This window comes from Flavobacterium sp. 140616W15 (assembly GCF_003668995.1).
Lineage (GTDB): Bacteria > Bacteroidota > Bacteroidia > Flavobacteriales > Flavobacteriaceae > Flavobacterium.
In genome coordinates this window covers 3460282-3517952 of the sequence record NZ_CP033068.1, presented here as the reverse complement: position 1 = coordinate 3517952, position 57671 = coordinate 3460282, and the positions used below count along the sequence as shown (strand labels likewise).

Genomic DNA, 57671 nt, shown 5'->3' with positions numbered 1-57671 from the left:
AAAAAGCAAGGAGCAGGATTGTTTGGAGATAGTAATGATACATCAGTATATTTTCCAGCAAATTTTTTGCGTAGAATGTATGGCGATAATAATGACGGAATGACTCCTGTAATTGTTTTAAAGCCCGAAAAAGGAGTTGATATGGATGCGTATAAGGCTGAAGTGTCTCAGAAATTAAGAGCCTTTCGAGGATTAAAAGCAGGGCAAATTGATAATTTCTTTGTGAATGTATTCTCGGGGTTTACTGATTTTATAGATGGTATTATAGGGCAGATGAATATGATGGGCTGGATAATAAGTGGATTCTCTCTTCTTGTGGGTGGTTTTGGAATTGCGAATATTATGTTTGTTTCTGTAAAAGAGCGAACGAACCTTATTGGAATTCAAAAATCTTTAGGTGCTAAAAATAAATTTATCCTGTTTCAGTTTTTATTCGAAGCAATAATACTTTCGGTAATTGGTGGGGCAATTGGGTTAATTCTGGTTTGGATAATTTCTGTAATTCTTACCAAAGCTCTCGATTTTGAATTTGTTCTCGGGATGGGAAATATCCTTCTCGGAACAGGGCTTGCTGCATTAATTGGATTAATAGCAGGAATTCTTCCCGCAATCTCAGCTTCCAAATTAGATCCTGTTGAAGCAATTAGAACTGGAATGTAGTTTTTTGAAGACTCAAAGAGGCAGAGGTTTTAAGTTTCGGTAGTTATCGCTACTGCGTTGATAAGGTTTTAAGTTTTTTTTAGATTCTTTGTCTTATTCTGAAGTTTCGAAAAGAGTTTTTGCTTTTGTAAAATTCCGTTGAGAGGTTTTTGGGTTGAATAGTCTCCAGTTTTAGATAGAGATAATGAAGATATAAGAATAAATCAAGAAGAGGCTTTGGTTAAATAATTTTAATTTATACTTCATTATTCTTTAAGAATTTTATATAAAAAAATCCCAAGAAATTTCCTTGGGATTTTTAATTTTTTTAGAAGTTTAAAAACTATCTAATTGTATTGTTTTGAATCAAATCGATATACAAGTTAATCTTGTCTTTTAATTCTTTTCTAGGCGTTATAAAGTCTAAAAAACCATGTTCCAAAAGGAATTCAGCAGTTTGGAAACCTTCAGGTAAATCTTTTCCAGTAGTATCTCTTACAACTCTTGGTCCAGCAAATCCTATTAAAGCGCCTGGTTCAGAAATGTTGATATCTCCTAGCATGGCATAAGATGCAGTTGTTCCTCCTGTTGTTGGGTCAGTACATAAAGAGATGTAAGGTAATCCAGCTTCAGCAAGTTGAGCTAGTTTTACAGATGTTTTAGCTAACTGCATCAAAGAGTAAGCTGCTTCCATCATACGAGCCCCACCAGATTTTGAAATCATAACAAAAGGCATTCTGTTTTTGATTGCATGGTTAATTCCTCTTGCGATTTTTTCACCTACAACAGCTCCCATAGAACCACCAATAAAGGCAAAGTCCATACAGCAGATAACTACGTCTTTTCCTTTTGATTTTCCAACTCCAGTACGCACAGCGTCTTTAAGTTGGGTTTTTTCCATAACATCTTTTAATCGGTCTGCATATCTTTTTGTATCAACAAAATGCAAAGGATCTTTAGAAGTAAGGTTTTTATCTAGCTCAACAAATTCATTGTTGTCAAATAAAATTTCAAAATAGATTGCGCTTCCAATTCTAACATGGAAATCATCTTCTGGGCTTACAAATAAGTTACGAGCCAACTCATCAGCATCAATAATTTTTCCTGTTGGAGATTTGTACCAAAGTCCTTTTGGGACATCCATTTTGTCTTCGGTAGGTGTTGTAATCCCTTTTTCGTGTCTTTTAAACCAAGCCATATTTTTTGTTTTTGTTGTTTTAGGTTTAAAGTTTAAAGTTGTGAAACTTCAAACCTAAAACTTTAAACTTTTTAATTATAGTGTATTTACGTTATTCAAGTCAGCAAAAGCTTGTTCAAGTCTTGCGTTGAATGTTACTTCACTTTCACGTACCCATCTTCTTGGATCGTAGTATTTTTTATTAGGAACATCAGCACCTTCTGGGTTACCAATTTGTGTTTTTAAATAGTCAATGTTTTTAACCATATAGTCACGGATTCCTTCAGTGTATGCGAATTGTAAATCAGTATCGATATTCATTTTGATAACTCCGTATCCAATCGCTTCTCTAATTTCTTCAAGTGTAGAACCTGAACCTCCGTGGAAAACGAAATCTACTGGGTTATGACCAGTTTTAAATTTGTCTTGAACGAAATCTTGAGAGTTTTTTAAGATTTTTGGAGTTAATTTTACGTTTCCTGGTTTGTAAACCCCGTGAACGTTACCAAATGCAGCAGCAATTGTAAATTTAGGGCTTATTTTAGATAATTCTTCGTAAGCATAAGCTACTTCCTCTGGTTGAGTGTATAATTTTGAGCTATCTACATCAGAGTTGTCAACACCATCTTCTTCACCACCTGTAATTCCAAGTTCGATTTCAAGTGTCATCCCCATTTTGCTCATTCTAGCTAAGTAACCTTTACAGATTTCGATGTTTTCTTCGATTGGCTCCTCAGATAAATCAATCATATGAGAACTGTATAATGGTTTTCCTGTTTCTGCAAAATGTTTTTCAGATGCATCTAACAAACCATCAATCCAAGGTAATAATTTTTTTGCACAGTGATCAGTATGTAAAATTACTGTTGCACCGTAAGCTTCTGCTAAAGTATGAATGTGTTTTGCTCCAGCAATTCCACCAGCGATTGCCGCTTTTTCGTTAGCATTAGATAATCCTTTTCCAGCATTAAATTGAGCTCCACCATTAGAAAATTGAATAATAACTGGCGCATTCAGTTTTGCTGCAGTTTCAAGAACTCCATTGATTGTACTTGATCCAGTAACGTTTACTGCAGGAAGTGCAAATCCTTTTTCTTTTGCATAATTAAAAATCTCTTGAACTTGATCTCCTGTAGCTACTCCTGGTTTAATATTGTGTGCCATTGTAATTCTTTTTTAGTTGTTTTTTAGTTTTTAGTTTGCAAAAATAAGAATTAATTAGCATTAGAAAGGATAATTTATTCCAAAATTTAAAACCGAGTGTCCGAAGTTGTAATCTCTGAACCAACGTTTGCCTGTTTCGTAAGCAGGATTATAGGTTTTAAATCCTAAGTCAAAACGGATTACGAAGAAACTTAAATCATAGCGAAACCCTATTCCTGTTCCTAGTGCAATGTCTTTAAGATCACCAAAATTCTTAAAAGTTGCTTTTTCATCTGTTACATTATCTAATACATTCCAGATATTTCCTGCATCTGCAAAAATAGCTCCTTTCAATTTGCCTAAAACCTTATATCTAAATTCACCACTAATTGCAATTTTCATATTAGCTTCGTTAAAATCATTAACGGCTCCAGTACTTCCCGGCCCTAATGAATACGGTTGCCAAGCTCTATTATCATTCGATCCTCCAGAATAGTAACTTCTAGAAAAAGGAATGTAATCAGAATTACCAAAAGGAACAGCAATACCAAAAAATGTTCGTACAGCAACTACTTTTTCCTTTGTTAAATCCCAATGTTTAATGTATTCAAACTCAGTTTTTAAGTATTCAGAATATTCTAAATTAAAAATTTGATAGTTGCCATTTGTATTTTTTTGCAAATTAGCAGCTTTGGAGATTACTGATAGTAAAGATCCTGCTGTTTCAATTTTTGCTTTAAAAAGATAAAAAGTATTGTCTAGTAAATCTTTCTTAGTTGTTTTGGTAAAAGTATAACTTGATGCCAAAATAAAATCATTTTCTGTAAGTCGTCTCCTTCTTTCTTCAATGCTTTCTACTGTTTGGAAATCGCTTTCGGGAATTATTATATTTTTATTTAATATATCGTTTGTAAATCCGTTTGTTCCTTTTTCGATTATTAAATCTTGAGTTTCTTCGTCAATATAATCAGGATTTGTATTGTACTTTGCTGCTAGATCATTTAATGCGTTATAAGAGGAACGATACACACTGTAATAATTTTGTGGATTCAAATTCCGTACATATTGTACATTTAAAAGGTCAATACGTGCTGTATTATTTCTTTTTGGTGTCCAATTATAGGTAAATGCACCTGTAAAATTTTCTTTATCCAGACCTATGTTTCTTTGTTTTGCAAAACCAGCAGTCATTACTGTTGAAGGAATCATGCTTTTTGGAATGATTTTCTCGGTTCCAAAAGGCATTAATATTCTAGGTACGTTTAGCTTAATGTCGACACCATATTCTGATGCGTTAAAGAAAGTCCCGTTTGGATTTGCTAAATCTTGTGAAGAACCAACATTAACACGTCCTGCAATTTCTAGTGTTTCGGCACCATTAAATACATTACGAATTGTTTGTGAAAGACTAAAACCAATTCCGAAATCCTGAATGTTAGAATGGGTAACATCTAAGGTGGTTCCGAAACTGTATTTTTTTCTAGGAGTCAGGTATATCTTGGCAATTAGAGATTGCGCTGTAGAGTCTCTTTTATCTACTTCGTAATGGATAGATGGATAATTAAAAATCTTTAAATTATTTAAATATCGAGTTGTAAGCGTTGTCTTAAAATCAGCAAAAACAGTTCCTTTACTAATAAAAATTGCATCAGTTATTGCATAGGGCTTGTACTTTAGTTTTTTATAACTGTATAAATTAAAGTTTTTGTAAGTGGTGCTGTCTGTAATTTCTGATTTAGCATTTGCAGCCGAATAATCAGTATAAATGTTAACGTCGCTAATTTTATAGACTTTAAAAGGCACAGTTCTGCTAGAATCTTTATCCTGATAAGTGTAATCTTTTATGATTAGATCTATATTTGCCTTGTTCTTTTTGTTTATAGTATCAATGTTATAAGTTACATTGTTAGATTGGAAATAATACACTCCATGATTTCTAAAATAAGTTGTTATACGGTTTTTTTCATCATCTAAATCACTTGTCTTATATTGGTTTCCTGATTTTAATACCGTATTCTCAATGCTTTTGTTGTATAACGAATCCACATCAGGAGATGATATACTGGTAGTAATAGTGTCTAAAAGAAAGGGTTGTCCTGTTGTTACAGTATATCGTATCTTGGCTTTCTTAGTGCCTACGCTGTCAATTGTAAAAGCAGTTTTGGTATTAAAATAGCCATTATGGAAATAATGATATTTTAAACGCATAGAAGATTTTTTTACCTTACTGGTATCAATAATTACTGGAGGTTCTCCAGTAGTTTTAAAAAAGTCATTTATCCCTTTGTATAAAAAGGACTGTCCAAGGCGATCGACTTGTTTTGCAGATAATAGTTTAGATAATCTTTCATATCTTTTAGGATTGCTTTTATATTTCGCCTGAAAAGTAGAATCTGGATTTGGATTGGCTAAATTGTATAAGTTTAAGCGCAACTTGTATCCACCAATAAGTGTGCTATTGGGTTTTTGATATAATTGGTTAAATATATTTTCATCCTTAATAGGTTTGTCATTTACTATAATTTCGTTCTTAGTAAGGAGTTTTTTACCATTAGGAACTCTTTTTACAGAATTACAAGCTGAAATAAATATTGCTATTAGAATAAATGCTACTATTTTTGTGGAAATCTTTCTCAAGTGTTCTAAAATATTTAATTCAAAAGTACATTATTTTATGGTTAGTAAAAACCAAATAAAGCTTATATCAGGTTTACTTCAAAAAAAACAACGTTTTGCTAATGGTTTGTTTTTTGCCGAAGGAGTAAAAGTAATTCAAGAATTGTTACAATCCAATTTTGAATTAGAGCACCTGTATACTACTCAAAACGATTTTGAGACCGTTTTAGTCTCTAAGAAAACGTTAATTAACGCACAAGAACTAAAAAAAATTAGTGCTTTGTCAACTCCGAATTCTTGTTTGGCAGTTTTTAAGATTCCTGCTGATAAAAAAATAATAGAATCTGGTTTAATCCTTGCTCTTGATGATATTCGTGACCCTGGGAATTTAGGAACTATTTTACGACTTTGCGATTGGTTCGGAATCAAGCAATTGCTTTGTTCTAAAGAATCAGTAGATATCTATAATCCAAAAGTGGTTCAGGCTACTATGGGTTCAATTGCTAGGGTTAATGTGAATTATATTGATTTAAAGGCTTTTCTTGCTCAAACGTCACTTCCTGTTTTTGGTACTTTTATGGATGGTTCTAATATCTATAAAACTGATTTACCACAAGAAGGTATTATTATAATGGGTAATGAAGGTAATGGTATATCGGATGAAATTGAAAAAACCATCCAAAACAGACTTACTATTCCTAGATTTGGAGATCTTCAAAAAACCGAAAGCTTAAATGTGGCTACTGCAACCGCAATTATACTTAGTGAATTTAAACGTAATAGTTAATTCTGTTATTAATGAAAAGTAAAGTTAATTAAAATAGCTCTTGATTTCATCGATTCTATGTTACCTGTCCAAGGGCTGTTTGGATCTTTGTCACGAATTAATTCGTCGCTAAGACCAAATGACCCTCTAATTGAAGGAGAGAAAATAAAATATTCTGAGAAAAAATCAACTCCAAAACCTAATTCATAATTCATTGTCCAAGCTTTTACTCTAAAGCGTTGCTCTAAATTGTCATCAATAGATTTTGCATTACTAGATAGATTTAACGTCGTAGACATTCCTCCAACTAAATAAGGTCGTACATTTCCTGTTCTTAACGCAGAGAATTTTAAGAGTAGAGGAAAATTGATATAAGTACTATTTACCTCTCTTAAATAATCAGTCTTCGAAGCAAGTTCAGGATTAGGATAATATAGATCTCTTTTAGTATAATATAACCCTGGTTCAAAACGAAGGTTAATATATTCCTGTAATCTTAAATCGGCTACAACACCAACGTTAAATCCAGTTGTTTTTTTTATCTGGATATCGGGTCCAACGGTTTTGTAGTCTATCTTAAAGTTATAGCTATTGAAACCAAGGTAATATCCAAAATAAAGACGTTGTTTTTGCCAAGTTTCTAAATTGATAATAGGATCTTTACTAAACATGCTTTTAGTAAATTGAGTATATCCCTTTGTAGTGAAGATAAATAAAATTAAGATTACAGTTTTTTTCATACTATTTTTTAGAAGCTGAATAAATAGTTGCTACACCAAATGTTTGTGGCAAGGCTTTCACATCTATAAACCCGATTTTTCGTAAAATATTGTTTAGGTTTTCTCCATAAGGGAAATTTGCGGCAGATTCAGATAAATAACCATAAGCGGCATCATCTTTAGAAAATATTTTTCCTATTAATGGAAGGATGTTTTTAGTGTAGAATCCATAACCTTGTTTATAAGGAGTTTTGTCTGGAACCGAAGTTTCAAGAATTACAAAAACTCCATTTGGTTTTAAGACTCTTAAAATTTCAGATAAACCTTTTTCAAGATTTTCGAAGTTTCTAACACCAAATGCTACCGTGATTGCATCAAAATGATTGTCTTCAAAAGGTAAGTTTTCTGAATCTCCTACGACCATTTCAATAGTTTGGCTTAGGTTTTTTGCAGCGATTTTTTTCTTTCCTACTTCAAGCATTCCAGAAGAGATATCCAGACCAATGATTTTTTCAGCATTTGTTTGTGCCATCAAAATAGCTAGATCACCAGTTCCTGTTGCGATATCTAGAATTATCTTTGGTTTCCTGTCTGAAACTATTTTTAATACTTTTTTTCGCCATTTAATATCAATACCAAATGAAATTACACGATTTAAGTTATCATAATTTCCAGATATTGTATCGAACATTTGTTCAACTTGTTCTTTCTTCCCTAAGGCCGAATTTTTATAAGGTGTTATTTTTTCTGACATTTTTTTAATTTGTACAAATATAATACAATATGTATTAACTGTTATTCCGTTTCTTTAATTACGAGATGAAATTATTTTTTGGTTTTTATTGGTTGTTATACCCACTTTTAATGATTTGTAAAAATCACTAAAAGTGGGTATTGTGAGGAAGTTATTTATTGTAGAAATTTACTTTGTAAAAATGATTATATTTTTTCAATGATTAATAGAGAATTAATGACCCAAATCAAATGGGTGCTACTTGCGCTTATCATCTCGTTTGTTCTAGTAAGTTGTTTTGAAAGTACTGTTTTTGAGAGCAGTATTATTTTTAAAGCGCAAAATACGTTCTTAGGATTAAATTTGTTTTTGGAAATTTTAATTTTCTTTGTCTTTAGTACCTTCGTGGTATTTGGTATTAAAGGCTTTTTTGAGATGTACTCTCAAAAAATCTCAAATATTATAATATTCTTTTCTGGTGTATTTTTAATATTTGTAATTTTTATTTTATGTTATCAAATACTCTTTCTAGAGTAGGTCATTTCTCTAATCATTGTTTGCCAAAAAAAAAGACCCGCATTAATGCGGGTCTTTTTTTTGTTATAATCTGACGTATGTTTCGTAAGTGTAGTCGTAAAGATGTTTTTCATCTCTTTTGTTTGGTTCTACTTCTATTAGTTGCCATTCGTTTTTATTGATCTCAGGAAAAAAAGCATCAGCGTCAAAACTATGATGAACTCTTGTAATTTCTAAAACATCAGCAAAAGGCATTCCTAAATTATATATTTCGCCACCTCCAATTATAAATGAATCATCATCTTTAGGGCATTTTGTAATTGCTTCTTCTATGCTTTTTACAACTATACATCCTTCGGGTTGATAATTATCTTGACGCGTTATTATAATATGAGTTCTGTTTGGTAGCGGTTTAGGGAAACTTTCAAATGTTTTTCGCCCCATTATAATATGATGTCCAGTGGTAAGGGCTTTAAATCTTTTGAAATCATTTGATAAGTGCCAAATCATTTCATTGTTTTTTCCAAGCGCATTGTTTTCGGCAACAGCCGCAATCATTATAATCATTTTATTTTTAACTAAGATTTATTTTCGGCATTGTCATTTAAGCTTGAGTCTAGCTGTGCTATTCTTTTTTGCTGTAAGGCAACAAGTCGGTCTATTTGTTCTCTTTCCCAATTTTTATTCATAAAACGGTCAGTGATATATACTTTTATAAAATGTAAAATAAAAATAAAAAACCAGACTGTAATTATCCAGATGTACCAGTTTTGTCCGTATGAGATATTTAAAAATCGATCAGCGACAAACAAAAATAAACTTCCTAAAAGGAATAAGACGAAATGAAAATATAGCGTTTTTTTTTGTCTTATTCTTCTTCTTGCGTATTCATACTGCTCGTGTAATTCCTTTTCCATGAGATAAATATTAGATTATAAAGATAAAATTTATTTTGAAATAGGACTATTTTGAGTGTTGAATATTTGTGCAGAAAAAGGTTTTGTGCTTTATGTTTATTTTTAGAGCAAAAAAAATCCGCTTTCGATAAGCGGATCTTTATGTTTTTATACGGAAACACTTCCTTTGATTCCTGCATGTGGCTCGTAATCTAAAAGGGTAAAGTCGTTGTAATCAAAGTCGAATATGTTTTTTATATCGGGATTTAAAACCATTTTAGGTAATGGTTTTGGCTCGCGTTTTAATTGTAATTCTAGTTGTTCAAAATGATTGTTATAAATATGTGCGTCTCCAAAAGTGTGAATAAATTCTCCTGCTTCGAGGTCACAAACTTGTGCAATCATCATAGTTAATAGAGCATATGATGCAATATTAAATGGAACGCCTAAGAATATATCTGCACTTCGTTGGTATAATTGACAAGATAATTTTCCTTTAGTTTCACCTTTTTCAAGATCAGGACTAGATACATAAAATTGGAAAAAAGCATGACAAGGAGGTAATGCAGCTTTGTTATTGGCTACATTTTCTTCAAATGATTTTTTTGTATCCGGTAATACTGATGGATTCCAAGCAGAAACCAACATTCGACGACTATTTGGGTTTGTTTTAAGTTCTGTAATGAGCTCCGAAATTTGGTCTATTTCTTCACTGTTCCAATTGCGCCATTGGTGTCCATAAACAGGACCTAAATCACCATTGCTGTCTGCCCAGGCATCCCAAATTTTAACTCCGTTTTCTTGAAGGTATTTAATATTTGTATCCCCCTTTAAAAACCAAAGTAATTCGTATATAATGGATTTTAAATGTAATTTTTTAGTAGTAACCATTGGGAATCCCTCACTTAAATCAAAACGCATTTGGTATCCAAAAACACTTTTTGTTCCAGTTCCAGTTCTATCTCCCTTTTGACAACCATTCTCAAGAACATGTTGTACTAAGTCTAAGTATTGTTTCATTTTTGATTATGCTTTACGCTTCTCTTTTTGAAATTTCATCACGAATTTTAGCTGCTTTTTCGTAATCTTCTTGAAGCACAGCTTGTTCTAGTAATTCGTTAAGCTCCTGAGTTGTATGTTTAGAATAGGTTTCGCCAGATTGATTGCTTTCTTCTTCGCGACCAAATGTTTCTGGATTAGAAAGCACGTCATCAATTTCTTGAGAGTCCTTGTCGCTTTCCATTGAATTAGACTTTAAATAAATCCCTGCCTTGTCCAAAATGTTTTTATAAGTAAATATCGGAGCATTGAAACGTAATGCCAATGCTATGGCATCAGAAGTTCTTGCATCGATTATTTCTTCAATTTTATCTCTTTCGCAAATCAGGCTAGAGTAGAATACTCCATCAACTAATTTATGGATAATAACTTGCTTAACAACAATATCGAATCGTTCTGCAAAGTTTTTGAATAAATCATGTGTTAATGGGCGAGGTGGTTTTATCTCTTTTTCCAAAGCAATAGCAATTGATTGTGCTTCAAAAGCCCCAATTACAATTGGTAACTTTCGTTCGCCATCAACTTCATTCAAAATCAAAGCATAAGCGCCATTTTGAGTTTGACTGTATGAAATTCCTTTTATCGATAATTTAACTAAGCTCATAAGTTGCAGACGTATAAGGTATTACTACCTCGTTTTAATTAGAATTTTGTGTAAAAAATAAAAGTGCAATTTTAATCAAAAAATATGGAACAAAAAAGCTACCTAAAGCAAAGATACGATTATCTTATTTTTAGGTAGCATTATTTTAGTATAGAATTTTTAAATCTTTATGAATGTTGTGCCTTAAAAGCTTTTAATTTTTCAATTAACTTAGGAACAATTTCAAAAGCATCACCTACAACACCATAATCTGCTACTTTAAAGAAAGGAGCCTCAGGGTCATTATTGATTACTAATTTTACTTTAGATGAGTTAATACCTGCAATGTGTTGTATAGCACCCGAAATTCCTATTGCAATGTATAAGTTTGTAGCAACTGGTTTTCCTGTTTGTCCTACGTGTTCACTGTGAGGTCTCCATCCTAGATCTGAAACTGGTTTAGAACATGCAGTTGCAGCGCCAAGTACTGCAGCTAAATCCTCTACTAATCCCCAGTTTTCAGGACCTTTTAATCCACGACCTCCAGAAACTACAGTGTCAGCATCAGCGATAGATACTTTTCCGGTAACTTTTTCTACAGATTCTACTTTTACTCCAAAGTCATTGTCTCCAATTGTTGGGTTAAAATCCTCAGCAGTTGCAGTACCAGCGCTTTCGTATATTCCATAAGAGTTTTTAGCAAGAGCCAGAACTTTTACGTCAGTAGCGATTTCAGTAATATTGAAAGCTTTGTTAGAAAAAGCATTTCTTTTTACCTGAAAAGGAGAAGTGCTTACTGGTAAACCTACAACATTTGATGCAAATCCAGCTTCAAGAGCAACAGCAACTAATGATGAAAGATAAATACTGTCTGTACTAGAAGATAACAAAACTACTTTTGTACCTTCTTTTTGTGCTGCTTGTTTAATAACGTCAGCATAAGCTTTAGCAGTAAAACCTGCTAATTTATCGTTAGTTACTTTAAGAACTTTGTCAACTCCGTATTTTGATAATTCGCTTACGTCGCTTGTGTTTATTGTTAATGCTGTAACAGTTGTTCCTAATGATTCGGCAATTTTTTTAGCATATGATGCCAATTCAAAAGCTACTTTTTTAAATTTTCCTTCTGCAGATTCTGCATATATTAATATTGACATGATTTCTTTGTTTTGAGATTATTAGTTTTAGGTTTCAAGTTTCAGGTTATAACTGAAAACTGAAATCTGCGACTGAAAACTGATTACTAGATTACTTTCGCTTCGTTGTGTAATAAATTGATTAACTCATCTAAGTTGTCTGGAGAAACTAATTTCACTGCAGATTTTGGAGCTGGTTTTTCAAATTTTACAGCTTTAGTATTTACAGGAGCATCAACTGGTTCTACAATTGCCAAAGCTTTTGTTCTTGCAGTCATGATTCCTCTCATATTTGGAATACGTAAATCTTTTTCCTCAACTAATCCTTTTTGACCGCCAATAATTAATGGTAAAGTAGTACTTACAGTTTCTTTTCCACCGTCAATTTCGCGAACAGCTTTTACATTAGTACCATCAACAGTTATGTTTGTACATGAATTTAAAAAGTTATATCCTAAAATTCCAGAAATCATTCCAGGAACCATTCCACCATTATAATCTAATGATTCTTTTCCAGCAATTACTAAATCATAGCCACCGTTTTTAATAACTTCTGCTAATTGTTTTGCAACAAAAAAACCATCAGTAGGATTCGCATTTACACGAATTGCTTCGTTTGCACCGATTGCTAAAGCCTTACGTAAAGTTGGCTCAGTATCAGGACCTCCAACATTTACTACAGTAACAGTAGCTCCTTGTTGTTCCTGAAACCAAATGGCACGTGTTAAGCCAAATTCGTCGTTAGGATTAATTACATATTGTACGCCATTAGTATCAAATTCTGAATCACCATTGGTAAAGTTAATTTTTGAAGTAGTATCAGGTACATGACTGATGCAAACTAATATTTTCATAAGTATATATTTTAATATTTCTAAATACGTTTCCACAAATTTAGAAATATAATCTGAATAATTTACTATGCATGCATAATAATTTCGAAAACTATTACGATTTCGTAAAATAGGGGATAGATTTTGAAGAATGTTACTTTTTATAGCTGGAAAAGTGGTTTTTAGGTAAGATTTAGGGCTTCGGGTGCGATGTAAGAATTGATAAAAACAGGAATTATCAAGTTCTTTTTTATGGAGTTTTATTTCTATAAACTTCCTTTTCTAACAAAATAAAATTTAAATAAGAGCTGTATGGCTATTTTTAGGTTTATTATATCGATTTCGTAAGCTGTAAATTTCGAAAGGAAAAAGTGGATACGTTAGTAAAACACCGTTAGATACGACACTTCTTGTTTTTTAAACTAAATTTATGCTCTTAAGTAATTTAAAATAATTATTTTTGCTTTTCAGAAAATTACAACAACAATAAAAAATATGAGAACAATACAATTTAGAGAGGCCATTTGTGAAGCTATGAGCGAAGAAATGCGTCACGATGAATCCATATATTTAATGGGCGAAGAAGTTGCAGAATATAATGGTGCATATAAAGCATCAAAAGGTATGCTTGCTGAGTTTGGTGCAAAAAGAGTAATTGATACTCCAATTGCGGAACTTGGTTTTACAGGAATTGCAGTTGGATCTGCAATGAATGGTTGTCGTCCAATTGTAGAGTATATGACTTTTAACTTTTGTTTAGTTGGTATTGATCAAATTATAAATAACGCTGCTAAAATGCGTCAGATGACAGGAGGGCAATTTAATGTGCCTATCGTTTTTCGTGGACCAACTGCTTCTGCAGGACAATTAGGAGCAACTCACTCTCAAGCTTTAGAAAACTGGTTTGCAAATACACCAGGGCTTAAAGTTGTAGTTCCATCTACGCCTTATGATGCAAAAGGACTTTTAAAAGCTGCAATTCGTGATAATGATCCTGTAATCTTTATGGAGTCTGAGCAAATGTATGGTGATAAAGGTGAGGTACCAGACGGAGAATATACAATTCCTCTAGGAGTTGCAGATGTTAAACGTGAAGGAACAGATGTTACTATCGTATCTTTTGGAAAAATTATTAAAGAAGCATTTATAGCAGCAGATGAATTAGCTAAAGAAGGTATTTCTTGTGAAATTATCGATTTAAGAACCGTTCGTCCAATGGATAAAGATGCGATCTTAGCTTCAGTTAAGAAAACAAATCGTTTAGTAGTTCTAGAAGAAGCTTGGCCATTTGCAAGTATATCTTCTGAGATTACTTATATCGTACAAGAACAAGCTTTTGATTTTCTTGATGCGCCAATACAACGTATTACAACAGCAGATACACCTGCGCCTTACTCTCCGGTATTGCTTAAAGACTGGTTGCCAAATGCTGGTGATGTAGTAAAAGCAGTAAAGAAGGTAATGTATAAAAAATAAGAAAATTATCAATACTAATAAAACTTCATCATTTTCTTAATTGATGAAGTTTTTTTTTGGGGGGATTATGAAAAGAATTATTGTACTCAGTCTGTTTTTCTTATTTGCATTTGTAAATAGCATTTTTGCACAAACAAAAGTGAGTGGAATCGTCTTAGATAAATCCAATCAGCCGATTCCTTTTGCCAATGTAGTTTTTAAAGGAACCAATATCGGAATCGTTTCTAACGAGGATGGACGGTTTTATTTAGAATCGCCAAATACTTATACAACTATTATTGTTGCTTCGGCTGGCTTTTCGGAAAAAGAAATCACACTAGAAAAAGCAGTTAATTACAATTTTAAAGTTGTCTTAAACGAAGCCGAAAGTTTAAATGAGGTAGTGATTTATACTGGTAAGACTTCTAAAAAAAATAATCCAGCGTTAGATATTCTTAGAAAAATATGGGAAAGAAAACGTAAAAATGGATTGTATCAGTTTAAACAATACCAAATGGAGAAGTACGAAAAAGTGGAATTCGATATGAATACCATCGATAGTGCCTTCATGAAGAACAAAATTTTTAAAGGAATGGAGTTCATTTTTAAACAAGTAGATACTTCTAAAGTTACAGGAAAAACGTATTTGCCTATTTTTATAAACGAATCTTTGTATGATGTATACGGAGATAATAATATAAAGAAAGTAAAAGAGATAATTAAAGGAAGTAAAACCTCTGGATTTAATAATAATCAGCAGATATTAGCTTTTGTAAAAGACCTGTATTCTGATTATAATATTTATGATAATCACCTAACCTTTTTTGATAAAAGTTTTACAAGTCCGTTATCTAGAACAGGAATTGATGTGTATAACTATGTTTTAAAAGATAGTACATTTATAGATAACAAATGGTGTTATAATATTGTCTTTTATCCAAGACGTAAAAATGAATTGACTTTTAAGGGAGATTTTTGGGTAAATGATACCACGTTTGCTATCAAGAAAATTAATATGGCAGTTACAAAAAGTGCTAATATTAACTGGGTAAAAGATATTTATATCGAGCAAGAATTTGATGTTGTAAGTGATTCTATTTTTCTTCTTACAAGAGATTATATGATGTCGGACTTTGCTTTAAACAAAAAAGAAAGTTCTAAAGGGGTTTATGGAAAGAGAACTTCATCTTATAGAGATCATAAGTTTAATATACCAAAACCAGCTGCTTTCTATAAAGAAGAAGTAAATTATATAGACAACGAAGTGTATAATAGACCCGATGAATATTGGGAAGAAAACCGATTCGAAAAACTAACTAAAGACGAGCAAGGAGTTTATAAAATGCTTGATACCTTGCAAACAGTCAAGAGATTTAAACAACTTTATAGTTTGGTTTCGATACTTGGTAGTGGCTATATAGAGTTTCCGAAATTTGATTACGGACCTATATTCTCAACATTCGGCTATAATGAAGTCGAAGGAGTTCGTATACGAGTAGGAGGAAGAACTTATTTTGGGCCAAATGATCCTTGGCGTTTACAAGCGTATACAGCATATGGATTTGATGATAACAAATTTAAGTACGGGCTTTCAGGAAAATGGATGATCGACAAAAAAAATCGTCTTATTATCTCGGGAGGAAATAGGAGAGATGTAGAACAAATTGGAGCTAGTTTAACAACAACTAATGATGTTTTAGGACGAAGCTTTGCCTCATCGGCTTTATTTACAACAGGAAGTAACGGGAAATTAACCAATATTAATTTAACCAATGTTGCCGCCGAAATTGAGCCAATCAAGAATCTAACATTTCAAGTAGGATTGTCATATCGTACATTAGAATCTGCTTCAAGTACATTTAGTTTAGATTATTATACCACCTTGCCTTCAGCAACAAATCCGGGAGGAGTTATAGCAAATGGAGTAAAACAATCAGAAGCGAATATTCAGATAGAATATACCCCAAATCGTAAAACAATAGGTTTTGGTGTTGAAAGAAATAATGTAGATAGTCCGTTTAGTCGATTTTTTATTAATTATAGCCATGGATTTAAAGGAGTGCTAGATAGTGATTTTAAATACGAAAAGGTTCAGCTGTATTATAAGCAACCTATAATTATAGGACCTCTAGGACGTACAAATCTTATTCTAGAAACAGGAAAAACATTCGGAACAATACCGTTAGGATTAATGAGTGTGATTCCAGGAAATCAGACTTATTTTACAATCGAGAATACATTTAGTAACTTAAATTTCTATGAATTTGTAACCGATCAATACACAACTCTGCAATGGGATCATAATTTTGGAGGGCGACTTTTTGCAAGAATCCCATTTATGCGTAAACTTAATTGGAGAGAGATTATTGGAGCCAAAGCAGTTTATGGGACCATCACAGATGCTAACAGAGCTATTAATGCATCGGGCTTAGAGTACAATGCACCCGAAAAAGTGTATTGGGAATACAGTGCAGGAATTGGGAATATCTTCAAAGTATTCCGTATCGATTTCTCATGGAGAGGAAGTTACCTAAATACACCCGATGCTAATAAATTTGCAGTAAAAGGATCTTTTGGATTCTATTTCTAATTATAAAGATGCAAAGTATCAAAGTCACAAAGGTTTAATTCTTTGTGACTTTTTTTATGCTTAAATATCTTCTTTATACAAAGTCTGTCGATTTATTTTAAATGTAAAGATTATAAAATCTGTGCTCATCAGTTTATATTTGTAGAATTCGTGTAAAAACAAAACTTTACGATTTTGTGACTTTGCGAGATTTTTTCATTTAATTTTAGAAGCTATTCCCGCTATCCGCTATATCTTTATGTTTTTAAAGGTAAAACATAAAGGATGCCGCTTTTATCGGGGCTAAAATCACGTTATGCAAGAAGTAATCGATTATCTTTCAGAGAAGAATCCAATTTTTCAGAGAATTATTCAAGAATATGGGTTGCCACCAATTCCGAGACGACCGCAAGGTTTCGAAACATTGGTTTTGCTTATTCTAGAACAGCAAGTATCTATAGATTCAGCCAAGGCTACATTTATAAAAATTAAAGATCATACAATTTGCACTCCTGAAGCATTAGTAATCTTACCAGATGAAACTTTTCGTACTTTGGGTGTAAGCCGACAAAAGACAACTTATATTAAAGCTCTGGCTTCAGCAATACTAAATAATGAAATCAATATTGAGAGCTTAGCAACCAAATCGGCTAAACAAGTTCGGGAGGAACTCATAAAACTAAAAGGAATTGGAAATTGGACTATCGATATTTACCTGATGTTTTGTCTTCAAGAACCCGATTTAATTCCACTTGGCGATATTGCTGTAGTAAATACAATCAAAGAATTACTAGATATTCACGACAAAGATGAGATGGAAATTCACACCTCGCAATGGAGTCCGTATCGATCTTACGCTACATATTTGCTATGGCATTATTATTTAAAGAAAAGAAAAAGAACAATTACCTATTAATTGCTTGTTTATTAAAACTTAATGGAGATATAACAGTATTTTTTATTGTAAAAAGGGATACTTTTGACTACTTTTGCAATCGAAATTAAGAAAAATAATAAACAAGAACAATGACCGCAGACAAACTAACAACTTTCGATGTTTTAATCGAAATACCAAGAGGAAGCAGAAATAAATACGAGTACGATTTTGAAATTAAAAGAATGCGTTTTGATAGAATGTTGTTCTCTTCAATGATGTATCCGGCAGATTATGGTTTCATTCCTGAAACTTTAGCTCTTGATGGTGACCCATTAGATGTATTGGTTTTGGTAAACGAGCCAACTTTCCCAGGATGTGTTATGGAAGTAAAACCAATTGGTGTTTTCCATATGGCAGATGACAAAGGACCAGATGAGAAAATTATTTGTGTACCAGTTTCTGATCCAATCTGGAATTCATTAACTGATTTATCAGATATGAATCCTCACTTAGTAAAAGAAATTGAGCATTTCTTCCAAGTTTATAAAGATTTAGAAAACAAAAAAGTAGATGTTGGTGGATGGGGAGATGTAAACGAAGCATACGCTATTATTGCAGAATGTACTAAACGTTTTGATGATATCGAAAACAAACCAGAAGGGTTATTTAGCATTAAATAATTTTTGCATTCATATTTTATAAAAAAAGCAATACTCTGTTAAGAGTATTGCTTTTTTGTTTAAATTCGTTTTGTTAGTTTATTGACTATTAACCAAAACCATTAAAATATTATGAATGCATTTATGATTTATTTGCCAATTGTTATGGCAATTATAGGATTACTTTTCATGGCAATAAAAAGGACTTGGGTGTTAAAACAAGATGCTGGAGATGGCAAAATGAAAGCTATTTCAGACCACATTTATGAAGGAGCATTAGCTTTCCTAAAAGCGGAGTATCGATTGCTTACCTTTTTTGTAATTGGAGCAAGTATTGTTTTAGCGGGAATTTCATTTATAGTTCCCACCACACATATATTAATAGTTGTAGCTTTTGTTTTCGGAGCATTTTTCTCTGCATTAGCAGGAAATATGGGGATGAAAATAGCAACCAAAACTAACGTTAGAACTACGCAAGCGGCAAGAACTAGTTTGCCACAAGCATTAAAAGTATCTTTCGGCGGTGGAACCGTTATGGGATTAGGAGTTGCCGGATTAGCTGTTTTAGGGTTAACCGGTTTTTTTATAGTATTTTTTCAGGTATTCATGAATGGAGTTTGGACTTCATCAGAAGATATGACTAAGGTTCTCGAAACATTAGCAGGGTTTTCATTAGGAGCTGAATCAATTGCATTATTTGCAAGAGTTGGAGGAGGGATTTATACTAAGGCTGCCGATGTTGGTGCCGATTTAGTAGGTAAAGTCGAAGCTGGGATTCCAGAAGATGATCCTCGTAATCCAGCAACAATCGCTGATAATGTTGGTGACAATGTTGGTGATGTTGCAGGAATGGGAGCCGATTTATTCGGATCATACGTTGCGACAGTTTTAGCAGCAATGGTTCTTGGGAATTATGTAATAAAAGATATGGGTGGAAACATTCAGGATGCTTTTGGAGGTATAGGGCCTATTTTGTTACCAATGGCAATCGCTGGTTTCGGAATTCTATTCTCTATTATAGGAACGACATTAGTAAAAATTTCTGATGATAACGCAAAGGAAGCACAAGTACAAAAAGCCTTGAATATAGGAAATTGGGTTTCGATTGTTTTAACCGCAATTGCATGTTTCTTTTTAGTGCAATATATGTTGCCAGAAACAATGAAGATGAGTTTCTTTGGTGAAGGTGCTAAAGATATTTCTTCAATGCGTGTTTTCTATGCTACTATTGTTGGATTAATTGTAGGAGGGGCTATTTCTTCGGTGACTGAATATTATACAGGATTAGGTACCAAGCCAGTACTAGCAATTGTGCAAAAATCATCTACAGGAGCTGGAACAAATGTAATTGCTGGTTTAGCAACAGGAATGATTTCTACATTTCCAACAGTATTATTATTCGCAGCAGCAATTTGGATTTCTTATGCATTAGCTGGGTTTTATGGAGTGGCATTAGCAGCATCAGCAATGATGGCAACAACAGCAATGCAATTAGCAATTGATGCTTTTGGACCAATATCGGATAATGCAGGAGGAATTGCAGAAATGAGCGAATTACCAAAAGAAGTGCGTACAAGAACAGATATTCTAGATTCAGTAGGGAATACTACAGCAGCAACAGGAAAAGGATTTGCAATTGCTTCGGCAGCATTAACTTCGCTTGCATTGTTTGCAGCATATGTGACTTTTACCGGAATTGACGGAATCAATATTTTTAAAGCACCAGTTTTAGCAATGCTTTTTGTTGGAGGAATGATTCCAGTAGTTTTCTCAGCTTTAGCCATGAATTCAGTAGGGAAAGCAGCGATGGATATGGTTTACGAAGTACGACGCCAGTTTAGAGAAATTCCTGGTATTATGGAAGGAACAGGAAAACCAGAATATGCAAAATGTGTAGATATTTCGACTAAAGCCGCTTTACGCGAAATGATGCTTCCGGGAATCTTAACGATAGGGTTTCCAATTGCAATTGTATTGTTAGGTAAATTAGTTTACGGAAGCAATAATCAATTAATCGCTGAAATGTTGGGAGGTTATATGGCTGGAGTAACTGTTTCAGGAGTTCTTTGGGCGGTTTTTCAAAATAATGCAGGAGGCGCTTGGGATAATGCAAAAAAATCTTTTGAAGCAGGAGTGCTTATTAATGGAGAAATGACTTATAAAGGCTCTGATGCGCATAAAGCAGCTGTTACAGGAGATACAGTTGGAGATCCATTTAAAGATACATCAGGACCATCAATGAATATTTTGATAAAACTAACGTGCTTGATAGGATTAGTAATTGCTCCGATATTAGGCGAAGGACACTCAGCTTCAGGAATGGCAGCAGGAGGTTCTTGTTGTGCTAAAACTGAAATACATGGTAGTGGACATTCAAAATGTGATAGGTCTAAAATGGCGACTATGACTAAAGAAGAATGTGCGCAAATGTGTAAAGAAAAAGGATGTACACCAGAAGAGACAGCAAAATGTTTAGCTAATTATGATGCAAACGGAAAATACCTTCATAAAAGAACAGATTGTTTTGATACAACTAAATACACTAAAACAGATGCAGTTCGAGTAGAAATTGTGAATGTAAATGGTCTGGTTGTAGGAACAGTTACAACTACCGTAAATGGTAAGGTAGATACTAAGACATTTAAAGGGACAGCAGCAGAAGTTAATGCTCAAATTGATGCCTTAAAATAAGTAAATGACTTAAATCAAATGACATTGTCAAAGTGTAAATTTTGACAATGTTGTATAAAAAAATGCCTCTAAGTAATTTAGAGGCATTTTTTGTGTTTTAAAACAATCCGTTTAATTCAGCATCAATTCTATTAATGATATCGCCTAAATCTTCTGGGTTGTCTACAAAGTTTATATTGTCAACATCAATTATTAAAAGTTTTCCTTTGGTGTATGTTTGTACCCAAGCTTCATAACGCTCGTTTAGACGGCTTAAATAATCAATAGAAATAGAGTTTTCATATTCACGCCCACGTTTGTGTATCTGTCCTACTAAATTTGGAATAGAGCTTCTTAGGTAAATTAATAAATCGGGTGGTTTTACCAATGTTTCCATTAGTTCAAACAAAGAAGTGTAATTCTGAAAATCACGACTTGTCATTAAACCCATCGAATATAAGTTTGGAGCAAAAATATAAGCATCTTCATAAATGGTTCTATCTTGAATGATTTTTTTACCACTTTCGCGAATCTGCTGCACTTGGCGAAATCTGCTGTTTAAGAAATAAATTTGCAAATTAAACGACCAACGCTCCATTTGATGGTAAAAATCATCCAAGTATGGATTATCAACCACATCCTCAAAATGAGGCTCCCACTTGAAGTGTTTGGCCAGTAATTTGGTTAGAGTTGTTTTTCCTGCGCCTATGTTTCCTGCTATTGCTATGTGCATTACGGTATTATGATTTTATAATTTGTAATTCCTCCAAATGTAAAAATAGATAAAATTTGGTCTTTGCAGTAGAAATTCCCAAACGTTTTTTCTGAAATTTCAATTTGAAATGGATTTCCTATTTCTTGCTTACTGATATCTTTAAAAAACAACAAATTAGCCTTCTTGAAAATATATTGATGATTGTTTAAAATAGTTAAATCATCAAAATCGGGTATTTTTCCCAAAGCAACTACTTTCCCAAAAATATCACATGAAAACCAATTGTTCTTTTCATCTATCCAATAAAAAACGTTGAAATTCGATTGATAGTATTTTATGTTTCCTAAAAGAGGTATTGAAACAGTTTTATATTCATCTTTTAAATAATTATAAAGACCTATCTGTTGATTTAGTGTATTGTAAATCCAAAGTTGGTTTTGTGAAGCAATTCCAATTCCAGAAGCTAGAATAGGAGCAGTGTTTTTTGAGAAATTAATTCTATTTGTTTCGTTAAACTGATTGTCAAGTAAAATTACGGTATTGAAATCTTCGTAAAAAAGAACCACTTTAAGAGGGTTTTCTATATCGACTTTGGTGATTTTTCCTAAAGATATGTTTTTATATTCGTATGCATCTTTGCCGTTGGTTTTAATAAATCGATTGTTTTTTGTTAAGTAAGAAAAACCAAAAGAATCGATTCCTGAAAATTGATCTGCATCAAAGGTTATATTGTTTATAGTAGAAATTTGGATTTTCTTATCCTGAGAAAAAGCAACAGAAAAGGAGCTAATAAGAATTAGAAATATCAAGTTTTTATACATTATTGTTTTGGGTTTAGTAATTGAAATTTTGAATAGACCAAATTACGAAAAACTCAATTGCAATTTGCTTTGTTTATTGAGTTGATTTTAAAACGGAGTTTTTAGAGTTATCTTGTGTATAATCAGATAATTGATTTATGAAAATTAAAAGATTAGTTTTCTTTTTAGTAGTAATATATTTTATTATGTTTTCAACTCAATAAATGATGTAAATCGCCCTAAAACATTGCGAATGTGCAATTAGAAAGATAAAAATGTTTTATTAAAATAAAGCCCAATCTCTAAAATTAGAAATTGGGCTTTTTATATTTAAAGTAAAGTAGTTGTCAAAAAAATCTAACAATCTAAGTTAGTCTATAATTACAATCCAAATGCAGCTTTTACTTGATCAACAAAATCAAGTTTTTCCCATGTGAATAATTCAACAGTAACCGTTTTTTCGTTTCCTCCTGGAGCAGAAAAAGTTTTAGTTACAGTTTCAGGTTTACGTCCCATGTGGCCGTAAGCAGCAGTTTCGCTATAAATAGGATTTCTTAATTTTAAACGTTGCTCAATAAAGTAAGGACGCATATCAAAAATAGCTTCTACCTTTTTAGCGATTTCACCGTTAGTTAAGTTTACTTTAGAAGTTCCGTAAGTATCAATAAAAATACCCATTGGTTTTGCAACTCCAATTGCGTAAGAAACTTGTACCAAGATTTCATCAGCGATACCAGCAGCAACTAAGTTTTTAGCGATATGACGTGTAGCATAAGCAGCACTTCTATCTACTTTACTTGGATCTTTTCCAGAGAAAGCACCACCACCGTGAGCTCCTTTACCACCGTAAGTATCTACAATGATTTTTCTTCCAGTTAATCCAGTATCTCCGTGAGGTCCTCCAATTACGAATTTTCCAGTTGGGTTAATGTGATATTGAATTTTATCGTTGAATAAATGTGCGTGAGTTGGGTTTTTAGCAATAATTCTTGGGATAAGAATTTCGATAATATCCTTTTTGATTTTAGCAAGCATTACAGCTTCTTCATCAAAATCATCATGTTGAGTAGATATTACAATTGCATCGATACGTGTTGGCTTATTGTCATCACTGTATTCTAACGTTACTTGAGATTTAGCATCAGGACGTAAATAAGTGATTTCTTTATTTTCACGTCTTAAAATTGCTAATTCTTGTAATAATTTATGAGATAAATCAAGTGCCAAAGGCATATAATTTTCTGTTTCATTTGTTGCATAACCAAACATCATTCCTTGGTCACCTGCTCCTTGTTCTTCAGGATTTGCTCTGTCCACACCTTGGTTAATATCAGCAGATTGTTCGTGAATTGCAGATAAAATACCACAAGAGTTTGCCTCAAACATATATTCGCTTTTAGTGTAACCAATTTTTCTGATTACATCACGAGCGATTTGTTGTACATCTAAATAAGTATTTGATTTTACTTCACCGGCCAATATTACTTGTCCAGTAGTTACCAAAGTTTCACAAGCTACTTTAGAATCAGCATCAAATGCTAGAAAATTATCAATTAATGCATCCGAGATTTGATCCGCAACTTTGTCAGGATGTCCTTCGCTAACAGATTCTGACGTAAATAAATAAGCCATAATATTTATTAAATTAAAATTATAAAATTAAGCGAGGAAAAAAATAATTGCTGGAAATGCTAAAGGAGGATTCCTGCTTTAGCATTTTTTAATACTGAAATGAAAATCTTTCAGCATCCATAATGAATGTTTTCATTATGAAGAGGTTGCAATCAGTTCAAATTTTTCCTCTGTATTCGGGTGCAAAGGTATAAAACCATTTTGAATTGCAAATTAAACTTTTGTTTTTTTAATTTAATAAAGAGAAATTTAACATATTCGACTTATTCTATAGAGTTTAGAAAATAAATCGACTTTTGTTTGGTAGACTAAAAAATAGTTCGCAAATTTGTCCCAACAAAACAAAAAAGAAAAATGAAATTTACTGTTAACAATATGATGTCTTGTAAGATGCCGGAATATTCCGCAGAGATACTATTGTAGTTTTTTTTCAAAAATATATATAGAACCTCTGCAAATTGCAGGGGTTTTTTTGTTTAAAGAAGAAAAATATAACAGCATGTCATTTTAAACCAAAGTAGTAACAAATCAGTAAAAAGCAATGAAAAAAAATGTAGCATTAGTTTTAGGTCTTTTGACATTTTCAGGCATTTATGCTCAGGAAAATAAAAAAGAGAAAGATACTTTACAAAATAATGAATTATCAGAAGTGACAATAATCGGTTCTAGGAGTAAAAACAGAGTAAAGACTGATGTGCCAGTGCCAATCGATATTTTTAATATTTCTGAAATAACAAAAGGAGCACCACAAACCAGTGTAACTCAAATATTAAATTATGTTGCGCCATCATTTACAAGTAATCCGACTTCAACAGCAGATGGAACCGATCATATCGATCCAGCACAATTAAGAGGACTAGGCCCAGATCAGGTTTTAATACTTATAAATGGTAAAAGAAGATATACAAGTGCATTAGTTAATATTAATGGAGCACCAGGAAGAGGTTCAGTAGGAACAGATTTAAATGCGATACCATCATTTGCAATCGAAAGAATTGAAGTTTTAAGAGATGGAGCAGCAGCTCAGTATGGCTCGGACGCAATCGCAGGGGTAATTAATATTGTATTGAAGAAAAATGCTAATTTCCTTTCAGGAGATGTACAATATGGTGCAAATATATCTTCAGGTTCTAATAACTTTAAGGGAGGAGCAGACGGACAATCTTTGCAAGTAGATTTAAACTACGGAACATCTTTGGGTAAAGAAGGAAGTTTCCTGAGTGTTACAGGTAGTGCTGTTACAAGACAGGCAACAAGTAGAGCTGGTATTAGAAGTAATAATATATTCAATGCATATAATGCTGTTGAATATAGAGCCGCTCAGAATGGAGTAAATATTAATTCATTATTTAGTAATATTAATACTACTCCAAACTCAGCTCAGATTATTAGTTCGCTCCAACAATATGCTCCACAAGTAGGTTATTTTACTCCAGCTCAGCAAACGGCAATTTCATCAGCAAATAACATTACTCAAATGCAAACTGCATTAGGTTTTGATGTAACTAATAATGAGATTAATTATAGAGGACAGGAAAGAAGTGACTATAATATGAGCGTTGGTCAATCAGAATTAGCGTCGGGACAATTGTATTATAATGCAAAATATCCTTTGACTGAAATTACATCATTGTATTCTTTTGGAGGAGCTTCATACAGAAACGGAAAATCATATGCTTTTAACAGACTTCCTAATGGTGCAGGGACATTTACACAAGTATATGCAAATGGATTTTTACCAGAAATAGAATCGGATATTCTAGATTTATCTTCTGCAGTTGGACTTACAACTCAATTATTTGGTTTCGATACAGATATTAGTACAAACCTTGGAACCAATTCTTTTAAATATGATGTGAACAATACTATCAATGCTACATTAGGAACAAATTCAGCAGATAGTTTTTATGCAGGAAAAGTTTCATTTCTACAAAGCACAACCAATTTAGATTTAAGTAAAAAATATGATGTATTAGGAGGATTGAATGTTGCCTTTGGAGGAGAATTTAGATATGAAAATTATCAGATAAAACAAGGAGATGTTGAGTCTTATGGTTTGTATGATGTAAATGGAAATCTTGTTTCGGGAATTTTACCTGGCAACTCACCATTAATTGTAACTGACTTTTTGGTGCTAAGCGTGGAGCAGGAGCACAAGGATTCTCAGGGTTTCAACCATCAGATGCTAAAGAAAAAGACAGAAGGAGTGGTGCAGCTTATATTGATTTAGAGTTAAATCTAACAAAAGATTGGCTTTTAAATGGAGCAGCTCGTTACGAGAACTATTCAGATTTTGGTAGTACAGTTACTTTTAAATTAGCCTCTCTTTTAAAACTTACAGATAACATCAACTGGAGAATTTCAGGACAAACAGGTTTTAGAGCGCCATCATTACAACAAAAATATTTCGAAAGCAGCTCTACACAATTTATTAATGGATCACCATATCAAGTAGGATATTTTACAAATGATTCGCCGGCAGCAAAAAGTATTGGTGTTGAGAATCTAAAAGCAGAAACATCTAGGAGTATAAGTACAGGTTTTACATTTAAAATTCCTGAAGCTAATATTACAATTGCTACAGATGCTTATTTTACAAGAATTGATGACAGAGTTGTCTTAACGGGGCAATATGCAAGACCTACAGATGCACAAATAAATGGAGCGACATCTCCAGAACAAAAAGATGCATTAACATTGTTCCAACAAGCATTTGATTTAAAAGGTGTAGAAAGAGCTTCATTCTGGACAAACGGAATCAACTCAGAGACGAAAGGAATCGACTTAGTTATTTCTCAGAAATATAATGTTATTCAAGATTTTACAATCAAAAATGATTTTGCATTAAGTTACAACACTACAAAAAGAGTCGGAGATTTAAATGTACCAGAATCAATTGTGAATGCAGGAGGAGAACCTTATAAATATTCTTTTTTCCCAGAGTCAAGCCGAATTTATCTTGAAGAGGCAATTCCTAAATTAAAAGCTAACTTAATGACTACTTTCAGTATTAAAAAACTAGATATATATTTAAGAAATAGCTATTTTGGAAAAGTTACTGATCCAGGAGCAACAGATGTAAACTTAGATGGTTTTTCTTCAGTTTATGAGCATCCAGAATATAGTGCAAAACTAGTTACCGATTTGTCTTTAGGATATCAAATAAATGAGCACTTAAGAGTAACACTTGGAGTTAATAATATTGGAGATGTTTATCCAGATAGAAATAATCCGGCAACTCCAGCTTTTACAAATACAACCCCAACATTGTCGCCTGCACCAAGTGCAGACTTAAGTAATGCAAATCAATTTGCTTATTCTAGAGCAGTATCGCAATTTGGATTAAACGGCAGATTTGGTTTTGCTCGTTTAAGCTTTAAAATATAATTTAATTACTGGATGTATTGAAATTTTAAAAAAAATACATCCAGCATTTTTCTTAAATAGGTTATATTAAGAGTCATAATCATAAGAGATTATTCCGTTAGGAAATCTTTTTATGCAAAAAGTAATTTTTAGTTTGGTAGTCTAAAAAATAGTTATTACATTTACTCTATCAAATTAGTAGAATTAAAAAAACAAATAAAACAACTTTTATAAAATGAATTCAATAGCAAATAAAATGATGATGTGTTGTATGATGCGTATGTGCATCCCAATTTGCTATTGCCAAAAGTGAAAGATAAAATCTTTGTTATAGTTAAAACTATAAGCCCTTTTGGTAGCCATCCGAAAGGGCTTTTTTTTATTCCATAATTAAATTTTAGAAATCATGAAAACATTCTATAAAATTTCAAGAGCAATTCAAACTTTATTGAAAACAGACGCTAAAAGAATCTTTGGTGTAATACAGACCAAAAGAATTAATACAAACGAAATAAAAGGGAAATTATATTCGAGTGAATCAAACTCATTATTGTTTCAGATGTATGCCCACGAAGATGAAGATCTTTTTATATAAACAGAAAAATAATTCAAAATATAAACACACAATCATTTAACTAATTAAAAAAAAACAGAACCCATGAGCACACAAAAATTCGCAACAAACGCACTACACGCAGGACATGATGTAACTAAAAATGGTAACACAAGAGCAGTGCCTATTTACCAAACATCATCATATGTTTTTAATAATTCTGATCATGCAGCTAATTTATTTGGTCTAGCTGAAGCAGGGTTTATTTACACACGATTAAACAACCCAACAAATGATGTTCTGGAACAACGACTGGCAGCACTAGAAGGCGGTATTGGAGCTGTAGTAACAGCGTCGGGAGCATCGGCAATTGCAACAACTTTGTTAACATTGCTTAAAGCAGGAGATCATATCGTAGCTTCTAATAGTTTATATGGAGGAACCTATAACTTATTAAAAGTTACTTTGCCAAGATTAGGAATCACAACCACATTTGTAGATCCATCAGATGCTGAAAACTTTACCAAAGCAGCAAAGGAAAATACCAGAGTGTTTTTTGTAGAGTCATTAGGAAATCCAAAATTAGATGTATTGGACTTAAAAGCAATTGCTACAGCAGCCAAAGCATTCAAGGTTCCATTTATAGTTGATAATACTGTTCCAACACCATATTTACTTAATCCAATAGAGTATGGAGCAAACATTGTAATTCATTCTTTGACGAAGTATATTTCAGGAAACGGAACTTCTTTAGGAGGAGCAATTATCGATGCCGGGACTTTTGATTGGGCAAACGGAAAATTTCCTGAATTTACAGAGCCATCTGCGGGTTACCACGGATTAGTTTATAACGAAGCGCTAGGAAATGCGGCGTTCATAGCTAAAGCACGAATAGAAGGATTACGTGATTTTGGCTCAGCATTAAGTCCATTCAATGCTTTTCAGATTTTACAGGGATTAGAGACATTGCCAATTCGTATCAAAAAACATAGCGAAAATGCATTGGCATTAGCATCATGGTTAGAGGCACAAGATGAGGTGGTTTGGGTAAATTATCCAGGCCTTAAATCAAATAAATATTATGACTTAGCGCAAGAATACCTATCAAAAGGACAAAGCGGAATCATAACTTTTGGATTAAAAGGGGGCTTTGAAGCAGCTAAAAAAGTAGCTGACGAAACAAAGTTATTCTCGCTTTTGGCAAACATAGGGGATACGAAGTCATTAATTATTCATCCAGCAAGTACAACACATCAACAATTATCAGAAGAGGAACAAGTTTCAACAGGAGTTTCAAAAGACTTGATTCGACTTTCAGTAGGAATTGAAGATATAGACGATTTAATTGCCGATTTACAGGCAGTTTTTAAAAATATAAAAAGTGCGCAATTAGCATAAATTAGAAAGTTAGGTTTTTTTGTTTTTTGTTAGAAAAATTGCCTTTAACCACGTGAGCAGGGTTAAAGGTGATTTTCAAAAAAAAGTATCAAAAACAATAGCACAAAGTAAAAATTCAAAACAATATTTCTTGAGTTGACTTCGCAGCATAGGTATAAAAAAACAAACACAAATTTCACGAATTGGCACTAATTCGTTCGGAAATTAATTTCACAAACTAAGTTAACCATTAAGATTTGTGTGAATTCGTGAAATTCGTGTTTAAATTGATTTATAATATTTTGCATGTAGAATGTAATTTCTTGAAGTTGTTTTAAAAAAATAAAAATTATGTCAAAGCTTAAAATAAATATCATCCTTTTTGGAATAGGAAATATAGGTAGTACTTTAATCAATCAAATTATTGAAAGTCAAGCTTTCTTTAATGAAAATAAAAGCATTGATTTGAGATTTCCTATCATAACCAATTCAACATTGGCATTCTTTGAAAAGGAAGGTGCAGAAAACGCATGGGAGGCTAATTTTGTGCATCTTGCAATTCCATTTAAAGTAGATGATATTATTGCTTTTGCAAAAGAAAATGCATTTGAAAATTTAATTGCTGTCGATGCTACTGCAAGCGATGAACTGGTAGATCATTATATCCCATTAATCCAAAACGGATTCAACATAGTGGCGGTAAATAAAAAAGCCAATACGTTACCAATTCATTTCTATAAGGAGTTAAGAGAGAATCTTAAAAAATATGATAAAGAGTTTTTATATGAGACTTCTGTAGATACTGGATTCCCAGTATTACAAACGATTAGAGATTTATACAATTCGGGAGAGAAAATAACAAAAATACGAGGTGTTTTTTCGGATTCATTAAGTTATGTATTTAATCGATTTTCATCGGAAGATATTTGTTTTTCTGAGGTTTTAAAAGAAGCAGAAAAACTTCAGTTAGTAACATCAGATTATGAGAGAGATTTATCAGGTAGCGATGTGGCAGAGAAACTACTTATTTTGACCAGAGAGATTGGAAAAGATTTTGAATTTTCGGATATAAAAATCACACCGCTTTTAGACCATAATCAATACGGGTTAAATGCAAAGTCAAAACGAGTACTCAATAAAGAGGTACTGGATAAGTCTTTTAAAATTGCAAAAATTACACAGGCCGATAATCATGTTTTGAGGTATGTTGGAGAATATACTATTTTGGAGAATAAACTAGAGGTGAAATTAGTTTCAGAATCTACTAAAACAGCAATCGGGCAATTAAAAGGATCAGATACTATTTTTGAGATTTACACACAATCTTACGGAAATATTCCGATAGTTATTCAAAGTGCCGCTGCAGGAAGAGAAGCTATAGCGAGAGGAGTTATAACAGACATTCTAAAAGTTGCCGAAAAAATAAAAATAAAGAAGCTATTTGGGCTTAGAGATTTTTAAAATTGAATTTTATATTCAATTTTTTTTGATTTAAAATTTGATGTTCTTTGAAATTTATGTTTAGTGAAAGAAGTTTTTAAATAGCTGAGAGTTAAATTTATAGCTTATCGCGTGGTATTTAGTCGTTGAAAAGTAACGTTTTGTCGTTTTTTTGTTTTTTAATGCGAATTTAACGTGATTTTATCATTAAAATAAGGGTTCTGGCTTGGTTAATCCGAAAATATGTCGCATATTTGTTAAACCAAAAAGATACCAAAGATGAATTTTAATATTTGTAAAACGAATAAGGTCATGTCGGAGAAATCCGTTGGGAAGTCTGTTGCTTAGAATTATATCTATACAATTATATAGCAAAGCCTTCCAATAATTTTGGTGGGCTTTTTTTTGGATTATACAAATGTTGAAATTTTTTAAAATAAATAATAATAATATTAGAATGAATAATAACTCGAAGTTTAAGATGATGCAGAATGTCGCGCTTATTTGCGTACGCGTCCATTGATTTCCAAAAGTATTATAAGTTTAAACGACTTAAACCCTTTTGGTATAATTATCCAAAAGGGTTTTTTTTTGGGGCATCGAGATTCATTTAATAAAAACAAACACAAATAAACAATTATAAAAACTCACGTTATGAGCACACAAAACTACTTCGCAAAAAGGTTCGGATTCTTTAAATTCTTTAGAACTAAAAAAAGTATAATCATTCAAACAACAAATGAATTGGCACATCCAAGATTTGGGATGGAAACTACAGATGAGACTGCAGGAAAAAAGCGCCTAATTCTTTGCTTTTCTTGATGTATTCTACTGAGAATGAAACATTATTTATTTAAATTAAAACTTTAAATAAAATACAAGCCAACAATAAAATTTTTCTGGATATACGTGTCCAGCGGTTGCTTGTACGTGATTGTTTTGTTTGAGCTATTTTGTAAACGAGCCAAAATCAAATGAATAAAAAATTTGGTCGTTTAAGAAAATAGTAGTTTATTTGTGCCATTAAGTTCAAAAACGTATTGAAATGTTATAAAGAAAGGACGAGGGATTAGACCCTATGAATCCTTAGCAACCCTTCGATAAATCGAAGAAGGTGCTGCATTCTACCACGCCCAACGTGGAAAGATAACACAAAGAATTTCTCTAGCCTTGCTCTAGTTTTTTCTTTTTAATATTTCCATGTACAAATCAAAAATTACAAAAGATTTGAAATTGGAAAATAAAACCATCCCGATTATATTACAGAATTTTGTCACCGAAAGTGGCGCTTCGTATCATGCGATTAACCTAAGTTATGAACTTTTTGGTTTACCGTTGCACACTGCGCCTATAGTTTTGGTAAATCATGCATTAACAGGAAATGCTCAGGTTACGGGCGAAAACGGTTGGTGGAATGATCTAATAGGCGATACTAAAACCATTGATACTACAAAATATACAATTCTGGCCTTTAATGTTCCAGGAAATGGCTATAATGGTAATTCTATTGAAAATCATGCTGACTTTACGGCCAGAGATATTGCTCGAATTTTTATAGAAGGAATTGAATTTTTAAAAATCAATCAGCTATATGCAATTATTGGCGGTTCTGTAGGCGGTGGTATTGCATGGGAAATAGTAGCCTTAGAACCTCAAATCACTAAACATTTAATACCGATTGCAAGTGATTGGAAGGCTACCGATTGGTTAATAGCAAACTGTTATTTGCAAGAGCAAATCTTGAACAATTCTTCGAAACCAATAGAAGATGCTCGAATTCACGCAATGTTATGTTATCGTTCGCCAGATTCTTTCAAAGAAAAATTTCAGAGAACCAAAAATGAAGAATTAGCTATTTTTAATGTAGAAAGCTGGTTGGGTCATCACGGGGAAAAATTGCAAAAAAGGTATCAAATCTCATCATATAAATTAATGAATCAATTGCTTAAAACAATTGATATTACAAGAAATACTGCTGATTTTAAAACTTTACTATCAAAAACAACTGCCGATATTCATATCATAGGAATCAATTCGGATTTGTTTTTTACTGCAAAGGAAAATCAGGAGACCTATCAAGAATTAAAAAAGTTTAAAGAAAATGTTTCTTATAACGAGATAAATTCTGTTCACGGACATGATGCTTTTTTAATCGAGTACAAACAATTAGATAATTTGCTTGCTTCTATTTTTTAGAGCAACATAAAATACAACACAGATACAATGAAAATATTAAAATTTGGAGGTAAATCATTATCAAACGGAGAAGGACTTAATAAAGTAGTTTCGATAATTATTGATAAAATAAATCAAGGTGAGAAAATTGCCGTAGTTGTTTCTGCTCGTGGGAACGCAACAGATGAACTAGAAGATATATTGACAATTGCGTCTAAAAATGGAAATTACAAACCTTTATTGGAGAGTTTTAAAGCATATCAGATTTCTGAATATAAGGAGGTAGATTTTTCAGAAGAGTTTGAAGTTTTGGATAAACTTTTTGAGGGAGTTAGCTTAATTGGAGATTATAGTAAGAAGATAAAAGATCAGATTCTTTCAAAAGGAGAATTGCTATCGGCTAAATTATTAACTGCTATTTTGATTGAAAAAGGAGTTCCTGCAAATTTTGCTGATTCTAGAGAATTGCTTAAAACAGATTCAAAATTTGGTGATGCACAACTTTTGGAGCAACTATCAAAGAAAAATGTTATTAATTATTTTAAACAGTATAATGGTTCAACTGTAAATGTTGTGACAGGTTTTATTGGCTCAAACAATAATAACGATACAACCACTTTAGGAAGAAATGGTAGTAATTATACGGCCTCTTTATTGGCAAATTATCTAGATGCCGAAGAGCTTCAGAATTTCACTCATGTTGATGGAATATATACTGCAAATCCAGATTTAGTAAGTGATGCTAAGAAAATTGAGTATTTATCTTTTAATGAGGCAAATGAGCTGGCTAATTTTGGAGCAACTATTTTGCATGCAAAAACGATAATTCCATTAATAGAGAAAAGTATTCCGCTTCGTATTTTAAATACGTTTAATCATGAAAATCGCGGAACACTAATCACATCAGATTCAGCTAAAGAAGGAATTAAAACACTATCGGTGTTGGAGAATTTATCATTAGTTAATCTTGAAGGTCGTGGATTGCTTGGTAAAGCAGGTGTTGATGCCCGTATTTTTAAAGTAATGGGAGATAATGATATTAGTGTAAGTATTATTTCTCAAGGTTCTTCAGAAAGAGGAATCGGGCTTGTAGTTGCTACAGATAAAGCAACTACAGCAATGATTGAATTGGAAAAAGAATTTGAAAATGACTTTTACTCTAAAGATGTTAACCAAATTACAGTGACTGATAACGTTTCGGTAATTTCGATAATAGGACAAGATTTAAGTACATTCCACAAACCTTACACAGCTTTAATCAAAAATAAAATTGTTCCAATTTTGTTTAATAATACTGTTACAGGCAAAAACGTGAGTTTGGTAGTTAAAAAATCAGAACTTCATAAAGCTTTGAATGTAATTCATGGAGAGATTTTTGGAGTTTCAAAGAAAATTAATATTGCCGTTTTTGGACATGGATTAGTTGGTGGGACATTAATAAATCAAATCTTAGCTTCGGCAGCAAGTATCGAAAAACGTAAAGATATTAAGTTGAACGTTTTCGCAATTGCCAATTCTAAAAAAGTGCTTTTAAATAAAAATGGAGTTACTGCAGATTGGAAAAAAGATATCAAAAATAATGGAGTTGCTTACACAATCAATGATGTTATTGCTTACGCAAATGAAAACCACTTAGAGAATTTAATTGCTATTGATAATACTGCAAGTGCGACTTTCGTCGAAAATTATATTTCGTTGATAGAAAGTAGTTTTGATTTGATTTCGTCAAATAAAGTTGCGAATACGCTTAGTTATGGCTTTTATAAAGAATTAAGAAAAGCATTGGCCGATAATCAGAAGAATTATTTATATGAAACCAATGTTGGAGCTGGATTACCATTAATAGATACCATAAAATTACTGCATCTTTCAGGTGAAAACATCACCAAAATAAAAGGGGTTTTCTCTGGAACATTGAGTTATTTATTTAATAATTTCTCTGCGAAAGATGCTCCGTTTAGTCAGATTTTGCAAGAAGCAATCGATAACGGATATACAGAGCCAGATCCGCGTGAGGATTTATGTGGTAACGATGTTGGTAGAAAATTATTAATTTTAGCTAGAGAATTGGATTTGCAAAATGAATTTGAAGAAGTTTCAATTCAGAACTTAATTCCAGAACATTTACGTGAAGGTAATGTTTCTGATTTCTTAACTAAATTAAAAGAGTTTGACCCAATTTACGACAAGATAAAAAAGGATCAAAAGCCAAATCACGTATTAAGATACATAGGCGAGTTGTCTGGTGATTTACAAAATGACAAAGGGGTTTTAGAAGTAAAATTAGTTTCGGTGCCTTCGGATACAGCACTGGGAGGATTAAAAGGATCTGATTCTTTCTTTGAAATTTATACAGAATCTTATGGAGACAGACCAATTGTAATACAAGGTGCTGGAGCAGGATCTGCAGTAACAGCAAGAGGAGTTTTTGGGGACATCCTGAGATTATCGGATAAAGAATAGTTTGCGAGAATCATTAAATTCACATATTAAAAAGATGAAAAAACTTTTTTTACTTTTATTAGTTACTAATGTAATTACAGCCCAAGTTTCGAGTATTGTTAGAAACAAAGACAGTTATACGCAAGAAGTTTTTCCATACAAAGGAGTTAGAGCAATTCAAATAGATGAGGTGAACTCTCCAGGAAATGAGGATAATGTATTTATTTTTTCGAAGATAGAAAAAAATGCAAATCCTGATAAAATGTATTTTCAGCGGTTTACAAAAGTTAATGATAAATGGGTTGTGAAATCTATTCTCGAAGTAAATCATAGCGGAATCATTTCGGCTTGGGGAAGTAGAAAAGCATTTTGGGATTTTGATAAAGATAAAAGTATTGATGCCCTTTTTATTTATGGACTTTATGATGCTAATTTCAAGCAACAATCAGTTCATTTAATCTTTTCGCAAAAAGAACAGCTTTACACTATAGGATCAAGTGTCTCGGATAATTTTGAGACTGATAAATTCTCCTCTAATTTTGATTCTTTGAGTGAAATCTATAAGGCCAAAATTCTGGAGTATTGGAATAAATTAGATAAAAAAGATAAATAAACTGTTTTTGCTTTGTTAAAGAAGTATCATCATTAAATTTAGAATAAGATTAAAAATTTTATAAAAGGCTGGGGGTGTGGATTGTTCTTTATAGCTCCTTTCGTTTTAATAGGTCTGGGAACTTTGATATTTAGTTCGTACAGTATCTTTAAAACTGAACAAGCTAAGAGTTGGTTTCCAGTTCCAGCTAATGTTGAAAAAATTGATATTGATTCACGTTCAAATAAAGGAACAATGTCATACGAAGTTATTATTAAGTACTCTTATACTATTGAAGGGAAAAAGTATTTAGGAAATAGAATCGCTTTTGGTTATGGTATGAATAATATTGATGATCATGATGGGTTGTTTTCTAGATTGGAAAGGAGTAAAAAAATTATTGTTTATGTAAATCCAAATGATAGGCAGGAATGTGTAATCGTCCCTGGGATGAATGATTCGATTACAGGGCTTTTAATTTTTTCAATATTATGGAACTCATTTATTGTAGCTTTAGGAATATTACCATATTTTATAAAAGGTGTTGATGAAAATAATAAGCCAAGATATACATCAAAAGAAGCAACTTGGATTATTGTTATTATATGGGCCATAGGTATTATAATTTTACTTAGTAAATGTTTACATATCGATATAGAGAATAAAATCAATGTTATAGAAGAAGTGAGAAATTTTGATTCAGATATAGAATAAAAAAAACAAAAAACATGAAAGTAACCTTAGACAGAGTAAACGATGCGTTTCATTTTAAGCTCAAAAATGAACGTGGACATGTAGTTGATGTAGATAGCAGAGCCGAATTTGGCGGAAGCGATTTAGGTGCAAGTCCAATGGAATTAGTATTGATGGGTGTTGCAGGATGCAGCGCTATTGATATGATTTCGATTTTAAAGAAACAACGCCAGGAAATAACTTCATTTAAAGCTGAGGTTGAAGGAGAACGAGTACAAGTAGGAGAGGCGAAGCCTTTTAAAGAAATCTTTGTGGTTTTTTACTTAGAAGGAGATATTAATCCTGAAAAGGCACAACGTGCTGCACAGCTTTCTTTTGAAAAATATTGTTCAGTTGGAAAAACTGTCGAACCTACAGCCACAATAAAATACAAAGTGGTTTTAAACAATGAAGAATTATAGAATTAAAAAATTAGTCAATTCGAGAATTAGATAATTTTTAGATTGGCTAAAAAAGATTCACTTGCATAAATTCAAGGTGAAGGTTTTTGCTTATCGTGTAACCTGAAACTTGAAGCATGAAATAAAAAAACAAAAAAAAAAATGAATGAACAAGAATTTGGTTTTGAAACTCAAGCCATAAGAACACAATTAGAAAGATCCCAGTATTTAGAGCATTCGGTACCATTGTACCTATCATCAAGTTTTGTATTTGAAGATGCCGAAGATATGCGAGCTTCTTTTACGGAAGAAAAAGACAGGAATATTTATAGCCGTTTTAGTAACCCGAACACAACCGAATTTGTAGATAAAATTTGTAAAATGGAAGGGGCAGAAGCGGGTTATGCCTTTGCAACAGGAATGGCAGCGGTATATTCTACTTTTGCAGCTTTATTAAATGCAGGAGATCATATTGTGTCTGCAAGTAGTGTTTTTGGTTCAACTCATGCCTTGTTTGTAACTTATTTTCCAAAATGGAATATTGAAACTTCTTATTTTGATATCAATAAACCAGAAACTATTGAGAGTTTTATCAAGCCCAATACAAAAATATTATATGCCGAATCACCAACAAACCCTGGTGTAGATGTAATTGATTTGGAATTGCTTGGAACAATTGCAAAAAAACACAATTTGATTTTAATTATTGATAACTGTTTTGCAACGCCATATATTCAACAGCCTATAAAACACGGAGCACATTTGGTAGTACATTCTGCTACTAAATTAATCGATGGTCAAGGACGTGTTTTAGGAGGAGTAACAGTAGGGAGAGAAGATTTAATCAGACAAATTTATTTGTTTTCAAGAAATACAGGACCAGCATTGTCACCGTTTAATGCTTGGATTTTATCAAAAAGCTTAGAGACTTTGGTTGTGCGAGTTGAAAAACATTGCGAAAATGCTTTGAAAGTTGCTGAGTTTCTTGAGGCGCACCCGAATGTAAACAGTATTAAGTATCCGTTCTTAAAATCACATCCACAATATGAAATTGCCAAAAAGCAAATGCTTTTAGGTGGTAATATTATTGCATTTGAAATAAAAGGCGGAATAGATGCTGGTAGAAAATTTTTGGATAAAATAAAATTGTGTTCACTATCGGCTAATATTGGAGATACAAGAACAATTGTTACGCATCCTGCATCAACAACTCACAGTAAATTGTCTGAAGAAGATCAATTAGCAGTTGGTATTACACAAGGTTTAGTACGTGTGTCTGTAGGTTTAGAAACAGTAAAAGATGTAATTGCCGATTTAGAGCAAGCACTTTCTTAAAAGTTTAGATTGTGGATTTTAAAGTCTACAATTGATTATAATATAAAAAAAACGATTTTTAACTGTAGCTTTTATGCAGTTAAAAATCGTTTTTTATTTATACTACACTAATTTAGTAGAACTTGATTATTCATTCAGTTATTTTTCTCGTTCAAAAAACCTATTTTTGTTGCAGAAAAATATATAGTGTCTACAATCTAAAATTTATATAAGTGCTTTCAAAGAAAACCAAATACGGAATCAAGGCTTTAACATATTTGGCCAGGCGAGAAAATAACGAGCCTGTACAAATTGCTGAAATTGCTAAAAGCGAACATATTTCGATTAAATTTTTGGAAAGTATTTTGCTTCTATTAAGAAATTCGGGATTCCTTGGCGCTAAAAAAGGAAAAGGCGGAGGCTATTATCTGATAAAAGATCCAAAAGATATCAGTATGGCGAAAGTATACCGTATTCTTGAAGGACCTATTGCATTGTTGCCATGTGCAAGTCATAATTTTTATGAAAAATGTGATGATTGCGACGATGAAACTACTTGTGCAGCAAGACGTTTAATGACCGAAGTAAGAGACAATACCTTAAAAGTTTTAGAGAATAACTCACTGGCCGATATTGCATTTTAGCCAATCACGTTTTTAAAATATATATAAAAAAGACCATTTCAGTATGTCCGAAATGGTCTTTTTTATATATTTAATTGCTTGTTTAGTCTAGAAAATCAATTTATATCCAGCTAAAAATAACATTACAGCAATCGCATTTCTAAGAAATAAATCAGGAACTTTTCCACTTAGCATACTTCCTATAAAAATTCCAGGAAGCGATCCTAGTAATAACTGACCTAGTAAAATTAAGTCTAAATTTCCCATTGAAGCATGACCTATTCCGGCTACAAGTGTTAAAGGAACTGCATGTGCAATCTCAGTTCCTACCAAGCGAGGTGTTGGCAAAAGGGGGTAAAGAAAAAATAAAGTAACGGTACCTAAAGCTCCAGCCCCTATTGATGTTAATGTTACGGTTGCTCCAAGTAATACACCAATCCCAATGGTTAGCATGTTTTGTGTATGGCTTTCACTATGAAATTTATCTCCAGCATGTTTTTGAGAGTATATTAATAATCTCTTTTTGAACAAAATTGCAATTGAAGTAAAAAGTAATGCCCAACCTAGACTGTATTTTATGACAGCATTAATAGTAGAAATATCCGTTTTTATACTGTTTAATATCCATAAGGTAAGTAAAGAGGCAGGGACGCTTCCTAAAGTAAGCCAGCCTGTGATTTTCCAATTGATATTTCCCTTTTTATGATGTACAAATACGCCTCCCATTTTGGTAAAAGCGGCATATAATAAATCGGTACCAACTGCAGTTGTTGGTGGAATTCCAAAATATAATAAAATAGGAGTCATTAAAGAGCCACCACCTACGCCTGTTAATCCTACTATAAAACCTACGACTAAACCTGCAACTACAAGACCTATTTGGAAATCCATAAAAAAAATTTGAGTAAAAATAATAACAATTTTACGATAATCCTATGGATTTGGTAGACATTTAGAAAAATCTAACATTACTTTGTTAAAATGTGTTTTATGCTTGTTAAACGAATCTGTTGAGATTTTTATTGTGTATTAATATGTAACCTGAAGATAATTAGAGATATAAAAAAATTAAAAATTATTTTGTTATTTAGAAATAAGTGTTAATTTTGCATTGTAATCTACTAACCCGATAGGGTAATAGATTTTAAAATAAAATGAATACTTGGAAGATGGAAAAAGAATTGGAATTAAATACTGTGGCAACAAAATCAGGCGGATCGTTTTCGAAGCAATTATGGGTAATCATTCCTGCTTTATTGTTGTTGGGTTTGATTTCAGTATTAATTTATAATCATCATGCTGATTTTTCTTGGCAAGGTTTCCTTGATGGATTTAATCAAGAGTTTTTGGTGTTTTTCTTAATTGGAGTTTTTGCTCAATTAGTAGATGGTACATTAGGAATGGGTTATGGAGCTACATCGACTTCTTTTTTATTGGCTTATGGGGTTTCTCCAGTGGTTAGTAGTGGTGGTGTTCACGTTGCTGAGATGTTTACAACAGGAGCATCGGCGATATCACATCATAAGTTTGGGAATATCAATAAAAAATTGGTTAAGAATTTATTGATTCCAGGAGTTTTAGGTTCAATTACAGGAGCTTATTTACTCTCAGATGTTATTGATGGAGATGTTATAAAGCCATTCATTGCTGTATACATGATTGTATTGGCAATAATAATTATCAGAAAAGCATTAAATAAAAATATAATCAAAAAGAAAACTAAGCGTCTTGGGATATTGGCAACCTTTGGCGGATTTATGGATTCTGTTGGAGGAGGAGGTTGGGGACCAATTGTAACTTCTACATTGTTAGGAAGAGGCAGAAATCCTCGTTATACAATTGGATCAGTAAATGCTGCTGAGTTTGCAGTTTCATTTGCAAGTGGCGTAACATTTATGCTTTTTGGAGGAATCCATGGATGGCAAGTTATTATAGGTTTGATTTTGGGAGGTGTAATCGCCGCTCCTCTTGCTGCTTTTTTAGTAAACAAGATCAAAAGAAAGCCAATGATGGTGGCAGTAGGAATATTAATTATCCTTTTGAGTTTAAAAACATTATCTAAATTATTATAATAATTATTTAGGAATATCAAGAATATGAGTGCAACTAACATTACATCTTTATTAGCTAAAACAAAAGATTTTTCTTTAGAAGAAACATTGACTTTTTTGGCTAATGAATACAAAGACAAAGTAGTTTTTTCGACTTCATTTGGTCAGGAAGATCAGGTTATTACCGATTTTATTGCTAAAAATAATATCGAAATTACCATTTTCACATTAGATACTGGAAGATTATTTCAGGAAACATACGATGTTTTTCATAGAACATTAAAAAAATATAAAAAGCATATTGAGGTTTATTTTCCAGAAGCAATTGCTGTAGAAAACTTGCTAAAAGTAAAGGGTCCAAATAGCTTTTATGAATCAGTTGAGAATAGAAAGGAATGTTGCTTTATTCGTAAAGTAGTTCCGTTAAGAAAAGCTTTAGCAGGAAATGCAGTTTGGATAACAGGTTTAAGAGCTGAGCAATCTGAAAATAGAAATGATTTGCAATTGTTTGGATATGATGCCAATTTTGAAATAATAAAATTTAATCCATTATTAAAATGGTCATTACAAGAAGTTGAGGATTATCTACAAGAGCATAGCGTACCTCAAAATGCATTGCATAAAAAAGGGTTTGTAAGTATAGGTTGTGCACCATGTACAAGAGCAATTTTGCCAGACGAAGATATTAGAGCTGGAAGATGGTGGTGGGAGTCAAGCCATAAAGAATGTGGTTTGCATAGTGCTAAGAAAGAATAGAGCAAAGAGGCATTAAAGAGAATAGAATAAAAAATAATAATGGTTAAAAGTTTTTAGATGAGGTTGTTAAACCTGAAACTTTAAACTTCAAACTTTGAAACAAAAAACAATGAGTTCAGTATTAAAAACAAATGCTTTAGAAAGCGAAGCGATATACATTTTTAGAGAAGTAATTTCTCAGTTTGATAAACCGGTTTTACTTTTTTCAGGAGGTAAAGATTCGATTACTTTAGTGCGTTTAGCACAAAAAGCATTCTTTCCTGCAAAAATACCTTTCCCACTATTGCATGTTGATACAGGACATAACTTTCCTGAAACAATAGAATTTAGAGATAAATTAGTTGCAGAGCTAGGGTTAGAATTAATCGTAAGAAATGTTCAGGATGCTATTGATGAAGGAAAAGTTGTAGAAGAAACTGGAAAATATTCTAGTAGAAACAGTTTGCAGACAACTACACTTTTAGATGCTATTGAAGAATTTAAGTTTGATGCTTGTATTGGTGGAGCACGTAGAGATGAAGAAAAAGCAAGAGCAAAAGAGCGTATTTTTTCAGTTCGTGATGATTTCGGTCAATGGGATGAAAAAAATCAACGCCCAGAGTTATTTGATATTCTAAACGGAAAAATTGAAAATGGACAAAACGTACGTGTTTTTCCAATTTCAAACTGGACAGAACTAGATGTATGGAGTTATATCGAACAAGAAAAAATTGAAATTCCATCTATTTATTTTTCACACAAACGTAAAGTTTTCTTGAGAGATGGATTAATATGGTCACATTCTCCTTATGTATATCAAGAAGAAGATGAACAAATAGAAGAAAGAATTGTTCGTTTTAGAACTGTTGGAGATATGAGTTGTACAGCCGCTGTTGAATCTTATGCAGCTACGATTAAAGAAGTTGTGGGTGAGATTAGAACATCGACAATCTCTGAAAGAGGAGCCAGAATTGATGACAAACGTTCTGAAGCAGCAATGGAGAAAAGAAAACAACAAGGGTACTTTTAATTGATTAATTAAAAGTTAGAATTAAGAAAATAAAAACATACAGATTTAAATTTTAGCTCAAAAGGTAAGCAACGTGAAACTTGAAACCTGAAACAAAAAAGTTAAGCCTGAAACAAAATATAAGAATGGAAGTTTTAAAAATAGCAACAGCAGGAAGTGTAGATGACGGAAAGAGTACTTTAATTGGAAGATTATTGTATGATACAAAATCATTGACTACAGATAAAATAGAAGCAATAGAAAAAAGCAGCAAATTAAAAGGTTACGATTATCTAGATTTTTCATTAGCAACTGACGGATTAGTAGCAGAAAGAGAACAAGGAATCACTATTGATGTAGCGCATATATATTTTTCGACAGCTAAGAAAAGTTACATTATTGCCGATACACCAGGTCACGTAGAGTATACACGTAACATGGTTACAGGAGCTTCGACTTCGCAAGTTTCAATCATTTTGATTGATGCTCGTAAAGGAGTAATCGAGCAAACGTACCGTCACTTTTTTATCAATAATTTATTGAGAGTAAAAGAGGTAATTGTTGCAATAAACAAAATGGACTTAGTCGATTATTCAGAAGAAGTTTTTAATAAAATCAAAGCTGATTTTCAGGCATTAAATGCTAAAAGTACTTTCAAAGAACAAAACGTAAGTTATATTCCATTAAGTGCAATCAACGGAGGAAACGTAGTTGATAAATCGGAAAATATGAAATGGTATGACGGACAAACTGTTTTGGAACATTTAGAAGCTTTAGAGCCAACAGATGTTTTTGAAAAAGGAGAAGCACGTTTTCCAGTTCAAACAGTAATTCGTCCAAAGACTGAAGAGTACCATGATTTTAGAGGATATGCTGGTAAATTATATGGGAACTCCATTAAAGTAGGAGATGCCGTAACCGTTTTACCTTCATTAACAGAATCTAAAGTAAAGAATATTCATTTTTTTGATAAACAATATGATGAAGCAATTGCAGGTTCATCAATCACAATTGAATTAGAAAATGATATCAATGTTACCAGAGGAGATATGATTGTAAAATCTACGGAACTTCCTAAAATAGAAAAAGACATCACAACAACAGTTTGTTGGATGGATTCTAAAAAGTTAGTTCCTGGAACAAAATATATCGTTCAGCATAATACAAACAGAGTTTTGGCAAAAGTAGAAAGTATTAAGAATACAATCGCAACCGATTATTCAGGTACAACACCAGCAACTCAATTAGCAATAAACGAAATAGGTGAAGTAAGCATTAAATTGAGTAAGCCTTTATATTTTGATGCCTATAACGACAATAAATCAAACGGAGCTTTTATCCTGATTGATACCGCAACCAATACAACTGCAGGAGTAGGATTCATTCGATAATTCCCTGCAATACGCTTTAGGCTGTAAGCTTTAAGCAAAAAAATATAAGGTGTTTAGTAAGCCTAAAGCTTATAACCCAAAGAAAAGAATAAAGTTTAAAGAAGCTTATAGCTTAAAGCGAAAAAACAAATGGAAAGTTTTAGAACAGAAATAGAAAATCCGATAGTTCAGAAAGAGATTATCGATCTAGAAAAAAAGATTCATTTATTCCGTGGAGGGAAAATTGATGATGAGCGTTTTCGTAGTCTTCGTTTAGCACGTGGAATCTACGGGCAACGCCAGGAAGGCGTTCAAATGATTCGTATTAAATTGCCATTTGGTAAAGTTACCAGCGAGCAATTAGTACGTATTACTAAAGTTTCTGATGAATATTCTACAGGACGTTTGCATATTACAACACGTCAGGACATTCAGATTCACTATGTAAGTTTAGACAGAACTCCAGAACTTTGGGCTAATCTAGCTAAAGATGATGTTACTTTGCGTGAAGCTTGTGGAAACACCGTTCGTAATATTACAGCAAGCGAATTAGCTGGTGTAGATGTAAACGAACCATTTGATGTTTCGCCATACGCACATGGTTTGTTCCAATACTTATTGAGAAACCCTATTTGTCAGGAAATGGGACGTAAATTTAAAATTTCGTTTTCATCATCAGATGAAGATACTGCATTGAGCTATTTGCACGATTTAGGATTTATTCCAAAAATTGTAGATGGTGTTCGTGGATTTAAAATCATGTTAGGAGGAGGACTAGGTTCGCAACCGGCACATGCCGAATTACTTTCGGAATTTGTACCTGCTAACCAGATTATCCCAACGGCAGAAGGTGTGATTCGTATTTTTGACAGATACGGAGAACGCGCCAAAAGAATGAAAGCGCGTATGAAATTTTTAATCAAAGAGATAGGAAGAGATACTTTCCTTGATTTGGTTGAACAAGAGAAAAAAGCAATTGCTTTTGAAACATACGAAATAGATACAACAGCTTTTGATGCGCCAATTCCAGAGCCATTATTAACCGTTCCATCGGTTACTATCGAAGATGAAGCAGCTTATGAAGCTTGGAAAAAATCAAACGTAATTGCTCAGAAACAAGATGGATATTACGCTATCGGAATTAAAGTATTACTAGGAGATTTTTATACTGATAAAGCTAGAATATTAGCAGATTTGATTAAGAATTATGCAGCAAACGAATTGCGTTTTTCATTGCGTCAGAATATTGTAATACGTCATGTAAAAGAAGAGAATTTACCTTTCTTTTATCAAGAGTTAGCTAAGTTAGGATTTGTGAATTTAGGGTATAATTCTACAGCCGATATTACAGCTTGTCCAGGTACAGATACTTGTAACTTAGGAATTGCAAGCAGTACAGGAATTGCCGAAGAATTAGAAAAAGTGCTAAATGCCGAATATCCACAATACAGCAATAATCAAGAAATCGAAATAAAAATTAGTGGTTGTATGAACGCTTGTGGTCAACACAATATGTCAGCAATCGGATTTCAGGGAATGTCTATTAACTCAGGAAAACTGGTTGCGCCAGCGTTACAAGTTTTATTAGGGGGAGGAAGATTAGGAAACGGATCAGGTCGTTTTGCCGATAAAGTAATTAAAATTCCAAGTCGTAGAGGACCAGATGCATTACGTACGATCTTAAATGATTTTGATGCAAATGCAAACGGACAAAAATTCCTGAATTATTACGATGCAAAAGGAGAAAAATATTTCTATGAAATTTTAAAACCATTCGCAGATGTTACCAATTTAACTGAAGCTGATTTTGTAGATTGGGGTAATGCCGACAACTATGTAAAAGCTGTTGGAGTTGGAGAATGTGCTGGAGTTGTTATTGATTTAGTAGCTACTTTATTATTAGAAGCAAAAGATAAATTAACTTTCGCACAAGAGTCATTCGACGAAAACAAATGGTCAGATGCTATTTACCATGCTTACGCAGGATTTGTAAATGGAGCTAAAGCATTATTGCTTTCAGAAGATGAAAAGACAAACAATCATGCAGGAATTGTTGATTTGTTTGATACTGTTTTCGTAGCGACTTCTAAAATAGAATTGCCAACAACATTTAAAGAATTAGTTTATCAAATCAATAAAGTGGAGCCTTCAGAAGTATTTGCAAAACAATATATCCAAGAAGGAATTTCATTTTTTGATACGATCGAAAAATATAGAGCCAAAGATTTAGCAAATGCTTAATACAGTAAAACCCAAGGTAACTTTAGTCGGAGCAGGCCCGGGAGACCCGGATTTGATGACTTTAAAAGGTGTAAAAGCACTTGCTGAAGCAAATGTGGTTTTGTATGATGCTTTGGCAAATGAAGAAATCTTAGAATATGCGCCTAAAAATGCGATTCGAATTTTTGTTGGCAAGCGAATAGCAAATCACGCCTATACACAAGACCAGATCAACCAATTAATAGTTGATAATGCATTGACTTATGGAAATGTGGTACGTTTAAAAGGAGGAGATCCGTTTGTATTTGGTCGTGGAAGCGAAGAAATAGAATATGTGGAGAGTTTCGGAATACCTACATTTGTGGTGCCTGGAATATCATCGGTCATTGCAGTTCCTGCTAATTTGGGAATTTCGATAACCAAAAGAGGAGTTTCTGAGAGTTTTTGGGCTATTACAGGAACAACTTCAGATAGAAAACTATCTTCGGATGTTGCACTTGCTGCTCAATCTTCTGCCACAGTAGTTATTTTGATGGGAATGAGTAAGCTGGCACAGATAGTTGCTTTGTTTCAAAAAGAATCGAAAGGAGAAACTCCAATTGCGATTATTCAAAACGGAACAACTCCGGATGAGAAAGTCGGAATTGGAACTATAAATACAATTCAGGAAATTGCTACAGAAAATAAATTAGGTTCGCCAGCGATTATTATCATTGGAGAAGTAGTTAGAGAAAGTACTAAGTTAAAAGGGTTTTACGAGGAATTTATTTTAAGTAAGATCGCATAATATATTAAAAAAGATTAGCTCCTTTTTTTTAAGGACTAGGAAGTAAAAATAAATTGTAATGGAAAGAAACGAATTGTATCCAATATTTTTAAAACTGCATAAGCTTAATGTGCTTATTGTTGGTGGCGGAAATGTAGGATTAGAAAAACTTTCTTTTCTGTTAAAATCTAGTCCCAATGCTAATGTTGAGGTTGTTGCAACTACCTTTTTGCCTGAAATTGAAATCTTGGCAGAGAAGTATAATCTGACGCTAACAAAAGCTAAGTTCAAGAAAAAGATGTTAAAGAAGCGGCATATGGTTATTGCTTGTACTGATGATTTATTGGTAAATAAAAGGATTTATGATCTATCGCAAGAGAGATACCTCATTTGCAATATTGCCGATACACCTGAATTATGTGATTATTATTTAGGCGGAATCGTAACTAAAGGAAATGTAAAAATTGCTATTTCGACAAATGGTAAGTCACCAACAACAGCCAAAAGGCTTCGAGAATTTTTTGAAGAAGTTATTCCTGAAGATATTAATAAAATGGTCGAAAACCTCAATGAATACAGGAAAACACTAAAAGGTAACTTTGAAGATAAGGTTAAAAGGATGAACGAAATTACCGCTTCATTGAAAAATAAAGAGTAAAAAATTCCACAAAGAAATCAATGATAAAAATCATTGACATTAGAATAAATTATTCGTTTCTTTGTATTATTAAGAATGATTATAAACAACATCATAATGATTAAAACAGACATACTTATAATAGGAGCCGGACCAACTGGTTTATTTGCCGTTTTCGAGGCAGGATTATTAAAATTAAAATGCCATATACTAGATGCTTTACCACAAGCAGGTGGGCAACTTTCAGAATTATATCCAAAGAAACCTATCTATGATATCCCTGGTTTTCCAGAAGTATTAGCAGGAGATTTAATTGATAACCTACAAGAGCAAATTAAACAATTTGAACCAGGTTATACTTTAGGAGAACGTGCTGAAACAATCGAGAAACAAGAAGATGGAAGTTTTATTGTGACCTCAAATAAAGGAACTAGATTTCATGCGCCAGTTATTGCTATTGCAGGAGGTTTAGGAAGTTTTGAGCCACGTAAGCCACTTATTGAAGATATTGAGTTTTATGAAAATAAAGGAGTAAAATACTTTATCAAAAATCCTGAAAAATTCAGAGACAAAAGAGTTGTTATTGCAGGAGGAGGAGATTCAGCTTTAGATTGGAGTATTTTCCTTGCAAATGTAGCTTCAGAAGTAACTTTAATTCACCGTAGAAATGAATTTAGAGGAGCTTTAGATTCTGTAGAAAAAGTACAAGAATTAAAAACGGCTGGAAAAATTAAATTAATTACACCAGCAGAAGTTATCGGAATCAATGGTGCTGAGCATATTGAGTCGCTTGTTATCGAAGAAAACGGAGCAACTCGTATAATTCAAACAGATTATTTTATTCCACTTTTCGGATTAACACCAAAGTTAGGACCAATCGGAGACTGGGGATTAGAAATCGAGAAAAATGCAATTAAAGTAAATAATGCATTAGATTACCAAACTAATATTCCAGGAATCTTTGCAATTGGAGACGTAAATACCTACCCAGGAAAATTAAAATTGATACTTTGTGGATTCCACGAAGCAACTTTAATGTGTCAGGCTGCATACCAAATTATCAATCCAGGTAAAAAATATGTGCTTAAATATACAACTGTTTCAGGAGTAGACGGATTTGACGGAACTCGTAAAGAGGCTCCAAAAGCTGTTGTTAAGGCGATTGTCTAAGACGCTATGGTTTTGAGGGACTAAGTTCTCTAAGATTTTATATAGTAAAGTCCAAACTAGTAATAGTTTGGGCTTTTTTTATGCTTAGGCGCTTAGCAACTTAGCATATCAGAACCTAAAAAAAAACGTACCTTTGTGATTATTAATTTTGATTATCATGGATTTAGAAGCTAGAAAATATCAATTTATTCAAAAGTTGGTTAAAGTGGAAGACGAGAGTATTTTGGAGAAACTAGAATTGGTTTTGAGAGAAAATCAAAATGATTGGTTTGATGATTTATCAGAGTTAGAAAAAGCTGAAATTCAAGTTGGATTAGATCAGGCTAAAAAAGGTGAATTTACAAGCCATGAAGATGTGATGAAAAGATTTTCAAAATGGCATTAAAATTAATCTGGACTTCACAAGCTATAAAAGGATTTGATAAGGTTATTGATTATTTGGAAGCGAATTGGACAGCAAAAGAAATTTTGAATTTAGAAAATAAAATTAAACAGGTTATTAATCAAATTAGCCTTAATCCAGAACAATTTCCAAAATCAATAAAAAGCGAATCTTTGCATAAAGCAATTATAGACAAAAATAATTACTTAGTTTATAGAGTAAATAAGGAATCCAATTGTATTGAGATTATCAATTTTAGAGGAACTAAACAAAAGGGGAAACACTAATAAAGTTTTAAACTTAGTCCCAAGATTTCGGGATAGCAACTTAGAATCTCAGATTCTTAAAAAAACTTGCAATTGTTAAGGTTATGTCTTTACTTTGCACTGTTCATATATTTATTGAAAGTTATCACGAAAGGCGGAGGGATAGACCCATTGAAACCTTAGCAACCCTTTATCATAAAGAAGGTGCTACATTCTACTTTATACATTCATTGTATTAAAGATAGATAACACATAATACAGCAATGTATTTCTCAAAACTTTTCTTGAAAAACTTATCGATATTAACTGAATGTAATTTCAGTATCAGCAGCGAATTATCGGCGCATTTTTGCCTATAACATTCCCGCTTTCCGCTATATTTTTTTCTGAACCCCAGAAAAAAAGCATACCGCTACAAACGTAGTTCACTGAACTCCTATGAAAATAGAAATTAAGTGAAGTAATCGGGGCTAAAGAGCTATGATAGTGAATTTTTGGTACTATTTAATAAAAGCTTTTACGTCTAAGCGTCATTGCAAGAAAAGAAAAAACATGTCAACAATTCAAGAAGCAATAAAAAAAAATATTCTAATCCTAGATGGAGCAATGGGAACCATGTTGCAACGCTATAATTTCTCAGAGGAAGATTTTCGAGGAGAGCGTTTCAAAGATTTTCCACATCCCCTAAAAGGAAATAACGATTTACTATCCATAACACAACCACAAGCAATTCGCGATGTCCACGCCGCTTACTATGAAGCGGGTGCCGACATCGTAGAGACAAACACATTCTCGGGAACAACAATCGGTATGGCCGATTATTTCCTAGAGGAGTACGTTTACGAATTAAACTACGAGTCTGCTAAACTTGCAAGAGCAGTAGCTGATGAGTTTACAGCCAAAAATCCAGACAAACCACGTTTTGTTGCAGGTTCAATCGGGCCAACAAACCGTACAGCGAGTATGTCACCAGATGTAAACGATCCGGGTTACAGAGCCGTAACGTTTGATGATTTACGTATTGCCTACAAACAACAAGTAGAAGCCTTAATGGATGGAGGTTGTGATTTATTATTGGTAGAAACCATCTTTGATACCTTAAATGCTAAAGCAGCACTTTTTGCAATCGAAGAAGTAAAAGAAGAACGTAATATTGAAATTCCAATCATGGTTTCAGGAACCATTACCGATGCTTCAGGAAGAACACTTTCTGGGCAAACGGTAGAAGCTTTCTTGATTTCAGTATCACATATTCCGTTATTAAGCGTAGGATTTAATTGTGCTCTAGGAGCCGATTTGTTGAAACCTTACCTTAAAACATTAGCACAACATACGAGCTTTAATGTTTCGGCTCACCCCAATGCAGGATTACCAAACGCATTCGGGCAATATGACGAAACACCAGAACAAACACAAGCATTCATAAAAGAATATTTAGAGGATAATTTAATAAATATCATCGGAGGTTGTTGCGGAACAACTCCAGATCATATCAGGTTAATTGCTGAAGTGGCGAAGGATTATAAGCCGAGAGTAGCACCTGTTTTTGTGTAAATGTTCCCTACTAAGAATTCAAAAAACTGTAATTAATTTTTATTTTTTTCTGATTAGAAAAAGTTTACAACAATGATAAAATATCTAGGATTTATAATTGTGTTTGTCACAATCTCATGTAATAAAGTACAAAGCCAGAAAATAACAATTTTTAAAAATGATGGAGAGGATATTGAAAATTTTGAGGACTATCCATTAAATGAAATTGTACTGAATATTCCGGCAAATGAAAAATATAATTATGTTAAGATAAAAAGTATAGAAAAAGTAATTGATGAGAAGAATCAGAATCTAGTTTACGAACGAGATTCTATTAATAGAACCAGACTTTCATTTCCTTCTGGCGAATTTGTGCAAGTTAATAAAGAAGATGCAAAGTTAAATTTTTGGATTAAAGGGGGGGAAAACAAAAACATAAAGTTGATAAAAGGAGTTATATCATATTTGAAAAAAAATAATGAAACAGAAGTTAGTTTTAGTTTAAAAGAAGATGTTGATAAAAATTTAGTTTCTGATCAATTACCTTTTAAAATATTCAGAGTTAATAAATCTGTTGTTGAAAAATATCGTAAAAAGGGACAAGAAAATGAAGCAATAGAATCTGGCAGATTAGTAGATGTCGTTGAAAAAGATGATAAATTCATGACTGACACTTTTGGATCACAAGTTATCGATTTCACTACAAATCAAATTGTATTTTGGATTGAAGCCAATATGGTTAATTTAATTGATATTAAGTTTTTTGATAAGGATGATAATGAGATTAAACTTAGCGAAGACCAAAATGATGCAATAATTACTGAGAGAGGATTGTATGCTTTTTATTTTGATCAGAAGCCACAAAAAGATTGGAAAATAAAAATATATCATTCAAATAAAGGAACATTGGTTGAAGTTCCATTTGAAGTAAAATGATAATAATAAGGTTTTCAATCTGAATCTATTAAAGTTGATAAAATAAATTATGTTTTTTATAAAGTATAATTAAAGAGAATTAAACTTACTAGGGGTCAAAGCATTGAAGATTAAAATAGAATAAAAATAATCGAGCTAAAGGCTCTTTAAAGAGTTCCAGAGGAACGACATATTTGTAGCTACGGAATTTATTCCGTTGAAAATTAAAAAAGAAAATGGCAGAAAATAGAAGAGACCTTGTATTAGCAGGATTAGAACCATTAATTATTACGCCAACAAGTGTTTTTGTAAACATAGGTGAACGTACCAATGTTACGGGTTCAAGAAAATTCCTTCGCTTAATCAAGGAAGAGAAGTATGACGAAGCACTTGATATTGCAAGACAACAAGTAGAAGGAGGAGCACAAATCATCGATATCAATATGGATGAAGGGATGCTTGATGGAGTTCAGGCAATGACAAAATTCCTGAATTTAATAGCATCTGAACCCGATATTTCGAGAGTGCCAATTATGATTGACAGTTCGAAATGGGAAATCATCGAAGCAGGTCTAAAAGTAGTACAAGGAAAAAGTGTTGTAAACTCAATCTCTTTGAAAGAAGGCGAAGAAGCCTTTATTCACCATGCCAAATTAATTAAACGATACGGTGCGGCGGCTATTATCATGGCGTTTGACGAAGTAGGTCAGGCAGATAATTTTGATCGAAGAGTCGAAATTTGTCAGCGTTCGTATGATATTTTGGTTAACAAAGTTGGTTTTCCTCCACAGGATATTATTTTCGATTTAAATATTTTCCCAGTTGCAACTGGAATGGAAGAGCACCGCTTAAATGCGTTGGACTTTTTTAGAGGGACAAAATGGGTTCGTGATAACTTGCCACATGCACATATTAGTGGTGGAGTAAGTAATGTTTCGTTCTCTTTTAGAGGAAACGATACCGTTCGTGAAGCGATGCACTCGGTGTTTTTATACCACGCAATCAAGAACGGAATGACAATGGGAATTGTAAATCCGGAGATGCTTTCGATTTATGATGATATCCCTAAAGATTTATTAGAACACGTTGAAGATGTAATCCTGAACAGACGTGATGATGCTACAGAGCGTTTATTAGATTTTGCCGAGAATGTAAAAGGCGAAGTTAAATCAGATGAAAAGACAATTCAGGAATGGCGGTTAGGAACGGTTCAAGAGCGTATTACCCATTCATTAGTAAAAGGGATTGATGTCTTTATAGAAATAGATGTTGAAGAAGCTCGCCAAGCGGCGGTAAAACCTATTGAAGTTATTGAAATTAACTTAATGACAGGAATGAATGTCGTAGGGGATTTATTTGGAAGTGGAAAAATGTTCTTGCCTCAGGTAGTAAAATCGGCACGTGTAATGAAAAAAGCCGTTGCGTATTTGTTACCCTACATTGAAGCCAGTAAACAGGCCGGCGACAAGCAAGGGAATGGAAAAATTTTGATGGCAACTGTAAAAGGTGACGTTCACGATATTGGTAAAAATATTGTTTCGGTAGTATTGGCTTGTAACAATTATGAGATTGTAGATCTTGGTGTTATGGTGCCTCCAGAAAAAATTATAGCTGCTGCTATAGAACATAATGTTGATATTATTGGTTTAAGCGGATTAATAACCCCTTCGCTTGACGAAATGGTGTATTTAGCAAAAGAGTTAGACAAACAAGGAATTAAAATACCGATTATGATTGGTGGAGCAACGACTTCGCGTGCGCATACAGCCGTGAAAATTGCACCGCAATATAGAGAAACTGTAATTCACGTAAACGATGCTTCGAGAGCCGTAACAGTTGCAGGAAATTTGTTAGATCATAACCGTAAAATATATGCTAGTGATATTCGTGCTGATTATGATGCGTTTAGAGAAACGTTTTTAAATCGTTCAAGAGATAAAAACTTCCTGACGATAGAGCAAGCACGTAAAAACAAATTACAATTGGATTGGGCTGAATATACGCCAATCAAACCAAAATTTGTTGGAGCAAAAGTAATCGAAGTAGAGTTAGATGTTCTGGTTCCGTATATCGACTGGACACCATTTTTTAGAACATGGGAATTGTTCGGTAAATATCCAGCAATCTTAACCGATGAGGTTGTGGGTAAAGAAGCCACTTCTGTTTTTGCAGATGCTCAGGAAATGTTGAAAGTAATTTTGGCAGAGAAAAAACTGACCGCTAAAGGTATCTATGGAATTTTTCCTGCTAATCAGGTAGATGATGATGATATCGAATTGCGTGATGAAAACGGAAAAGTGTTGGAGAAATTTTTAACACTTCGTCAGCAATCACAAAAAACAAAAGGAGCACCAAATATAGCATTGTCTGATTTTATTTTGCCAAAAGATAGCGGAATTACAGATTATATTGGAGCGTTTTGTGTAACAACAGGTTTTGGTGTTGACGAATGGGCAGCTGAATTCGAAAAAGATTTAGACGATTACAACTCGATTATGGTAAAAGCATTAGCCGATCGTTTTGCTGAGGCTTTCGCCGAATATTTACATGAAGAAGTTCGTAAAGATTTCTGGGGCTACGATGCCGAAGAATCCTTGTCAACTGAAGATTTAATCGAAGAAAATTATAAAGGGATTCGTCCTGCGCCAGGATATCCTGCTTGTCCAGATCACTTAGAGAAACCTACAATCTGGAAACTCTTAAATGTAGAAGAAGAAATAGGAGTAACCTTGACCGAAAGTATGGCAATGTGGCCTGCATCATCGGTATCAGGATATTATTTCGGAAATCCAAAAAGTAAATATTTTGGACTAGGAAAAATAAAAGAAGACCAAGTTGTAGATTATGCCAAACGCCGAAGTATTTCAACTGATAAAGCCATGAAATGGCTAAATCCTAATATAGCAGACTAAAAAGAAAAGGTTCCAAGTTTCAGGTTTCAAGTTGCATTAAACTTATACCTGAAACTAAAAAAACTTGAAACAAGAAATCAAAATGAAAGTAACCAAACATATAGAAAAGGCAAAAGGGAATACATTATTCTCATTCGAAATTATCCCGCCTCAAAAAGGAAAAAGTATTCAGGAATTATACGATAATATTGATCCATTGATGGAATTTAATCCTCCATTTATTGATGTAACAACTTCTCGAGAAGAGTATATTTATATTGATAAAGGAAACGGACTTTTAGATAAGAAACTAACGAGAATGCGTCCAGGTACGTTAGGGATTTGTGCTTCTATAAAACATAAATACAATGTAGATACCGTTCCACATGTTCTTTGTGGAGGATTTACCAAAGAAGAAACGGAGTATCTTTTGGTAGATTGTAACTATTTAGGAATCGATAATGTTATGGCTTTGCGTGGAGATGCCATGAAAGATGAACAATATTTTATTCCAAAAGCGGGAGGAAACGATTATGCTGTAGATTTAGTGAAGCAAATCAGTTTGTTGAATCAAGGGAAATACCTTCATGAGGTAATGGACGTTGATAACAAAGCTGATTTTTGTATTGGTGTTGCTGGTTATCCAGAGAAACATTTGGAATCACCATCATTACAATCTGACTTAAAAAGACTGAAAGAAAAAGTAGATGCTGGAGCAGATTATGTTGTAACTCAGATGTTCTTTGATAATTCTAAGTATTTTAATTTTGTTGAGAAAGCTAGAGAAATGGGAATTACAATTCCTATCATTCCGGGAATTAAGCCAATAGCTGTTCAAAGACATTTACAGGTTTTGCCTCAAATTTTCCGTATCGATTTACCCGAAGATTTAATTCACGAAGTAGATAAATGTAAAAACAATGCAGAGATACGCCAAGTCGGGATCGAATGGGCGATTCAGCAATCATTAGAACTAAAAGCTGCTGGTGTTCCAGTTTTGCATTATTATTCTATGGGGAAATCTGAAAATATTCGTCAAATAGCAAGTAAAGTTTTCTAACTTTACTTTTTGAAAAGTGCATTTTATTCCAATCTTGTCATTCCGACAGAGGAAGAATCTCAGCGAGTAGCTCGACATAGTTTGGGGATTAACTTGTGAAGATTCTTCGTTTCACAGAATGACAATTTTGTGAAAGTAATAAAAGGATGCCACTCTTATCCCAGCTAAAATAGTAGGTTTTTTTAAATTGAAATAATTTCTGTTAGTTATGAAAAAAGAAGAATTACAATCGATCGCATCTCAATTAAAAAAACCTGAAGGAGAAAAAGGAATTGAAATGGCAAATATGATGCATGAAACAAACATCAATATGACGCTAAGTTCAATTCAAAATCTGCATATTTCACAAGGGGATATAATACTAGAATTAGGTCATGGTAACGCAGCTCATCTTGAGTATTTAATGGAACAAAGTACTCATTTAAAGTACTACGGACTCGAAATGTCAGAACTCATGTTCCAGGAAGCACGCCAGATCAATAGAAATTATGTTTCTCAAAAACAAGCTTTCTTTTCACTTTATGAAGGAAATGTGATTCCGTTTCCTGATACACATTTCAATAAAATATTTACAGTGAATACGTTATATTTCTGGAAAGAACCTGTAGCGTTTCTTTTGGAAATATACAGAGTGTTGGATAAAAAAGGAATATTTAGCCTAACATTTGCACAAGAAAGTTTTATGAAAAAACTTCCGTTCACTGAGTTTGAATTCGAACTTTATAACACCGAAAAAGTCGAAAAACTGATTAGTCAGACCCTTTTTAAGGTTATCAAGATAGAAAATCAAACTGAAAAAATAAAAAGCAAAACAGGAGAACTCGTTGATAGAGAGTTTGCTACAATTGTTCTGGGGAAATAAAAGATGAGGCAATATTAATTTTGAATTCTTTTTAACGTAATTTAATTGATTTTTAAAACACTAATGCTTTTAATTATGGAGACTAAAAAAATCAATTTTATAAAAAATTACAGTAGTATTCTTTTACTCCTAGGCGGCATTATTGCAGGCAGTATTTTAGGATTAGTCTTTGGTAAAGACATAGAGATTATAAAACCGATAGGAGATATTTTCTTGAATTTACTTTTTACAGCAATTATTCCGCTAATCTTTTTTACAATAACCTCTTCTATTGCTAATTTAGAACAAACAGAAAAGCTAGGTAGGTTATTCGTGGTGATGGTAGCCGTTTTTCTGGTAACACTTCTTCTTTCGGCTATAGTTATGATTATAGCAGTTTATCTTTTTCCAATTCATCAGAACATTATAGTTTCTAAAGTTCCACTTGAAAATATTGCAACAGGAACAGTTGGAGATCAAATTGCACAATTAGTTACAACAAATGATTTCTTCGAATTATTGTCACGAAAAAGCATGTTGGCACTTATTATTTTTTCATTTTTAATTGGATTTGCAACTTTGCAATCGGGAGAAAAAGGAGAAAGTTTTAAGAGTTT

At 32.8% G+C, this 57671-nt stretch carries 49 protein-coding genes, 1 pseudogene and 2 riboswitches (2 of these 52 only partly in view); of the genes and pseudogenes, 35 read left to right on the top strand and 15 right to left on the bottom strand.

Annotated features, from left to right (window positions below; all coding sequences use genetic code 11):
* On the top strand, positions 1 to 660 hold the 3' portion of the coding sequence (locus tag EAG11_RS15415; protein WP_129539931.1) for an ABC transporter permease. 591 nt of this gene lie to the left of the window's left edge; the window shows 660 of its 1251 coding nt (coding positions 592–1251); the start codon falls outside the window, past its left edge; its stop codon occupies positions 658 to 660.
* A 322-nt stretch (positions 661 to 982) separates the two neighbouring features.
* Here EAG11_RS15415 and accD read toward each other — a convergent pair whose 3' ends face one another.
* From accD to EAG11_RS15400, 3 genes are all read right to left on the bottom strand, one after another.
* Positions 983 to 1837 (bottom strand): acetyl-CoA carboxylase, carboxyltransferase subunit beta, encoded by an 855-nt coding sequence (accD, locus tag EAG11_RS15410; protein ID WP_129539930.1) that lies wholly within the window; start codon positions 1835 to 1837, stop codon positions 983 to 985.
* 75 nt (positions 1838 to 1912) lie between these two features.
* A complete protein-coding gene (gene fbaA, locus EAG11_RS15405; protein WP_129539929.1) occupies positions 1913 to 2980 on the bottom strand; it encodes a class II fructose-bisphosphate aldolase in 1068 nt (355 codons plus the stop codon).
* A gap of 60 nt (positions 2981 to 3040) precedes the next feature.
* Positions 3041 to 5596 (bottom strand): BamA/TamA family outer membrane protein, encoded by a 2556-nt coding sequence (locus EAG11_RS15400; RefSeq protein WP_129539928.1) that lies wholly within the window; start codon positions 5594 to 5596, stop codon positions 3041 to 3043.
* A gap of 37 nt (positions 5597 to 5633) precedes the next feature.
* On the opposite strand from EAG11_RS15400, the gene EAG11_RS15395 reads away from it, so the two are divergent.
* Entirely contained in the window at positions 5634 to 6362 is a 729-nt protein-coding gene (locus EAG11_RS15395) for an RNA methyltransferase (protein WP_129539927.1), read from the top strand.
* Positions 6363 to 6370: 8 nt separating this feature from the next.
* Here the strand turns inward: EAG11_RS15395 and EAG11_RS15390 are convergent, their stop codons facing one another.
* From EAG11_RS15390 to EAG11_RS15350, 8 genes are all read right to left on the bottom strand, one after another.
* Positions 6371 to 7081: a porin family protein gene (locus EAG11_RS15390; RefSeq protein WP_129539926.1), complete on the bottom strand. Its 711-nt coding sequence runs from the start codon at positions 7079 to 7081 to the stop codon at positions 6371 to 6373.
* A 1-nt stretch (position 7082) separates the two neighbouring features.
* On the bottom strand, positions 7083 to 7814 hold the full coding sequence (gene ubiE, locus EAG11_RS15385) for a bifunctional demethylmenaquinone methyltransferase/2-methoxy-6-polyprenyl-1,4-benzoquinol methylase UbiE (RefSeq protein ID WP_129539925.1): 732 nt from the start codon (positions 7812 to 7814) through the stop codon (positions 7083 to 7085).
* A 579-nt stretch (positions 7815 to 8393) separates the two neighbouring features.
* Entirely contained in the window at positions 8394 to 8876 is a 483-nt protein-coding gene (locus EAG11_RS15375; protein WP_129539923.1) for a dihydrofolate reductase, read from the bottom strand.
* Between the two features lie 11 nt (positions 8877 to 8887).
* On the bottom strand, positions 8888 to 9226 hold the full coding sequence (locus tag EAG11_RS15370) for a 2TM domain-containing protein (protein WP_129539922.1): 339 nt from the start codon (positions 9224 to 9226) through the stop codon (positions 8888 to 8890).
* Positions 9227 to 9373: 147 nt separating this feature from the next.
* Complete coding sequence (locus tag EAG11_RS15365; RefSeq protein ID WP_129539921.1) at positions 9374 to 10225, bottom strand: thymidylate synthase; 852 nt, start codon at positions 10223 to 10225, stop codon at positions 9374 to 9376.
* 13 nt (positions 10226 to 10238) lie between these two features.
* Positions 10239 to 10868, bottom strand: a complete 630-nt coding sequence (locus EAG11_RS15360; RefSeq protein WP_129539920.1) for a bifunctional nuclease family protein — start codon at positions 10866 to 10868, stop codon at positions 10239 to 10241.
* Between the two features lie 167 nt (positions 10869 to 11035).
* Positions 11036 to 12004 (bottom strand): electron transfer flavoprotein subunit alpha/FixB family protein, encoded by a 969-nt coding sequence (locus tag EAG11_RS15355; protein ID WP_129539919.1) that lies wholly within the window; start codon positions 12002 to 12004, stop codon positions 11036 to 11038.
* Between the two features lie 86 nt (positions 12005 to 12090).
* Positions 12091 to 12837: an electron transfer flavoprotein subunit beta/FixA family protein gene (locus EAG11_RS15350; protein WP_129539918.1), complete on the bottom strand. Its 747-nt coding sequence runs from the start codon at positions 12835 to 12837 to the stop codon at positions 12091 to 12093.
* 474 nt (positions 12838 to 13311) lie between these two features.
* Here EAG11_RS15350 and EAG11_RS15345 point away from each other — a divergent pair, with 474 nt between their 5' ends.
* The 5 genes from EAG11_RS15345 (at position 13312) to EAG11_RS15325 (ending at position 21067) form a co-directional block, all read left to right on the top strand.
* Complete coding sequence (locus EAG11_RS15345) at positions 13312 to 14292, top strand: pyruvate dehydrogenase complex E1 component subunit beta (RefSeq protein ID WP_129539917.1); 981 nt, start codon at positions 13312 to 13314, stop codon at positions 14290 to 14292.
* A 67-nt stretch (positions 14293 to 14359) separates the two neighbouring features.
* Positions 14360 to 16861, top strand: a complete 2502-nt coding sequence (locus EAG11_RS15340; protein WP_129539916.1) for a DUF5686 and carboxypeptidase-like regulatory domain-containing protein — start codon at positions 14360 to 14362, stop codon at positions 16859 to 16861.
* Between the two features lie 295 nt (positions 16862 to 17156).
* Complete coding sequence (locus EAG11_RS15335; protein WP_129539915.1) at positions 17157 to 17756, top strand: DNA-3-methyladenine glycosylase; 600 nt, start codon at positions 17157 to 17159, stop codon at positions 17754 to 17756.
* 110 nt (positions 17757 to 17866) lie between these two features.
* Positions 17867 to 18397 (top strand): inorganic diphosphatase, encoded by a 531-nt coding sequence (locus EAG11_RS15330; RefSeq protein WP_129539914.1) that lies wholly within the window; start codon positions 17867 to 17869, stop codon positions 18395 to 18397.
* A 111-nt stretch (positions 18398 to 18508) separates the two neighbouring features.
* Complete coding sequence (locus tag EAG11_RS15325) at positions 18509 to 21067, top strand: sodium-translocating pyrophosphatase (protein WP_129539913.1); 2559 nt, start codon at positions 18509 to 18511, stop codon at positions 21065 to 21067.
* A 97-nt stretch (positions 21068 to 21164) separates the two neighbouring features.
* Here the strand turns inward: EAG11_RS15325 and EAG11_RS15320 are convergent, their stop codons facing one another.
* The 3 genes from EAG11_RS15320 to metK form a co-directional block, all read right to left on the bottom strand.
* Positions 21165 to 21779 (bottom strand): deoxynucleoside kinase, encoded by a 615-nt coding sequence (locus EAG11_RS15320; RefSeq protein WP_129539912.1) that lies wholly within the window; start codon positions 21777 to 21779, stop codon positions 21165 to 21167.
* On the bottom strand, positions 21779 to 22582 hold the full coding sequence (locus tag EAG11_RS15315; RefSeq protein ID WP_129539911.1) for a hypothetical protein: 804 nt from the start codon (positions 22580 to 22582) through the stop codon (positions 21779 to 21781). The genes EAG11_RS15320 and EAG11_RS15315 overlap by 1 nt, the downstream gene beginning before the upstream one ends.
* A gap of 360 nt (positions 22583 to 22942) precedes the next feature.
* Positions 22943 to 24193: a methionine adenosyltransferase gene (gene metK / locus EAG11_RS15310; RefSeq protein ID WP_129539910.1), complete on the bottom strand. Its 1251-nt coding sequence runs from the start codon at positions 24191 to 24193 to the stop codon at positions 22943 to 22945.
* Between the two features lie 541 nt (positions 24194 to 24734).
* Between metK and EAG11_RS22905 the strand changes: the two are divergent.
* The 12 genes and pseudogenes from EAG11_RS22905 to EAG11_RS15255 all read left to right on the top strand — a co-directional run bounded on the left by EAG11_RS22905 (position 24735) and on the right by EAG11_RS15255 (position 39229).
* Positions 24735 to 27580, top strand: a pseudogene (locus tag EAG11_RS22905) (TonB-dependent receptor plug domain-containing protein).
* Positions 27581 to 27965: 385 nt separating this feature from the next.
* Complete coding sequence (locus EAG11_RS15300; RefSeq protein WP_129539909.1) at positions 27966 to 28154, top strand: hypothetical protein; 189 nt, start codon at positions 27966 to 27968, stop codon at positions 28152 to 28154.
* A gap of 63 nt (positions 28155 to 28217) precedes the next feature.
* The gene (locus EAG11_RS15295; RefSeq protein WP_129539908.1) at positions 28218 to 29510 is read left to right on the top strand and encodes an O-acetylhomoserine aminocarboxypropyltransferase/cysteine synthase family protein; all 1293 of its coding nucleotides are present in this window, start codon (positions 28218 to 28220) and stop codon (positions 29508 to 29510) included.
* Between the two features lie 330 nt (positions 29511 to 29840).
* Complete coding sequence (locus EAG11_RS15290; RefSeq protein ID WP_129539907.1) at positions 29841 to 30950, top strand: aspartate kinase; 1110 nt, start codon at positions 29841 to 29843, stop codon at positions 30948 to 30950.
* Positions 30951 to 31583: 633 nt separating this feature from the next.
* Positions 31584 to 31751 (top strand): hypothetical protein, encoded by a 168-nt coding sequence (locus EAG11_RS15285; RefSeq protein ID WP_242499177.1) that lies wholly within the window; start codon positions 31584 to 31586, stop codon positions 31749 to 31751.
* 223 nt (positions 31752 to 31974) lie between these two features.
* Positions 31975 to 32082, top strand: a riboswitch (SAM riboswitch).
* A gap of 80 nt (positions 32083 to 32162) precedes the next feature.
* Positions 32163 to 33125 carry an alpha/beta fold hydrolase gene (locus EAG11_RS22400; protein WP_242499176.1) on the top strand — a complete coding sequence of 321 codons (963 nt, stop codon included), beginning with the start codon at positions 32163 to 32165 and terminating at the stop codon, positions 33123 to 33125.
* A 27-nt stretch (positions 33126 to 33152) separates the two neighbouring features.
* Positions 33153 to 35567 carry a bifunctional aspartate kinase/homoserine dehydrogenase I gene (gene thrA / locus EAG11_RS15280; protein WP_242499175.1) on the top strand — a complete coding sequence of 805 codons (2415 nt, stop codon included), beginning with the start codon at positions 33153 to 33155 and terminating at the stop codon, positions 35565 to 35567.
* Positions 35568 to 35601: 34 nt separating this feature from the next.
* Positions 35602 to 36159, top strand: coding sequence for a hypothetical protein (locus EAG11_RS15275; protein ID WP_129539906.1), 558 nt, complete (start codon positions 35602 to 35604; stop codon positions 36157 to 36159).
* A 123-nt stretch (positions 36160 to 36282) separates the two neighbouring features.
* Positions 36283 to 36852 carry a DUF3592 domain-containing protein gene (locus EAG11_RS15270; RefSeq protein WP_230604975.1) on the top strand — a complete coding sequence of 190 codons (570 nt, stop codon included), beginning with the start codon at positions 36283 to 36285 and terminating at the stop codon, positions 36850 to 36852.
* A gap of 14 nt (positions 36853 to 36866) precedes the next feature.
* Positions 36867 to 37292 carry an OsmC family protein gene (locus EAG11_RS15265; protein WP_129539904.1) on the top strand — a complete coding sequence of 142 codons (426 nt, stop codon included), beginning with the start codon at positions 36867 to 36869 and terminating at the stop codon, positions 37290 to 37292.
* A gap of 141 nt (positions 37293 to 37433) precedes the next feature.
* Positions 37434 to 38606 carry a PLP-dependent aspartate aminotransferase family protein gene (locus EAG11_RS15260; protein ID WP_129539903.1) on the top strand — a complete coding sequence of 391 codons (1173 nt, stop codon included), beginning with the start codon at positions 37434 to 37436 and terminating at the stop codon, positions 38604 to 38606.
* A gap of 212 nt (positions 38607 to 38818) precedes the next feature.
* Positions 38819 to 39229, top strand: coding sequence for an Rrf2 family transcriptional regulator (locus EAG11_RS15255; protein WP_035619819.1), 411 nt, complete (start codon positions 38819 to 38821; stop codon positions 39227 to 39229).
* 87 nt (positions 39230 to 39316) lie between these two features.
* On the opposite strand, the gene EAG11_RS15250 is transcribed toward EAG11_RS15255, so the two are convergent.
* The gene (locus EAG11_RS15250) at positions 39317 to 40099 is read right to left on the bottom strand and encodes a sulfite exporter TauE/SafE family protein (protein WP_129539902.1); all 783 of its coding nucleotides are present in this window, start codon (positions 40097 to 40099) and stop codon (positions 39317 to 39319) included.
* Positions 40100 to 40362: 263 nt separating this feature from the next.
* Here EAG11_RS15250 and EAG11_RS15245 point away from each other — a divergent pair, with 263 nt between their 5' ends.
* The 16 genes from EAG11_RS15245 to EAG11_RS15170 all read left to right on the top strand — a co-directional run.
* Positions 40363 to 41280, top strand: coding sequence for a sulfite exporter TauE/SafE family protein (locus EAG11_RS15245; protein ID WP_230604977.1), 918 nt, complete (start codon positions 40363 to 40365; stop codon positions 41278 to 41280).
* A gap of 24 nt (positions 41281 to 41304) precedes the next feature.
* Entirely contained in the window at positions 41305 to 42015 is a 711-nt protein-coding gene (locus EAG11_RS15240) for a phosphoadenylyl-sulfate reductase (protein ID WP_129539901.1), read from the top strand.
* A 109-nt stretch (positions 42016 to 42124) separates the two neighbouring features.
* Complete coding sequence (gene cysD / locus EAG11_RS15235; protein ID WP_035619812.1) at positions 42125 to 43024, top strand: sulfate adenylyltransferase subunit CysD; 900 nt, start codon at positions 42125 to 42127, stop codon at positions 43022 to 43024.
* A 125-nt stretch (positions 43025 to 43149) separates the two neighbouring features.
* Positions 43150 to 44394 (top strand): sulfate adenylyltransferase subunit 1, encoded by a 1245-nt coding sequence (locus tag EAG11_RS15230; RefSeq protein ID WP_129539900.1) that lies wholly within the window; start codon positions 43150 to 43152, stop codon positions 44392 to 44394.
* Between the two features lie 129 nt (positions 44395 to 44523).
* Positions 44524 to 46614, top strand: coding sequence for a HEPN domain-containing protein (locus tag EAG11_RS15225; RefSeq protein WP_129539899.1), 2091 nt, complete (start codon positions 44524 to 44526; stop codon positions 46612 to 46614).
* Entirely contained in the window at positions 46607 to 47380 is a 774-nt protein-coding gene (cobA, locus tag EAG11_RS15220; RefSeq protein WP_129539898.1) for a uroporphyrinogen-III C-methyltransferase, read from the top strand. Before EAG11_RS15225 ends, cobA begins: the two co-directional genes overlap by 8 nt.
* Before the next feature lie 58 nt (positions 47381 to 47438).
* The gene (locus EAG11_RS15215; RefSeq protein ID WP_129539897.1) at positions 47439 to 48017 is read left to right on the top strand and encodes a bifunctional precorrin-2 dehydrogenase/sirohydrochlorin ferrochelatase; all 579 of its coding nucleotides are present in this window, start codon (positions 47439 to 47441) and stop codon (positions 48015 to 48017) included.
* 96 nt (positions 48018 to 48113) lie between these two features.
* Positions 48114 to 49166, top strand: a complete 1053-nt coding sequence (locus tag EAG11_RS15210; RefSeq protein WP_129539896.1) for an NAD(P)/FAD-dependent oxidoreductase — start codon at positions 48114 to 48116, stop codon at positions 49164 to 49166.
* Positions 49167 to 49323: 157 nt separating this feature from the next.
* Entirely contained in the window at positions 49324 to 49551 is a 228-nt protein-coding gene (locus EAG11_RS15205; RefSeq protein ID WP_129539895.1) for a hypothetical protein, read from the top strand.
* The gene (locus EAG11_RS15200; protein WP_129539894.1) at positions 49542 to 49835 is read left to right on the top strand and encodes a type II toxin-antitoxin system RelE/ParE family toxin; all 294 of its coding nucleotides are present in this window, start codon (positions 49542 to 49544) and stop codon (positions 49833 to 49835) included. The genes EAG11_RS15205 and EAG11_RS15200 overlap by 10 nt, the downstream gene beginning before the upstream one ends.
* Positions 49836 to 49953: 118 nt before the next feature.
* A riboswitch (SAM riboswitch) is annotated at positions 49954 to 50066 on the top strand.
* 300 nt (positions 50067 to 50366) lie between these two features.
* Positions 50367 to 51368 (top strand): homocysteine S-methyltransferase family protein, encoded by a 1002-nt coding sequence (locus EAG11_RS15195; RefSeq protein ID WP_129539893.1) that lies wholly within the window; start codon positions 50367 to 50369, stop codon positions 51366 to 51368.
* A gap of 72 nt (positions 51369 to 51440) precedes the next feature.
* Positions 51441 to 52283: a hypothetical protein gene (locus EAG11_RS15190; protein ID WP_129539892.1), complete on the top strand. Its 843-nt coding sequence runs from the start codon at positions 51441 to 51443 to the stop codon at positions 52281 to 52283.
* A gap of 215 nt (positions 52284 to 52498) precedes the next feature.
* A complete protein-coding gene (gene metH, locus EAG11_RS15185; RefSeq protein WP_129539891.1) occupies positions 52499 to 55174 on the top strand; it encodes a methionine synthase in 2676 nt (891 codons plus the stop codon).
* Between the two features lie 82 nt (positions 55175 to 55256).
* Entirely contained in the window at positions 55257 to 56213 is a 957-nt protein-coding gene (metF, locus tag EAG11_RS15180) for a methylenetetrahydrofolate reductase [NAD(P)H] (RefSeq protein WP_129541116.1), read from the top strand.
* Between the two features lie 208 nt (positions 56214 to 56421).
* Positions 56422 to 57075, top strand: a complete 654-nt coding sequence (locus tag EAG11_RS15175; protein ID WP_129539890.1) for a class I SAM-dependent methyltransferase — start codon at positions 56422 to 56424, stop codon at positions 57073 to 57075.
* 75 nt (positions 57076 to 57150) lie between these two features.
* Positions 57151 to 57671, top strand: partial view of a dicarboxylate/amino acid:cation symporter gene (locus EAG11_RS15170; RefSeq protein ID WP_129539889.1) — the 5' end (the start) only. The gene runs 703 nt beyond the window's last position; only the first 521 of its 1224 coding nucleotides appear in the window; the start codon lies at positions 57151 to 57153; its stop codon lies off the right edge, out of view.

Coding starts and splice junctions, on each gene's coding strand:
- EAG11_RS15260 (WP_129539903.1), top strand. CDS start 37,434: ATGAATGAACAAGAATTTGGTTTTGAAACTCAAGCCATAAGAACACAA.
- EAG11_RS15325 (WP_129539913.1), top strand. CDS start 18,509: ATGAATGCATTTATGATTTATTTGCCAATTGTTATGGCAATTATAGGA.
- cobA (WP_129539898.1), top strand. CDS start 46,607: ATGCTTAATACAGTAAAACCCAAGGTAACTTTAGTCGGAGCAGGCCCG.
- ubiE (WP_129539925.1), bottom strand. CDS start 7,814: ATGTCAGAAAAAATAACACCTTATAAAAATTCGGCCTTAGGGAAGAAA.
- EAG11_RS15375 (WP_129539923.1), bottom strand. CDS start 8,876: ATGATTATAATGATTGCGGCTGTTGCCGAAAACAATGCGCTTGGAAAA.
- EAG11_RS15315 (WP_129539911.1), bottom strand. CDS start 22,582: ATGTATAAAAACTTGATATTTCTAATTCTTATTAGCTCCTTTTCTGTT.
- EAG11_RS15320 (WP_129539912.1), bottom strand. CDS start 21,779: ATGCACATAGCAATAGCAGGAAACATAGGCGCAGGAAAAACAACTCTA.
- EAG11_RS15225 (WP_129539899.1), top strand. CDS start 44,524: ATGGAAAGTTTTAGAACAGAAATAGAAAATCCGATAGTTCAGAAAGAG.
- EAG11_RS15340 (WP_129539916.1), top strand. CDS start 14,360: ATGAAAAGAATTATTGTACTCAGTCTGTTTTTCTTATTTGCATTTGTA.
- EAG11_RS15350 (WP_129539918.1), bottom strand. CDS start 12,837: ATGAAAATATTAGTTTGCATCAGTCATGTACCTGATACTACTTCAAAA.
- EAG11_RS15230 (WP_129539900.1), top strand. CDS start 43,150: ATGGAAGTTTTAAAAATAGCAACAGCAGGAAGTGTAGATGACGGAAAG.
- EAG11_RS15285 (WP_242499177.1), top strand. CDS start 31,584: ATGAGCACACAAAACTACTTCGCAAAAAGGTTCGGATTCTTTAAATTC.
- cysD (WP_035619812.1), top strand. CDS start 42,125: ATGAGTTCAGTATTAAAAACAAATGCTTTAGAAAGCGAAGCGATATAC.
- EAG11_RS15365 (WP_129539921.1), bottom strand. CDS start 10,225: ATGAAACAATACTTAGACTTAGTACAACATGTTCTTGAGAATGGTTGT.
- metK (WP_129539910.1), bottom strand. CDS start 24,193: ATGGCTTATTTATTTACGTCAGAATCTGTTAGCGAAGGACATCCTGAC.
- EAG11_RS15215 (WP_129539897.1), top strand. CDS start 47,439: ATGGAAAGAAACGAATTGTATCCAATATTTTTAAAACTGCATAAGCTT.
- EAG11_RS15245 (WP_230604977.1), top strand. CDS start 40,363: ATGAATACTTGGAAGATGGAAAAAGAATTGGAATTAAATACTGTGGCA.
- EAG11_RS15300 (WP_129539909.1), top strand. CDS start 27,966: ATGAAAACATTCTATAAAATTTCAAGAGCAATTCAAACTTTATTGAAA.
- accD (WP_129539930.1), bottom strand. CDS start 1,837: ATGGCTTGGTTTAAAAGACACGAAAAAGGGATTACAACACCTACCGAA.
- EAG11_RS15290 (WP_129539907.1), top strand. CDS start 29,841: ATGTCAAAGCTTAAAATAAATATCATCCTTTTTGGAATAGGAAATATA.
- EAG11_RS15355 (WP_129539919.1), bottom strand. CDS start 12,004: ATGTCAATATTAATATATGCAGAATCTGCAGAAGGAAAATTTAAAAAA.
- EAG11_RS15240 (WP_129539901.1), top strand. CDS start 41,305: ATGAGTGCAACTAACATTACATCTTTATTAGCTAAAACAAAAGATTTT.
- EAG11_RS15205 (WP_129539895.1), top strand. CDS start 49,324: ATGGATTTAGAAGCTAGAAAATATCAATTTATTCAAAAGTTGGTTAAA.
- EAG11_RS15395 (WP_129539927.1), top strand. CDS start 5,634: ATGGTTAGTAAAAACCAAATAAAGCTTATATCAGGTTTACTTCAAAAA.
- EAG11_RS15330 (WP_129539914.1), top strand. CDS start 17,867: ATGACCGCAGACAAACTAACAACTTTCGATGTTTTAATCGAAATACCA.
- fbaA (WP_129539929.1), bottom strand. CDS start 2,980: ATGGCACACAATATTAAACCAGGAGTAGCTACAGGAGATCAAGTTCAA.
- EAG11_RS15275 (WP_129539906.1), top strand. CDS start 35,602: ATGAAAAAACTTTTTTTACTTTTATTAGTTACTAATGTAATTACAGCC.
- EAG11_RS15210 (WP_129539896.1), top strand. CDS start 48,114: ATGATTAAAACAGACATACTTATAATAGGAGCCGGACCAACTGGTTTA.
- EAG11_RS15345 (WP_129539917.1), top strand. CDS start 13,312: ATGAGAACAATACAATTTAGAGAGGCCATTTGTGAAGCTATGAGCGAA.
- EAG11_RS15175 (WP_129539890.1), top strand. CDS start 56,422: ATGAAAAAAGAAGAATTACAATCGATCGCATCTCAATTAAAAAAACCT.
- EAG11_RS15200 (WP_129539894.1), top strand. CDS start 49,542: ATGGCATTAAAATTAATCTGGACTTCACAAGCTATAAAAGGATTTGAT.
- EAG11_RS15265 (WP_129539904.1), top strand. CDS start 36,867: ATGAAAGTAACCTTAGACAGAGTAAACGATGCGTTTCATTTTAAGCTC.
- EAG11_RS15335 (WP_129539915.1), top strand. CDS start 17,157: ATGCAAGAAGTAATCGATTATCTTTCAGAGAAGAATCCAATTTTTCAG.
- EAG11_RS15195 (WP_129539893.1), top strand. CDS start 50,367: ATGTCAACAATTCAAGAAGCAATAAAAAAAAATATTCTAATCCTAGAT.
- EAG11_RS15390 (WP_129539926.1), bottom strand. CDS start 7,081: ATGAAAAAAACTGTAATCTTAATTTTATTTATCTTCACTACAAAGGGA.
- EAG11_RS15295 (WP_129539908.1), top strand. CDS start 28,218: ATGAGCACACAAAAATTCGCAACAAACGCACTACACGCAGGACATGAT.
- metH (WP_129539891.1), top strand. CDS start 52,499: ATGGCAGAAAATAGAAGAGACCTTGTATTAGCAGGATTAGAACCATTA.
- EAG11_RS15360 (WP_129539920.1), bottom strand. CDS start 10,868: ATGAGCTTAGTTAAATTATCGATAAAAGGAATTTCATACAGTCAAACT.
- EAG11_RS15190 (WP_129539892.1), top strand. CDS start 51,441: ATGATAAAATATCTAGGATTTATAATTGTGTTTGTCACAATCTCATGT.
- thrA (WP_242499175.1), top strand. CDS start 33,153: ATGAAAATATTAAAATTTGGAGGTAAATCATTATCAAACGGAGAAGGA.
- metF (WP_129541116.1), top strand. CDS start 55,257: ATGAAAGTAACCAAACATATAGAAAAGGCAAAAGGGAATACATTATTC.
- EAG11_RS15250 (WP_129539902.1), bottom strand. CDS start 40,099: ATGGATTTCCAAATAGGTCTTGTAGTTGCAGGTTTAGTCGTAGGTTTT.
- EAG11_RS15370 (WP_129539922.1), bottom strand. CDS start 9,226: ATGGAAAAGGAATTACACGAGCAGTATGAATACGCAAGAAGAAGAATA.